The organism is Chloroflexota bacterium (assembly GCA_026708035.1).
In the GTDB taxonomy this organism is placed as follows: domain Bacteria; phylum Chloroflexota; class UBA11872; order UBA11872; family UBA11872; genus JAJECS01.
In genome coordinates, this window is the sequence record JAPOVQ010000009.1 from 1 (window position 1) to 56,274 (window position 56,274).

At 69.1% G+C, this 56,274-nt stretch carries 55 protein-coding genes (1 of these 55 only partly in view); 23 read left to right on the top strand and 32 right to left on the bottom strand.

Annotation, left to right across the window (positions count from 1 at the left end; translation table 11 throughout):
• Positions 1-383: hypothetical protein (locus OXG33_03270; protein ID MCY4112947.1), on the top strand; the 383-nt coding region annotated here is incomplete at its 5' end.
• Here OXG33_03270 and OXG33_03275 read toward each other — a convergent pair.
• The gene (locus OXG33_03275; GenBank protein ID MCY4112948.1) at positions 316-1,839 is read right to left on the bottom strand and encodes a hypothetical protein; all 1,524 of its coding nucleotides are present in this window, start codon (positions 1,837-1,839) and stop codon (positions 316-318) included. The genes OXG33_03270 and OXG33_03275 overlap by 68 nt on opposite strands.
• A gap of 276 nt (positions 1,840-2,115) precedes the next feature.
• Between OXG33_03275 and OXG33_03280 the strand changes: the two genes are divergently transcribed.
• From OXG33_03280 to OXG33_03290, 3 genes are all read left to right on the top strand, one after another.
• Positions 2,116-2,718 (top strand): TlpA disulfide reductase family protein, encoded by a 603-nt coding sequence (locus OXG33_03280; protein MCY4112949.1) that lies wholly within the window; start codon positions 2,116-2,118, stop codon positions 2,716-2,718.
• Positions 2,719-2,935: 217 nt separating this feature from the next.
• Complete coding sequence (locus OXG33_03285) at positions 2,936-3,343, top strand: hypothetical protein (protein ID MCY4112950.1); 408 nt, start codon at positions 2,936-2,938, stop codon at positions 3,341-3,343.
• Between the two features lie 173 nt (positions 3,344-3,516).
• A complete protein-coding gene (locus OXG33_03290; GenBank protein ID MCY4112951.1) occupies positions 3,517-4,503 on the top strand; it encodes a Gfo/Idh/MocA family oxidoreductase in 987 nt (328 codons plus the stop codon).
• 149 nt (positions 4,504-4,652) lie between these two features.
• On the opposite strand, the gene OXG33_03295 is transcribed toward OXG33_03290, so the two are convergent.
• The 3 genes from OXG33_03295 to OXG33_03305 are packed head-to-tail and all read right to left on the bottom strand — an operon-like array spanning position 4,653 to position 7,912.
• On the bottom strand, positions 4,653-6,332 hold the full coding sequence (locus OXG33_03295) for an exo-alpha-sialidase (GenBank protein ID MCY4112952.1): 1,680 nt from the start codon (positions 6,330-6,332) through the stop codon (positions 4,653-4,655).
• Between the two features lies 1 nt (position 6,333).
• Entirely contained in the window at positions 6,334-7,215 is an 882-nt protein-coding gene (locus OXG33_03300) for an MBL fold metallo-hydrolase (protein ID MCY4112953.1), read from the bottom strand.
• 40 nt (positions 7,216-7,255) lie between these two features.
• A complete protein-coding gene (locus OXG33_03305) occupies positions 7,256-7,912 on the bottom strand; it encodes an RDD family protein (GenBank protein MCY4112954.1) in 657 nt (218 codons plus the stop codon).
• 287 nt (positions 7,913-8,199) lie between these two features.
• On the opposite strand from OXG33_03305, the gene OXG33_03310 reads away from it, so the two are divergent.
• Both OXG33_03310 and OXG33_03315 read left to right on the top strand, forming a co-directional pair.
• Entirely contained in the window at positions 8,200-8,892 is a 693-nt protein-coding gene (locus OXG33_03310) for a TIGR00266 family protein (GenBank protein ID MCY4112955.1), read from the top strand.
• Between the two features lie 23 nt (positions 8,893-8,915).
• Positions 8,916-10,058, top strand: coding sequence for a mandelate racemase/muconate lactonizing enzyme family protein (locus tag OXG33_03315; protein MCY4112956.1), 1,143 nt, complete (start codon positions 8,916-8,918; stop codon positions 10,056-10,058).
• A 486-nt stretch (positions 10,059-10,544) separates the two neighbouring features.
• Here the strand turns inward: OXG33_03315 and OXG33_03320 are convergent, their stop codons facing one another.
• From OXG33_03320 to OXG33_03335, 4 genes are all read right to left on the bottom strand, one after another.
• Positions 10,545-10,985, bottom strand: coding sequence for a DUF5069 domain-containing protein (locus OXG33_03320; GenBank protein ID MCY4112957.1), 441 nt, complete (start codon positions 10,983-10,985; stop codon positions 10,545-10,547).
• Between the two features lie 292 nt (positions 10,986-11,277).
• Complete coding sequence (locus OXG33_03325) at positions 11,278-11,511, bottom strand: AbrB/MazE/SpoVT family DNA-binding domain-containing protein (protein MCY4112958.1); 234 nt, start codon at positions 11,509-11,511, stop codon at positions 11,278-11,280.
• Between the two features lie 13 nt (positions 11,512-11,524).
• Positions 11,525-12,565 carry a type I restriction endonuclease gene (locus OXG33_03330; protein MCY4112959.1) on the bottom strand — a complete coding sequence of 347 codons (1,041 nt, stop codon included), beginning with the start codon at positions 12,563-12,565 and terminating at the stop codon, positions 11,525-11,527.
• Between the two features lie 72 nt (positions 12,566-12,637).
• Positions 12,638-13,390 carry an SDR family NAD(P)-dependent oxidoreductase gene (locus OXG33_03335; GenBank protein ID MCY4112960.1) on the bottom strand — a complete coding sequence of 251 codons (753 nt, stop codon included), beginning with the start codon at positions 13,388-13,390 and terminating at the stop codon, positions 12,638-12,640.
• 363 nt (positions 13,391-13,753) lie between these two features.
• On the opposite strand from OXG33_03335, the gene OXG33_03340 reads away from it, so the two are divergent.
• The gene (locus tag OXG33_03340; protein MCY4112961.1) at positions 13,754-14,788 is read left to right on the top strand and encodes a polyprenyl synthetase family protein; all 1,035 of its coding nucleotides are present in this window, start codon (positions 13,754-13,756) and stop codon (positions 14,786-14,788) included.
• Here the strand turns inward: OXG33_03340 and OXG33_03345 are convergent.
• Together OXG33_03345 and OXG33_03350 are read right to left on the bottom strand one after the other, a co-directional pair.
• Entirely contained in the window at positions 14,785-16,104 is a 1,320-nt protein-coding gene (locus tag OXG33_03345) for a YvcK family protein (protein ID MCY4112962.1), read from the bottom strand. The genes OXG33_03340 and OXG33_03345 overlap by 4 nt on opposite strands.
• 449 nt (positions 16,105-16,553) lie before the next feature.
• Entirely contained in the window at positions 16,554-16,718 is a 165-nt protein-coding gene (locus tag OXG33_03350) for a hypothetical protein (GenBank protein MCY4112963.1), read from the bottom strand.
• Positions 16,719-16,986: 268 nt separating this feature from the next.
• Here OXG33_03350 and OXG33_03355 point away from each other — a divergent pair, with 268 nt between their 5' ends.
• Positions 16,987-17,817, top strand: coding sequence for a Cof-type HAD-IIB family hydrolase (locus OXG33_03355; protein MCY4112964.1), 831 nt, complete (start codon positions 16,987-16,989; stop codon positions 17,815-17,817).
• On the top strand, positions 17,736-18,455 hold the full coding sequence (locus OXG33_03360) for an L-threonylcarbamoyladenylate synthase (GenBank protein MCY4112965.1): 720 nt from the start codon (positions 17,736-17,738) through the stop codon (positions 18,453-18,455). Before OXG33_03355 ends, OXG33_03360 begins: the two co-directional genes overlap by 82 nt.
• A 191-nt stretch (positions 18,456-18,646) precedes the next feature.
• Here the strand turns inward: OXG33_03360 and OXG33_03365 are convergent, their stop codons facing one another.
• A complete protein-coding gene (locus OXG33_03365) occupies positions 18,647-19,102 on the bottom strand; it encodes a GNAT family N-acetyltransferase (protein ID MCY4112966.1) in 456 nt (151 codons plus the stop codon).
• 165 nt (positions 19,103-19,267) lie between these two features.
• Here OXG33_03365 and OXG33_03370 point away from each other — a divergent pair, with 165 nt between their 5' ends.
• Positions 19,268-20,308: a Gfo/Idh/MocA family oxidoreductase gene (locus OXG33_03370; GenBank protein ID MCY4112967.1), complete on the top strand. Its 1,041-nt coding sequence runs from the start codon at positions 19,268-19,270 to the stop codon at positions 20,306-20,308.
• 130 nt (positions 20,309-20,438) lie between these two features.
• Here OXG33_03370 and OXG33_03375 read toward each other — a convergent pair whose 3' ends face one another.
• The 11 genes from OXG33_03375 to OXG33_03425 all read right to left on the bottom strand — a co-directional run bounded on the left by OXG33_03375 (position 20,439) and on the right by OXG33_03425 (position 30,360).
• Entirely contained in the window at positions 20,439-20,567 is a 129-nt protein-coding gene (locus OXG33_03375) for a hypothetical protein (protein ID MCY4112968.1), read from the bottom strand.
• A 245-nt stretch (positions 20,568-20,812) separates the two neighbouring features.
• Positions 20,813-21,991, bottom strand: a complete 1,179-nt coding sequence (locus OXG33_03380; protein ID MCY4112969.1) for a DEAD/DEAH box helicase — start codon at positions 21,989-21,991, stop codon at positions 20,813-20,815.
• Between the two features lie 587 nt (positions 21,992-22,578).
• Entirely contained in the window at positions 22,579-22,839 is a 261-nt protein-coding gene (locus OXG33_03385; protein MCY4112970.1) for a hypothetical protein, read from the bottom strand.
• Positions 22,840-22,948: 109 nt separating this feature from the next.
• On the bottom strand, positions 22,949-23,935 hold the full coding sequence (locus OXG33_03390) for a transglycosylase SLT domain-containing protein (protein MCY4112971.1): 987 nt from the start codon (positions 23,933-23,935) through the stop codon (positions 22,949-22,951).
• Positions 23,936-23,951: 16 nt separating this feature from the next.
• Positions 23,952-24,200 (bottom strand): hypothetical protein, encoded by a 249-nt coding sequence (locus OXG33_03395; protein MCY4112972.1) that lies wholly within the window; start codon positions 24,198-24,200, stop codon positions 23,952-23,954.
• Positions 24,197-25,225, bottom strand: a complete 1,029-nt coding sequence (locus OXG33_03400; protein ID MCY4112973.1) for a hypothetical protein — start codon at positions 25,223-25,225, stop codon at positions 24,197-24,199. Before OXG33_03400 ends, OXG33_03395 begins: the two co-directional genes overlap by 4 nt.
• Positions 25,198-25,878 carry a hypothetical protein gene (locus OXG33_03405; protein MCY4112974.1) on the bottom strand — a complete coding sequence of 227 codons (681 nt, stop codon included), beginning with the start codon at positions 25,876-25,878 and terminating at the stop codon, positions 25,198-25,200. The genes OXG33_03400 and OXG33_03405 overlap by 28 nt, the downstream gene beginning before the upstream one ends.
• 9 nt (positions 25,879-25,887) lie before the next feature.
• Positions 25,888-28,218: a hypothetical protein gene (locus OXG33_03410; protein ID MCY4112975.1), complete on the bottom strand. Its 2,331-nt coding sequence runs from the start codon at positions 28,216-28,218 to the stop codon at positions 25,888-25,890.
• Entirely contained in the window at positions 28,219-29,040 is an 822-nt protein-coding gene (locus tag OXG33_03415) for a hypothetical protein (GenBank protein MCY4112976.1), read from the bottom strand. It abuts the gene before it with no gap.
• A gap of 13 nt (positions 29,041-29,053) precedes the next feature.
• Entirely contained in the window at positions 29,054-29,281 is a 228-nt protein-coding gene (locus OXG33_03420; protein MCY4112977.1) for a hypothetical protein, read from the bottom strand.
• Between the two features lie 224 nt (positions 29,282-29,505).
• Entirely contained in the window at positions 29,506-30,360 is an 855-nt protein-coding gene (locus OXG33_03425; GenBank protein ID MCY4112978.1) for a phage major capsid protein, read from the bottom strand.
• 554 nt (positions 30,361-30,914) lie between these two features.
• Between OXG33_03425 and OXG33_03430 the strand changes: the two genes are divergently transcribed.
• The 4 genes from OXG33_03430 (at position 30,915) to OXG33_03445 (ending at position 34,545) form a co-directional block, all read left to right on the top strand.
• Positions 30,915-31,157, top strand: a complete 243-nt coding sequence (locus OXG33_03430; GenBank protein ID MCY4112979.1) for an Arc family DNA-binding protein — start codon at positions 30,915-30,917, stop codon at positions 31,155-31,157.
• Complete coding sequence (locus OXG33_03435) at positions 31,154-31,552, top strand: type II toxin-antitoxin system VapC family toxin (protein ID MCY4112980.1); 399 nt, start codon at positions 31,154-31,156, stop codon at positions 31,550-31,552. The genes OXG33_03430 and OXG33_03435 overlap by 4 nt, the downstream gene beginning before the upstream one ends.
• Positions 31,553-31,575: 23 nt before the next feature.
• A complete protein-coding gene (locus tag OXG33_03440) occupies positions 31,576-33,030 on the top strand; it encodes a sulfatase-like hydrolase/transferase (protein ID MCY4112981.1) in 1,455 nt (484 codons plus the stop codon).
• Between the two features lie 198 nt (positions 33,031-33,228).
• Positions 33,229-34,545, top strand: coding sequence for a hypothetical protein (locus tag OXG33_03445; GenBank protein MCY4112982.1), 1,317 nt, complete (start codon positions 33,229-33,231; stop codon positions 34,543-34,545).
• A 142-nt stretch (positions 34,546-34,687) separates the two neighbouring features.
• On the opposite strand, the gene OXG33_03450 is transcribed toward OXG33_03445, so the two are convergent.
• Positions 34,688-36,178 carry a hypothetical protein gene (locus OXG33_03450; protein MCY4112983.1) on the bottom strand — a complete coding sequence of 497 codons (1,491 nt, stop codon included), beginning with the start codon at positions 36,176-36,178 and terminating at the stop codon, positions 34,688-34,690.
• Positions 36,179-36,557: 379 nt separating this feature from the next.
• Here OXG33_03450 and OXG33_03455 point away from each other — a divergent pair, with 379 nt between their 5' ends.
• A complete protein-coding gene (locus OXG33_03455; protein MCY4112984.1) occupies positions 36,558-37,718 on the top strand; it encodes a Fic family protein in 1,161 nt (386 codons plus the stop codon).
• 130 nt (positions 37,719-37,848) lie between these two features.
• Here the strand turns inward: OXG33_03455 and OXG33_03460 are convergent, their stop codons facing one another.
• From OXG33_03460 to OXG33_03475, 4 genes are all read right to left on the bottom strand, one after another.
• Positions 37,849-39,147 (bottom strand): hypothetical protein, encoded by a 1,299-nt coding sequence (locus tag OXG33_03460; GenBank protein MCY4112985.1) that lies wholly within the window; start codon positions 39,145-39,147, stop codon positions 37,849-37,851.
• Positions 39,148-39,224: 77 nt separating this feature from the next.
• The gene (locus OXG33_03465) at positions 39,225-39,461 is read right to left on the bottom strand and encodes a hypothetical protein (protein MCY4112986.1); all 237 of its coding nucleotides are present in this window, start codon (positions 39,459-39,461) and stop codon (positions 39,225-39,227) included.
• The gene (locus OXG33_03470) at positions 39,458-41,140 is read right to left on the bottom strand and encodes a hypothetical protein (protein MCY4112987.1); all 1,683 of its coding nucleotides are present in this window, start codon (positions 41,138-41,140) and stop codon (positions 39,458-39,460) included. Before OXG33_03470 ends, OXG33_03465 begins: the two co-directional genes overlap by 4 nt.
• A gap of 164 nt (positions 41,141-41,304) precedes the next feature.
• A complete protein-coding gene (locus tag OXG33_03475; GenBank protein MCY4112988.1) occupies positions 41,305-42,060 on the bottom strand; it encodes a polyprenol monophosphomannose synthase in 756 nt (251 codons plus the stop codon).
• A gap of 189 nt (positions 42,061-42,249) precedes the next feature.
• On the opposite strand from OXG33_03475, the gene OXG33_03480 reads away from it, so the two are divergent.
• Positions 42,250-43,374 (top strand): glycosyltransferase family 2 protein, encoded by a 1,125-nt coding sequence (locus OXG33_03480; protein MCY4112989.1) that lies wholly within the window; start codon positions 42,250-42,252, stop codon positions 43,372-43,374.
• Between the two features lie 85 nt (positions 43,375-43,459).
• Positions 43,460-45,685, top strand: a complete 2,226-nt coding sequence (locus tag OXG33_03485; GenBank protein ID MCY4112990.1) for a hypothetical protein — start codon at positions 43,460-43,462, stop codon at positions 45,683-45,685.
• Here OXG33_03485 and OXG33_03490 read toward each other — a convergent pair.
• Both OXG33_03490 and OXG33_03495 read right to left on the bottom strand, forming a co-directional pair.
• A complete protein-coding gene (locus OXG33_03490) occupies positions 45,682-47,640 on the bottom strand; it encodes a glycoside hydrolase family 127 protein (protein MCY4112991.1) in 1,959 nt (652 codons plus the stop codon). The two genes, OXG33_03485 and OXG33_03490, sit on opposite strands and share 4 nt — an antisense overlap.
• 67 nt (positions 47,641-47,707) lie before the next feature.
• Positions 47,708-48,337 (bottom strand): NYN domain-containing protein, encoded by a 630-nt coding sequence (locus OXG33_03495; GenBank protein ID MCY4112992.1) that lies wholly within the window; start codon positions 48,335-48,337, stop codon positions 47,708-47,710.
• A 316-nt stretch (positions 48,338-48,653) separates the two neighbouring features.
• Here OXG33_03495 and OXG33_03500 point away from each other — a divergent pair, with 316 nt between their 5' ends.
• From OXG33_03500 to OXG33_03515, 4 genes are all read left to right on the top strand, one after another.
• Complete coding sequence (locus tag OXG33_03500) at positions 48,654-49,112, top strand: phosphoribosyl-AMP cyclohydrolase (GenBank protein ID MCY4112993.1); 459 nt, start codon at positions 48,654-48,656, stop codon at positions 49,110-49,112.
• Positions 49,113-49,119: 7 nt separating this feature from the next.
• Entirely contained in the window at positions 49,120-49,995 is an 876-nt protein-coding gene (locus tag OXG33_03505; protein ID MCY4112994.1) for an alpha/beta fold hydrolase, read from the top strand.
• Positions 49,996-50,110: 115 nt separating this feature from the next.
• Positions 50,111-50,980 carry a hypothetical protein gene (locus OXG33_03510; protein MCY4112995.1) on the top strand — a complete coding sequence of 290 codons (870 nt, stop codon included), beginning with the start codon at positions 50,111-50,113 and terminating at the stop codon, positions 50,978-50,980.
• A 104-nt stretch (positions 50,981-51,084) separates the two neighbouring features.
• On the top strand, positions 51,085-51,429 hold the full coding sequence (locus OXG33_03515; GenBank protein ID MCY4112996.1) for a tetratricopeptide repeat protein: 345 nt from the start codon (positions 51,085-51,087) through the stop codon (positions 51,427-51,429).
• 49 nt (positions 51,430-51,478) lie between these two features.
• Here the strand turns inward: OXG33_03515 and OXG33_03520 are convergent, their stop codons facing one another.
• Positions 51,479-52,435: an adenosine deaminase gene (locus OXG33_03520; GenBank protein MCY4112997.1), complete on the bottom strand. Its 957-nt coding sequence runs from the start codon at positions 52,433-52,435 to the stop codon at positions 51,479-51,481.
• Positions 52,436-52,687: 252 nt separating this feature from the next.
• On the opposite strand from OXG33_03520, the gene OXG33_03525 reads away from it, so the two are divergent.
• Positions 52,688-52,984 carry a DUF2442 domain-containing protein gene (locus tag OXG33_03525; protein MCY4112998.1) on the top strand — a complete coding sequence of 99 codons (297 nt, stop codon included), beginning with the start codon at positions 52,688-52,690 and terminating at the stop codon, positions 52,982-52,984.
• Positions 52,977-53,237, top strand: coding sequence for a DUF4160 domain-containing protein (locus OXG33_03530; protein MCY4112999.1), 261 nt, complete (start codon positions 52,977-52,979; stop codon positions 53,235-53,237). The genes OXG33_03525 and OXG33_03530 overlap by 8 nt, the downstream gene beginning before the upstream one ends.
• Positions 53,238-53,362: 125 nt before the next feature.
• Here the strand turns inward: OXG33_03530 and OXG33_03535 are convergent, their stop codons facing one another.
• Both OXG33_03535 and OXG33_03540 read right to left on the bottom strand, forming a co-directional pair.
• The gene (locus OXG33_03535) at positions 53,363-54,268 is read right to left on the bottom strand and encodes an aldo/keto reductase (protein ID MCY4113000.1); all 906 of its coding nucleotides are present in this window, start codon (positions 54,266-54,268) and stop codon (positions 53,363-53,365) included.
• 232 nt (positions 54,269-54,500) lie between these two features.
• Positions 54,501-56,274, bottom strand: partial view of a bifunctional (p)ppGpp synthetase/guanosine-3',5'-bis(diphosphate) 3'-pyrophosphohydrolase gene (locus OXG33_03540; protein ID MCY4113001.1) — the 3' portion only. Its footprint extends 611 nt past the window's final position; only the last 1,774 of its 2,385 coding nucleotides appear in the window; its start codon lies beyond the right edge, outside the window — the gene reads right to left on this strand; the stop codon is at positions 54,501-54,503.

The following is a 56,274-nucleotide window of genomic DNA, read 5'->3' on the forward strand; positions in this document are numbered from 1 at the left end:
AACAGCGCCGGGTCGACCTGCCCACCACCGAGGACATCCGCGGATACGTCGCGGATTTCCGGACATGCCTGCGCGAAGGCACGATCCTGGAGCGCAAGGCCCTCATCCGCAACTTCGTGGCGGGCATCGAGGTGGTGGACGACGAGGCCACGCTCACGTACACCATCCCCATGCCCAACGATGGGGTGACCCAGGATTCGGCCGCGGTTCTCGATTTCGTCCAGTCCGGCCTGCCAGGCCGCATGCGCCTGCGCGGCCGGGTCGCCGCTGCCGCGGGCCGGCAATCCACCGATCAAGCCGTGATGCCGCCTTGGATCAGGCGCGCGGCATGGCCGAATACACCTGCAGCAAGACAACGGCGAGCGCGGCCAGGCCGGCTGTGATGATCACGCTCTGTTGCACTGCCGGCCACACGAAGCCGCGCCAAAATCGTGGTTTGGGCCCCGTCAATCCGCGCCACGTGGCCACCGTGGCGAACACCCACAGAAAAACCGTCGCGACTATGTCTCCGATCAGCGGCAACCGGCGACGGTCACGCGTGAGCAGGTCGGGGACCACGCCTTCGCCACGGGCGACGGCATGGGTGCTCCCGGCGAGATGGCGCTTGTGCGGCACCCCGTTGACCAGGACGAGACCCTGGGGCAGCGCGACGTAGCCCGTGAGGCCGAGGTACACGTCTGGCCGCGTCTCACGCAGCGCACGAATGGTCAGGACATATCGCTGCCCACCGCTGTCGGGAATCGGCGTGAATTCAAGATCGACGGTGCCGGGGCGCGAGTGGTCGTGCCGGACCTCGGCCCGGGCTTCGTAGACCGGGGTGTCCGCTCCCCATGGCGTCAGCCGAGCCAGGATCGGCACCCCTTCCTCATCGGCGCCGCGCTCAATCCCGTCGCCGTAGGCCCACACTTTCACCCGCGTCAGCCGGTCGAGCTGCGCCTGAAACGGCTGCTCGAGTTGTGTGATCGGGCCGGCATAGAAGAGCGGGCGCGCGGTGCCGGCTTCCTCCCACTCGTACTCCGCGAGCAGCGCCGGCACGATTGCGGCGAGCAGGGCGAGCGCCGCCCCGAGCGCCGCCCACCGGCCGCCCCGCAGCCTGTTGTGTTCGCCGGCCTCGGCGGCCGCTCCTCGCCCCGTCGCGAGCCGCTCGACGAGGACCACGGCCAGGATCGCGCCGGCCATGAGCTCGGAGGCGTCCTCGATGAACATTTCCCAGGCGACTTGCGTGCCGTAAAGGTCGCTCAAGCCGTCGCGAACGATCGCGCCCACCCCGAGCGCGAGCGCCAACACCGCGAGCATCGCGAGCGCCGGTTGACGCCGCAGCGAGACATAGGCGACCCACGCCGCTGCCGCCGCCAGGGGAGCGAATGGCGCCGCAAGCAAGGCCACCCAGCGGATCGTGAACGGCAGATCCTCGAGGCCCAGCGCCTCGAGATACGGGTAGAGCGTCCCCCACCGTCCGAACGGGTCCTTGACGTTCGCGAGCTCCTCGACCGCGACGAGGGCGGCAAACAGCGCCGCGCTGAGCCAGCCGAGCACCCAGAGCCAGCGTGGGGTTTTCGAAGTAGCTTCTGGCCGAAATAGCTGCCCGGCGGCCAGCGCGGCGACGGCTCCCCAGAGGATTGCCGAGTAGAGATTCGCCGCCGTCCCCTCGCCGTCCAGGTTGAGATGGCCAAGCCAGCCGAACCAGTCCCAATCGGCCACGAGAACGGCCAGCGGCACGGTGAGCGCCAGATGCACCACCAGAAACGCGGCGAGCAGCCGCGCCCGAGATTCCGGGGGCTGTAGCAAGGACCAGAATTTGGACACGAAGGTTCGCGCCGCCGCTTGCGAGAGGTCCATCAGCGCCGCCGAGCCGACCGGCGCAGCGCATCGTCCGCCCGGTTGGCTGCCATCATCGTGCTCAATTCGGCGATCTCAGACCTTCGGGCACGCCACCATCGGTCGCGGCGCGCCTTAGCCTACCGTCGTGGAACACGATGAAGCGTCCACGGGGCCGCGCATCTTCGAGACGGGGCGTGCGGCCCTCACGGCGAGGGTGTCTGGATTTCACCACGGTCGCCGGCGCCCTTGGCCTACCATGGGGGCTGCTGGGCTTGGCGCTGGGAGGTCGCCCCCATGAGCCGTTGGGTGGCTCGAACCGCAAGTTTGGCCGGCATCGTGCTCGCGGCTGGCCTTCTGGTCCTCACGACCGCCTGCGGGGAAGCCGGCGACGGCGGCGATGCAATGGTCGTGCGGGACCCGGAAATCACGGGCGACCCGTTGCCGGACTTTACGCCCACGGCGCCCGACAGCGCGCTCGGCCTCCCCGCTCCCGAGGTCCGGGGCACGGATTTCGACGGCCGCAGCGTCGCCATTGTCAACGACGGGCGGATGAAGGTGGTCCTGTTCTTGGCGCACTGGTGCTCGCACTGCCAGTCCGAGGTTCCCGAGGTCCAGGCCTGGATCGACGGCGGCGGCAAGCCGGAGAACGTCGACCTCTACGGCATCGCCACCGCGATCGAAGAGGAGGGATCGAACTACCCGCCGGACGCGTGGCTGGAGCGTGAGGGGTGGACGTCGCCGGTGCTGGTGGATACGAACGACACCGTGCTGCGCGCCTTTGGCCTGACCGCGTTTCCGACCTGGGTGTTCATCAACGCCGACGGCGCAGTCGCTCTCCGGATCGGCGGCGCGATCGGAGCGGAGCAACTGACGGCGTTGTTCAGAGGGCTGCGGTAGGTCACGCGATCGGTTCGTTCTCCGGGTCGGTGGGGATAGTTCCCGCTTCCGGGCGAATGACTGACTCCGGAATCGGGGCCCAGGCGGCCCGCTTCCCACGGCGAGACAGGCCCCATGCCATCCACTACATTGGGCCGGGTTGCAGCAGGCTGCGGTATTGGCTCGTATCCGTTGACAGCGGGCGCCGCGGCAGTCGTTCATGGCGGGGAGGATGGCGATGCCTAGGAATATCGCGTTGCGGATCGTGGCGGCCTACCAAATGCTCGTGGCCGTGGCCGTGGGTGTGCATTTCATCATCACGCCGCTGTATCACCCGGGCGGCGACGAGCCGTTCACCGCGTGGCTCGTCATGAACTGGTTCATGGCAGTGAGCGTGGTAATCGTCCTGCTCGGCAGCTTCGCGCGGAAGCGGCGCATGGACGCCGAAGAGGCGGACACGCGAACCTCGCTCGAAGTGAACATCGTCTTCTACGCTGCGCTGGGACTGTTTCTCTGGTTCTTCTGGAACTGGTTTGGCGCGCTTACCGACCAGGGCAACGGCACGCTGTGGGCGTTCATCGACCCGCTGTTCGTGCTGGTGGTTGGACCCGCCGGCCTGCGGATCTGGCGCGCGGCCGGGGGGTAGCCGGGCTGGGCGGAACCGCGCAGCCGAGATCGCACGTCTGAGATTCCTCGCTGCGCTCGGAATGACAGATGTGGGGCGCTCGGATTGTCAGAAGTGGCGGCCCGGCATGACGCACGAGTGGCGCTCGGTGTGACGAGATCGGGAGTGCGACGCAACGTGGGTCGGAGCGTCTGATGCTGCGCTGGGGGATCGTCGGCTTCGGCGACATCGCGGCCAAGGCGGTGGCCCCGGCCATTCGCGCGCACGCCGCCAGCGAGTTGGTGGCGATCTGCCGCCGCGACCCGGTTGCGCTGGAACGGCACCGGCAAGCATTCGACGTTCCGCGGGCATTCACCGACTACGACGAGATGCTGCGGCAGGCCCGGCTGGACGCGGTCTACGTGGCGACGCCGGTGCATCTGCACGCCGCGCAGACGCTGGCGGCGCTGGACCGCGGGCTGCACGTCCTGGTCGAGAAGCCCATGGCCGCCACCGCGGCCGAGGCGGAGGCCATGGTGGAACGCGCCGAGCACCGGGGCGTGCGGCTGGGCGTGGCCTACTACCACCAGTTCATCCCGATCAACGCCTACGTACGCGAGCTGGTGGCTTCGGGCGAACTGGGCGAACTGACGGCGCTGCACGGCAACGCGTCGTCCTCGTACAACCCGCCATTGGACGATCCCAAAGCCTGGCGGCTCATTCGCGCCGCGGGCGGGGGCGGTCCGCTGATGGACCTGGGCAGCCACCGTTTGCAGACGTTCGCCTCGCTGGCAGGGCCCGCGCGGCAGGTGGCCGCGTTCGGCGACCGGCGGCGCGTGGCCGGTGACGTGGAGGACGTGCTATCGCTGATCGTCAACTACGACTCCGGCGTGCAGGCCACGCTGTCGTCGATCTGGGGCATCGATCCGGCGCGTGGGGACTACGAGGTGTGGTGCACCGAGGGCTACGTCAACGTGCCCTATGCGCGCGGCGACGAGTGCTTCGTGACGCAAAACGGGCAACGACGGCAGGAGACGCACCCGGCGCCGGAGTTGCACGACCTGCCGCTGATCGAGGACTTTGCCGCCGCCGTCACGCACCCCGGTGGGCAGGTGCTCACCGGCGAGGTCGGGCTCGAGGTGCAGCGGGTGATCGACGCCGCCTATCGCTCGGCGGCGGACGGCATGGTGGTCAGGCTGTAGGTACGGTTGGAACCATCCCTCGCGGTGCGGCGCCCGCAGCCATCCACAAGGGGTGCGCCTGGCTCCGCCTGCGATGCCCGGATTGACCCCCATCCTTGCCTTCCCCCTTCCAGGGGGAAGGGATCGAAAGGGGCAATATCAGAGGTTGACTAGGCGTCCGCGGGCTCCAGCCCGCCGGGGGTCACGCGCAGACGCTGGGCGCGAACTCGGGCGTCGGAGTACTTGCCGTCGTAGACGTAAAGCACGACGTCCGGCTCAACCTCGACCGTGGCGCCGTTGGCGTAGAACGGCGTGTCGATGCGGGTGGCCTGCCAACTCATGCCGCCGTCCAGACTCAGTTGCGCGCCGATGCCCGGGTGCCGTCCGGCGATGACCATCGCGCCATTCGCGGTGGCGGTCATGGCGTCGGTGCAGGCATACATGGGGAAATGCCCGCGCGTCGCCGGGCTCCAGGAGCGGCCACCGTCGTGCGACCACATCTCCCACATCCAGGGGGAGGACTCCGGGCGAATCAGCGCCACGATGCGGTTGGGCGCCACCTCGCAGGCGGAGGTTTCCGAGGCCGTCTCGCGGGCGTTCATCAGCATGCCGGGGCGCGGGTTGGGGCCGTCCACGCGAATCGGTTGCGACCAGCTACGTCCCCCATCGGTGGATCGCACGCAGTAGCTAAAGGATCCCGGAGCGGGGGCGCCGACGTAGCGCCAGCCGTCGCGGTTTTCCCCGCCGTGCATGCTGGGTCCGACGGCCACGCTGTAGCCGAAGCGCAGCAGAGTGCCGTCGCGCAGCGGCACGACTTTCGATAGGTACGCATGCTCGATGTCGAGATCGTCGTCAAACGTCACGCACCCGATGCCCGTCGGCTCGCTCCAGGTGCGTCCGGCGTCAGCCGACTCCATGATCGACAGGTCAAAGGGCGGGTCGTGCTGCATCAGGAACGCCACGATGTTGTCGCCCTCGACCGGGTGCAGCGCGGCGCTCTGCAGCGTGTCGGGAAGCACCTCGGGTTCCGACCAGGACCGGCCGGCGTCGTGCGAGCGCAGCAGGAGAATGGTGCGCGTGCCGGTGGTGTGCGCGTCCAGGGCCGCCACCTTCAGGAGCACCTCGCCCGAGTCCAAGCGCACCAGGCCGCCCACGTACTGATAGGCGCCATGCGTGGTGTCGGGGAGCGGATGCCGCCATCCCGGACCGGGCGCGACGGACGAGTCCCACGGCGGCGCGGCCACCGCCTCGCCGCGAATGCGGACATTGCGGAAGCTGTTGCCCGAGCCCACCCGCGGGCGAGCGTCGCCAAAGTATTCCTTGACCTCGTCCGGGTCCCGACCGTTGTAAGTCTCGAGTCCGACGTAGCCCGCCCCGTCATAGGTGTCGTCCGTAACGACGGGAAAGGCGCGGCCGTCCACCCAGAGCCGGATCTCCGGGCCTTGCACCCTGAGCCTGGCGGTGTGCCACAGCCCGATCTCGCTGGGGATGCCGGGCACGACCTGGGTGTGCAGCACGCGCGCCCAGCCCGAGGCGTCCACCTTGGATATGGCGGCCCAAAAGTGGGCGCCGCGGAACTGCTGCCCCGTGCAGGGAAAGTGCACCAGGTAGTAGTGCCGCGCGTGGCGCCCGCGGAAGACGAAGCCGCTGTCCGATCCTTGGATTTCCCAGCGGAAGTCGAACTCGGCCTCGAAGTCGCGGTAGGCCGCGGCGGTGGAAACCGCCAGGCTGTCGTCCGCCGGCTGCGGCGGACTGGTCACCACGCCGGGCTCCTCTTCGATCCACGGCCCGGTGGTGAAGGCCCAAGGCTCGCCGGAGACCGGCGACAGCGAATGCCAGGTGTCGTTCATGTCAACCTCCGGGTCCGTCGGGTCCGATCTGGACCTCCAGCAGCTCTTCGCCCCAAAGCACCGGGCCATCGTAGATCTGGCAGATCTCCTTGATCGCCTGGCTGCGGGCCTGCGGCTCGTCCAGCCAGGGCGGCTGGTGGTTCACGAGCAAGCGCTTGACCCCCGCGGCGGCGGCGACCGTGGCGCAGCCGGCGGTGTCGGACTCGGCCAAGAGCGACCCTTCCCACTGCCGTCCCGCCAGGGCCACGGCTTCCATGATCAGCAGGTCCGCGTCTCGGGCCAGCTCGATCACCTCGTCGCAGGGGCGCGTGTCGCCGCTGAACACCATCACCCCGTCGTCCGTCTCGAACCGGAATCCGAGGCAGGTGAGATAGGGCTGCGCGTGCCGCACCTCCGCGGCCGACACAGACCAGCCGTCCCCGCGGGCGACGGGGCCCGGCTCGATGTCGTGGGCCTGCATTTCCGGCGGCGGGCGTTCGCCGGCGCCTCCCCGGCTGTGGAAGGCCCCGATGCTCATGGGGTGATTGGTGCGCGCGACCACATCCAGCCAGAGCACGCCCTCATCCGGACCCATGAGCCTGCGGGTGAACTCCGCCGTCGGCGGCGGGCCGTAGACCTGCAACGGCGCCTCACCCCCGATCGACATGTCGAACCGGGTCATGAGGAAGCAGGGAAAGTCGGCCATGTGGTCCGAGTGCAGGTGGGTGAAGAACACCCGGCTGACATCGGTGGCCCGCAGCCCGGCCTGATACAGCTTGAGCGTGGCCGCGGGGCCGCAATCGACAAGCAGTGTTTCCTGGCCGACCTGCAGGCCGAATGCCGTGCCCCACCGGCCCGGCGTGGGCGTGGGAACACCGCAGCTGAGGACGATCAGTCTCGCCATGCGGGACTCCCGCCGCAGGTCAGGCGCAGCGGCGTGCGGCTCACGAGAAGCGCTGCGGTCCGTCGCGCGAGGCTTCGTAGGCATCGGCCCGCGCGACGCGGATGACCTGGGTCTTCGCCGGCAGATCGTGCAGGGCGCGGGTATCGCGGCGGCGGAACATGGAGTAGACATCGCCCAATGGACCGAGGATGAGCAGGGTGGTCAAGAACGGCACTTGCTCCGTCGCGGACTGGGGCACGACCTGCCAGGCAAACAGGAGCACCAGCTGCACCGCCTCGCGATTGAGCACCGCGATGGGCCCCGGCGGCAGGCCGTCGCGGTCCACCAGACGCAGACCCATGCCCAGCTTGCCCAGCGTGTAGCCAAGCGCGGACTGCATGGCCCAGCGATAGACGAACGGCACGGCCAACAGCCAGACCACCAGACCCGTGACATCGGATTCGATGTCGGCCTCCGGACTTGGCACCACGCCGGCGATGGACGCCACCACATACACCACGAAGTAGGCGATGGTGAAATCGATCAACCAGGCGCCGACGCGGCGCAGGATGAGCCGCATGTCGCCCCCAAACAGCACCGGGCGTGGCGGTGGCTGGCGCGGCGGCTCGTCGTCGGGCGGACCGAGGTCGTGCGCATCCGGCTCCGGGGGCCTGGGGCTCGCCGGATCGCTGGCGTTGCCGTCGCCGGTCCGAGTCATCGCACGTCCGCGGTCAGAGGCGCCCGGCGAACACCGCCCGACGCAGAGCTAGGGCTCATGCGGGGCAGTATCGCACCGCGCCGAACGGTCGCGTGCCGGTGGCTCACGCTGCGGGCAGCGTGGGATCCGCTGGGTGAGGCTCCCGGGCTGCGCGCAGCCCGGGCCACCGGACCAAGCGACCTTCGCACACCCCCGGAATTGGCGACGCCAAATGTGCTTCACGCGACAAAGCGACTGCGCGCGCGCCATACAATGCGACTACGTCCCGTTGGCTCTCGGAGAACGCCATGCAGTATCAGATCAAGGGCACGATCACACCACATCTCGAAGTTCAACTCGGGCCGGGGGAGACCGTCTTCACCGAGTCCGGCGTGATGGCCTGGATGGACGAGAGCATCGAGATGAACACCGGCGGCTCCGGTGGCCTCGGCGGCATGTTTGGCCGCATGATCTCCGGCGAAGGCCTATTCGTGACGAAGTTCAGCAGCCCGTCGGGCGGTGGCATGGTGGCCTTCACGCCGGAAGCGCCGGGGAACATCATCCCGATCGAGTTAGGCGCCGGCGAGTCGATCATCGCGCAGAAAGACGCCTTCATGGTCGCGGAGGAGTCGGTGACCTTCGAGGTCACGTTCAACCGGAAGCTCGGTGCCGGCCTGTTCGGCGGCGAGGGCTTCATCATGCAGAAGTTCACCGGTCCGGGGACGATGTTCGCGGCCATCGGCGGCGAGGTGCAGGAATACGACCTGTCCGCGGGACAGACGCTCAAGGTCGACACCGGCCACCTCGCCATGTTCGAGCCCAGCGTCGCCTACGACATCCAGCGGGTGAAGGGTGTGAGCAACATGCTCTTCGGCGGCGAGGGGCTGTTTCTCGCCACGGTCACCGGACCCGGCAAGGTCTGGCTGCAGCGCATGCCGCTCTCCAACCTCGCGGGCGCCATCATGCGCTTCCTGCCCAAGCCGCGCGCCGGCGGGGACTAGGCCGCAAGGGGGCCGTCTCGGCGATGCGCATCCGCCGCGTCGAATCCATCCGGCTCGACCAGTATTTGCTGGTCGAGATCGAGACCGACAGCGGGCTCACAGGTCTGGGCGAGGCCGGCGCCTGGGGCTTTCTGGAAGCCTCCGAGGCCGCCATCGAGAAGTTCGCCCGCTACCTGGTCGGCCAGGACCCGCTGCGAATCGAGCACCACTGGCAATACCTCTATCGCTGGAGCGCCTTTCGCGGCTCGGCGGTGATGGCGGCCATCAGCGCCATCGACATCGCCCTCTGGGACATCGCGGGCAAACACTTCGACGCGCCGGTCTATCAGTTGCTCGGTGGCAAGGTCCGCGACCGCGCGCGGGTTTATGCGCACGTCTTCGGCGACACGCGCGAGAAGCTGCTGGGCGGCATCGCCGAGGCCCGCGACGCGGGCTTCACCGCCGTGGGGCACCTCACGCCCTTCCTCGACGAGCCGTACGAGCGGTCCTTTTTCCAAACCCACGCGCGCAAGATCGGCGACGCCATCGACGCCGTGCGGCAGTACCGCGAGCTGGTCGGCGACGAGGTGGACCTTTGCATCGAAATCCACCGCCGCATGACACCGGCGGAGGCCGTGCAGTTGGGACGCGGCATCGAGCCGTTCCACCCGTACTTCTTCGAAGACCCGGTGATGCCCGACAACCTCGACGAGATGGCCTACGTGGCGGCCAATACCTCGGTGCCCATCGCCACCGGCGAGCGGCTCACGTCGCTGTGGGAGTTCGACATGCTGCTGCGCCGCAACGCGGCCCGCTATGTGCGGCCGGACGTGTGCGTGGTGGGCGGGATCACGGCCATGAAGAAGATCGCCGCGCTGGCGGAGGCGCAGCACGTGGGCGTGGTGCCGCACAACCCGCTGAGCCCGGTGTGCACGGCGGCGTCATTGCAGGTGGCGGCCTGCATTCCCAACCTGGCCCTGGTGGAATATCCGAGCGGCGAGGACGAGTTCCCCAAGCGGGACATGGTGACCGGCATTGCCGAGCACGACGGCCAGGGCTATCTGCTGATCCCGGACCGCCCGGGCATCGGCGTGGAGCTGAAGCCTGACGCGCGCGCCAACGTGCCCTACGTGCCCCGTGAGGTGAAGACGCGGCTGCACGTGGACGGCTCGGTGGTGGACCAGTAGGTCTGTGCACGGCCTCATGCAGGTGCGCCCGTCCCATCCAGTCAACCTGTAGGGGCGTCCCTGGTGGGCGCCCTCGCTGCCCGGCGACTGTAGGGGCGGGTTTGAAACCCGCCCGACGCTAGGCATCCGGCGCGCTTCCAGGTTAGACCGGACTGGATTCCGGCCTCCGCCGGAATCACGGAGGAGGCGCATCATGCGCGGCTGTTAGTTCCGCGCCCCCAGCCGAAGCCCCTCAGGCCGGGTCCGGCCCCCTCTCCCCGCGGGAGAGGGTTGGGGTGAGGGGCAGGAGCACCGTCTAGCGGCGGCAGCCCCAGTTAGCGCGGTCCCCCCTCATCCTGTCCTTCTCCCACTAGGGGAGAAGGGACTCGTCATCCACGCTTTCTAGTCCCGTGCAAGCCGCGTGACGTTGAACGATGCCTCTAAGGCCGGGTCCGGCCCCCTCTCCCTCGACCGGAGAGGGCTGGGGTGAGGGTGCGGAGAACCCGCCTAGCGGCGTCCTCCGAGCGGCACGTCGCGGCCCTCGTCCAAGTCCAGCCGGTCGAACTGCCGGCTGAGGTCGGTGCGGTGCCCCTGGCCGATGTCCTCCAGGAATGCGCGGTACCACGCCTCCCGCTCCGGGGTCGCCGGCGTCTGCGTCATCATCATGGCGTTCCAGGCGGCGATCTCGTCGGGCGACCGCTCGGTCATGTTGGCCTGGACCCAGGCGAGAACGTCGGCGTCGGTGGCGTTGGCGGCCACCGCGGCGTGAAAGGCGTCGACGTCGAGGCCGAGGAATTCGAGCATCTCCGTCGAAAACCCGCGCCGCGAGACATATTCGCCCAGGGCACCGGTCGCTTCGGCGCGCGCCTTGTCGATGGCGCGCGGCAAGAACACGATGCCGCCAAGCGAGGCATAAGGGCTGCGCGGCACGTCACGCGTGAGGTCCATGGGGGTGGTCTCCCGGTCAGGTAGTGGCCGGGAGTGTAGGCGGCGGGCACCTGCCATCTCCGGGCATTTGCACGCATCGAGACTTCGCTTTGCCCCAGCAGCGTCACCCTCGCCCTCTCCCATCAACGGAGAGGGGATCGAAGGGCTTTCCCGCCTGCCCACGACTGTCGCCAGCGGAGTCAGGCCCCCTCTCCCCTCGCGGGAGAGGGTTGGGGTGAGGGGTTCCATAAGCCCTTGTCCGTCATGCCGGCGGAAGCCGGAATCCAGGATCCCTCGTCAACCGACGCTGGGCCTACCGATCCGTCGCACCGTCGACGATGGCCCGCTGCATGTCGTCCAGGGTCACCGGCGGACCATCGTGGCTGAGCGCGCCGTACAGATGTTGGATTGGACGCACGGCGCGGATACGCACCTCGCCGTCCACGACGAAATAGCGCACGCGGCCACCGGGCCGCACGCCGAAGGCCTCACGCACCGCTTTGGGCAGGGTGGTCCGCCCATTGGCCGTGACTTGTGATTCAAGCATTGGGCAGTCCGCTTCAGGATCCTTCCGACTCACCCCTGGCCGGAAGTCTCTTTCGCAACACGTCGATCTTCTTTACCTGACCATCCGCGTCGATGAACCTCCAGAAATCCCAGCCGTTGGTGTTTGAATTCTCTCCACTAAACCCGGCCGCGATCCGCGCCGCCTTGCCAGCCATTGACACTGACCGGAATCTCTTCTCCTGGAAAACTATGGAGCCATCGGATTCGATTCGAGCCGAGAGGGTCTGACCCAAATATGTCTTATGCAAACCGAATGGCGTCCGAATGATCTTGGTCGCAATGAGGCGTTGCAGCGCATTTCCCATAGTCTTGGGCTTCGGCGGAGGAGGCGGCTTCACAGGCGGCGGAGAGACATCTGGAGAGCTGCCGTATACCGGGGGAAACTCGAACCGCGCCCGGACTCGGCGCAAGCTTGAAGCGACATCCCGGCGGGTGAGGTTGTTCGTCCGCCGCTGCAGCACGTTGACTAACGACGTATCCGGTTCCGGGACGAACAGGGCCTTCAAGGCCTCTTGCACCTGGCGGTCCACAAACTTCACCCGCCAGTGGCCTTCTAGTCGTTTCTCGCGTAATCCGTCCCGCGCCAGCAGTTCAAGTCCTTCGATCACGCTGCTGTCATCCACGTCGGTCAGCCGAAATGTTCGAAAGAGCTTTTGGTCAATGTCGGCACTCGCGTGCGTGCTGTAAATGCGGTACTCGTTGCCGTCGGTTAGCACAACCCACTCCACGCCCGCCACGCCGGCGTAGCCCATGACTTGGCCAGCCCATTTGTGGTCGCTGAGGTTCGTACCGAGCGCCTTGGCCTCGACGAATAGATACGGCTTGCCTTGATCCAGGAGCGCATAGTCCACAGGGTTGCCGCCGCGATAGCGATATTCAAAGTCGACTTGATTGAGGTCCCCAAGATCCCAACCCAGGGCCGTGAGGATGGGGTTTATCAGGTTTGTCCTGGTATGCGTTTCGGTAATACCCCGGCCCTGGTAGCGCTCGATGAGCTCGCGAATGTCGGGGAGGACGTCTCGCACGGCGCTCATGACGAGCAAAGCTCCATACATGAAGGAATCACGTGTAGTGCCATATCGTACTCGCCGACCGAATCCCTTTCCCTACCCAAACCGCCTCGCCAGCGCCCGGAAGAGCCCCGGCCAGGCGCCGTGCAGCCAGATGGGGAGCTGCAGCCAGCCGGGCACCACGACTTCGTCGCGATCGCGTTCGATGGCGCGCACGATGGCCCGCGCCACGCGCTCCGGGGGGATGGGCTGGGGCCGCTTGCGGCGGAACGGGCTACCGCGTCGCTCGAAGAATTCCGTGTCCACCACGCCGGGGGAAACCCTGGTCACCCGCACGCCGGATGGCTGGACCTCGTAGCGCAGGCCCTCGCTGAACGAGAGCAGGGCGGCCTTGGTGGCGGCGTAGAGCGCCTCGTCGCGGACGCCCACGTGACCCGCGATCGAGGCCACCATCACGATGTGGCCGCGCCGGCGCTCCAGCATGGACGGCAGCACGGCCCGCGTGAGCCGCGCCGCGCCCACCAGGTTCACCGCCACCAGGTCGTCGATCTTCTCGGGCGGCATGGCGGCGAACGGCCCTCCCCAGCCGATGCCGGCGTTGTTGACCAGGATGTCCACTGGCTCGGGTCCGTGGAGCGCCGCCTCGGCCAGCCGCCCGATGTCGGCTGGGCTCCCAAGGTCTGCGGAGACGGCGGTCCCGCCGGTGGCGTCGCGGATCGCGGTCAGCGCCTGGGGATCGCGGCCGGTGGCGATCACGCGGGCGCCGGCCCGCGCCAGGGCAATGGCCGTGGCGCGGCCGATGCCTGCCGTGGCTCCCGTCACCAAGGCCGTCGATCCGAGAATATTCATAGGAGCCGAATCGGAGTCCGCCTGTAGTCGCCGCCGGTCGGAGGGTATCGCGAACCCGCCCATCCGTTCGCGGTGAGGCCGCCTGCCCGTTCGTGGTGAGCCAGTCGAACCGCGCCCTTCGACAGGCTCAGGGCGAACGGGCGGGAATGCAATCGTGCCGAGCCCTTCGGCAGGCTCAGGACAGGCTCTGTCGAACCACGACGCAAAGACGAAACCTGGATTCCGGCTTTCGCCGGAATGACGGAGGGGCAACGTCCGAGCTGGACCAGCGCAAATTGGCCAACGACGGCTCCGCGGGCGTTTGCCTCTCCCAGCCGCGCGCGGCACGATCGAGCACCCGCCTCCCCTGCACGTGGGCCTTCCATGACCACCAGCGCCGCGGCGCCGGCCGAGCTCTTCGAGCGCTACCGCGACGACGTCGACGCCGCCCTGCGCGCGGTATTCGACGGCTTGGACACGCCGTTGGCCACCATGGCCCGCTATCAGCTTGGCTGGGTCGATGCCGACGGCAACCCGGTGCAGGCCAATCGCGGCAAGGCGCTGCGGCCGACCCTGTGCCTGCTGACCTGCGAGGCCCTGGGCGGGGATGTTGAGGCGGCGCTGCCGGCGGCGGCGGGCGTGGAGCTGCTGCACAACTTTTCGCTGGTCCACGACGACGTGATGGACAACGACCGTCTGCGGCGCCACCGACCCACCGTGTGGGCGGTGTGGGGGCAGGCCAAGGCCATCGACGCGGGCGACTTCATGCATGTGCTCGCCACGCTCAGCGTGCTGCGGGCGGGCACGCCGCACGACGCTCGCGCCGCGCGCGACGCCGTGGAAGTGCTGACCCTGGGCTGCCGGCGCATGACCGAAGGGCAATACCTGGACATGGCCTACGAGGACGAGGACTCGGTGTCGGTGGACGACTATCTCCGCATGATCGACCTCAAGACCGCGGCGCTGATCGGCACGGCCATGGAACTGGGCGCGGTGTTTGCCGGCAACGATCCGGCGGTGCGCGCGGCGGTGCGCGACGCCGGCACGGCGCTGGGGGCCGCCTTTCAGATTCGCGACGACTTCCTGGGCATTTGGGGCGACCCCGACGCGACCGGCAAGTCCGTCGAGAGCGACATTCAGAAGCGCAAGAAGACCCTGCCCATCGTCCACGCGATGACGGAGGGCGCCCCGGCGGATCGCGACCGCCTGCGAACCTCGCTCGCCGACCTGGAGGTCCCGCCGGACACCGCGGAGATCGTGGCGCTGCTCGAGCGGTCCGGCTCACGCGCCTACGCGGAGTCGCTGGCCGAGGAGTATCACGCCGTAACCCGCGATCTTCTCTCCGACGTGCCGCTCAACGCCTGGGGCGGCGAAGCCCTGGGCGCCCTCGCGGCGTTCACCGCGCGGCGAACGGTCTAGCGCGTCTCCGCCAGCGCGACCAGCGTGGCCTTGTTCTGCGAGGCCTGCTCGTAGAGGTCCATCAGCGCCGCCGCCAGCGCGTGCGGCTCGTGGTGATGCGGCGCCGCCGGGTCCACCACGTCGGCCAGCACCGCCTGCACGCCCGCGTCCAGCAGCTCGACCTGCGTGGCCGGATCGCAGGTGACCAGCCGGGTGCCGCTGCCTTCGGGCAGCTCAACCTGCGTGTTGCTGTTGCCCAGCATGTATTGGAAGAGATCGGGCCCGACGTGCCGCGTGCAGCAGTGGACGTGCTCCGCGGGACCAAAGTCGTCGGTTTCCCCAAGCTCGGTGGCGACGTTGCACACATAGACCTTGACGGCGCGCGAGGCGCGGATCGCGGTGGTCAGCCGACCCACCAGCAGGTTGGGAATCACGCTGGTGAAGACGCTTCCCGGACCCAGCACCACCATGTCCGCCGCCAGGATTTCCTGAATGGCCGCCGAATTGGCCGCCACGTGTCGCGGCTCGATGAAGACGCGGGAAATAGGTTGGCCGGATGACCGCAGCTTCGACTCGCCGCGCACGATTCGCCCGTCGGCCAGCTCCCCCACCAGCCGGATGTCGGAGTGCGTGGATGGCAGGATGCGCCCGCGCACGCGCAGCACGTCGCTGAGCGCGCGCACGCCGTCCTCGAAGTTCCCATCCTTGAGTTCGGTGGTCGCGGCGATGAGCAGGTTGCCCAGGCTGTGCCCCTGAAGTCCGCCGCCGCGGCTGAAGCGATAGTTCATCACCTCGTTCATCAGCGACTCGGAATCGGCCAGCGCGGCCAGGCACTGGCGCACGTCGCCCGGCGGCGCCAGGCCAAACTCCTCCCGCAGCCGTCCCGAACTCCCGCCGTCGTCGGCCACGGTCACCACGGCGGTGATGTTGTTGGTGTGCTCCTTGAGCCCCCGCAGCAGGATGCCCAGCCCCGTGCCGCCGCCGATGGCCACGATTCGCGGACCGCGTTGCAGCCGGCGGCTTTGGTAGAGCGTTTCGGCAATGTTGTCGTCGGGGCTCACGACCACCGACAGCACCGTGCGCCCCAGCAGGAACCCGCCGGCGACGACCCCCGCCAGCCCCAACCCGCCAACCACCAGCGAGCGGAAGGGATGCTCGATGAACTGCAGGGTCATGTAGTAGACCACTGAGCCGGCCGGCCCCGGCACGTCGATGGTGCGGTAGACGTAGGCCAGGAACATGGCCAGCGCCAGCGCCAGGATGACCGTGCCCGCGAAGATGAGGAGGATGTAGCGCTTGACGCCGATGCCGAGGGTTAACCACCGTCGTGAGCGCATGCGCGGTCGAGCCTCCTGCCAACGAACGAGCCCGCCGTCGTCGCGACGCTGGGACTCGGCGGCGCGGAGTACCCGGGTGGCCCGGGAGCCAATTATACGCCTCACGCGATGCTCACGGCCGTCTGGAGGACGTGATTTCGCGGCGAATCTCGTACGCCGGCGGCCCCTACCTAGTGCGACTCACCGCCCGACGCCCAGCCCTATGGAGTCTGGCGTCTGGCCCAAGGAGAACACGAGAGCGTCAGCCGTCCGCGCAGAACGGCAGATCGAGCCTGTGAAGGTCGTGGTCTTTGACATCTCGCAACGCCTGCGGGATGCACCCCGTGAATGGGACCGCCTCCAGCCGTAGCAATTCGAGGTTGTTCAGGAGACCCAACTCCGGTGGGATTTCGCCGCTCAACGGGTTGTCTCGAAGGAGCAATGCCTCAAGGGCGGCGAGGCGACCGAAGTCAGCCGGGAGATGGGAAGAGGCAGCCGTCGTCGACGGCAACGCCCGCGCACTCCAGCGCCGCCGCCGATGGCCATACGGTCAGCGCGGCCACGGCGACGATGGCCAACACCGCGAGCGCCGTGCGCAGCCGTCGCCGCCGAAGACTCAGGCACGGATCAGGCATGAGGCCTTGCCCTACGTGGCGGCGGCCCGGCGCTCCCGCAAACCGCCCGACAGCCAGGCAGCGCAAATCTAGCGCACGGACGGATGCCGGTGGTTGCAGCCTATTCTCGCGCACGGCTCGATGTGTAAGCCATGTCCCCGAACCCGCGTAAACCATGTCTCCGGTCTTCGCAACGCGAGAGGGATGGGTTGGGGGTGATCCCGGCGCGGCGGCTGCCTCCATGGGAAGCGTACTATCCCCTGAAATCAACCCTGTGGCATCGCCCCTCGTGAGCCAATCCGCGTCCCCCGCGATCCGGCTGCTGGCCCTGGACCTTGACGGCACCATCGTCAGCGGCGAGCAGGGCGTCACGCCGCGGGTGCGAACGGCCATTCGCCGCGCCCAGGCTCAGGGCGTGGCCGTGACCATCGCGACCGGACGCATGTTTCGCTCGGCGCGGCGATTCGCCCGCGACTTGCACGTCACCGCGCCGATCATCTGCTACCAGGGCGCGCTGGTGCGCAATCCGATTGGTGGCGAGACCCTGCACTCGAGCGTGCTGCCGGTCGCACCCGGGCTCGACGTCGTGGCGTACGCCAAGACGCGCTGCTGGCACATCAACGCCTACGTCGATGACGAGCTCTACATGGAGGCGGCCACGCCCGAGGGGCGCTTCTACGCCGAGACTTCCGACGTGCCGATTCAGCTAATTCCTGATCTCGCGTCTGCCGTGCATCGCGGCACCACCAAGCTCGTCGTCGTGGCCGACGAGGCCGACGTGCCGGCGATCGTGAGCGACCTCGATGCGCGGTTCCGATCCGTGCTGGACATTACCCGCTCCCATCCGCGTTTCGCGGAAGCGATCGGACAGGACGTGAGCAAAGGCCAGGCGCTGCACTTGCTGGCGCGGTCGCTGGACATTGCGCCCGAGGCGACCATGGCGATTGGCGACAACCTCAACGACCTCGATCTCGTCACGGCGGCCGGCGTCGGCGTGGCCATGGGCGACGGCGACCCGCGCGTACGCGCCGCCGCCGATTGGGTCACCGGGACCTACGAGGACGACGGCGCGGCGCTGGCCATCGAACGGTTCGTGCTGGGCGAAGAGGCCGACCACTGAGTCGCTCCACGCCTCCCACCGAGGCGGCCATTGACCGCTGTGCCCAAGTCATCGCCGGCGGCGGGGTGGCGGTGGTTCCCACCGACACGCTCTACGGCCTGGCGGCCGGCATCATCAATCCTGAAGCCGTGGCGCGCGTGGCCGCCATCAAGGGTCGCGCGATGGGAACCGGCATGCCGGTGCTGCTGGCCTCGTCGGAGCAGGTCGCGAGCGTCGGCGCCTCCGCGCCCTATCTCGAAGAGCTTGGCGCGGCATTCTGGCCGGGCGGTCTGACCCTCGTGATCCCGGCCCGACCCGAAATCGACCCCCGCATCACCGACGCGCGCCGCACGGTGGCCGTGCGTGTGCCGGGCATGGAAACCACGCGCGAGGTGTGCCGCCGCGCGGGCGCTCCGATCACCGGCACCAGCGCCAACCGCCACGGGGATCCACCGCCCACGACCGCCGCCGAGGCCCGCGCCGCGCTTGGCGAGTCCGTCGACGCCCTGCTGGACGGCGGACCGGTCGGCGGCGCCGCCTCCACCATCGTCGACCTCACCGGCGACCGCCCGCGCATCCTCCGCGACGGCGCGGTTTCGTGGGACGATCTGCGCCGCATCGCGCCCACGATCATCGACGTCGAATCCCCTCTCCCATGAAAGGACCCCTGCGTCATCCCTCGTCATTCCTGCGGAACCGGTCCCCGCGCAAGCGAGGGCGGGAACCCTTCCTCACACGTCTCCCGACGATTCGAGAACGCCCGCGGTCCCGCCGGCGCGTCGCCCCAAGCATCGATCCGGGTGCACGGGAGCGCCCTGGCGCTCAGGTGCGCCAGTCGTTCAGCGCTTCCTTAGAGCTGCTTCACGAAGAGCGGGGCGGGATTCTCCTCGTTCCACAGGGTCGAGAACTCCTCGATCGGCACAAATCCCATAGCCTCGTAGAACGCGCGTGTCTGACGGTACGCCGCGCTCGGGCGCGAAGGGCCAAGCGTCTTGACGTGAAGCATAGTGACGCCCTCGTCGCGCAACCACGCTTCAGCGGATTCAAGTAGACGCCGCCCGATCCCTTGACGACGACGCTCGGGCGCCACGCCCATCACGTAGATCTCCGCTGAGCGCGCGAAGTGCCGCGTGACGGACAGAAAACCCCCAACACCGTCGCTACCGTGCGCGACGAACGTCGGCAGGTCATCAATCGTGCACTCGTAGTTGAGCAGCGCCTTCTCGATGCCGAACCAGTCTGGGAGCGCACGGAGTACAGGCATGACCCTACAGGCCTGATTCGCCAGCGGGCCGTCAATCCGCATACATCGGCTGCCGTGAACGAGATCGCCCGCAATCCTGCCACCGTTCGCGGAACTTCAGCGCCAGGTCCGAATTGCTTTCACGAGTCATAGGACGAGCGCACCTCTCGCCGGCGAGCCGGGTCTTGCCATGCCGTCGACTCCCTGCGTACCGTCCACCCAATCAACCTGCGCGCCTCGCCTGGTCGCCTCGTTTGGAACGGACTCGCTGATATGCGCGTGGGCGTAACCGGGGTCGGCCGCATTGGTCGACCGCACGCCGAACGGCTGGCAGCCAACCCCGACGTTTCTGCCGTTGTGCTGCACGACATCAATGCGACGCTCGCTTCCGCAGTGGCCGCCGATCTGGATATGCAGGCTGTCGCGGATCTTGACGCGCTCCTGTCGTCCGTCGATGCGCTGGTGATCGCCGCCATCACCACCGCCCATGCGGACTTGCTCAGCGCGGCCGTCGAGGCCCGTGTGCCGGTCATGTGCGAAAAGCCGATCTCGCACGACCTCGAGCGAGCCCGCAAAATTGTGTGCCGTGTGCATGCCCTCAACGTTCCCGTCCTCATGGGCTTCCAGCGCCGCTTCGACGCCGGCTACCAGGCCGCGCGCGATCTGGTCGCATCCGGTGGACTTGGAACGCTTTACACCTTCCGCACCGTTGGCCACGATCCCGAACCCGCCAGCGAGTCCTACATCGCTGGCTCCGGCGGCCTGTTTCGCGACTTTGGCGTCCATGATTTTGACGCCCTTCGCTTTGTCACCAACCAGGAAATCGCGCGCGTCTACGCCGACGCCACCGTGCGCGCCTTCGCGGTTTACGAGCGCTACGACGACGCTGACACGGCCGTAGCCACGCTCACCCTCGCGGACGGTGCGCTCGGGTTGGCCAGCTACACCCGGCACGACCCCTTGGGCTATGACGTCCGCATGGAACTGTTTGGCTCGCGCGACAGCGTGGTGGTGGGCTGGGACGACCAAGCGCCCCTACGCACCCTCGAACCCAACGGCCCGCCGCTTCACCCCACGCCCCATGCAACGTTCCACGACCGCTTTGCTGACGCGTACGCCGCCGAAATTTCGACATTTCTCGACGTCGCCCGCGGCCGCCTGTCATCTCCCAGCACTGTTGACGACGCACTCGAGGCTCTGCGCGTCGCCGTCGCCTGCAACCTGTCCCTGCGCGAACGCCGCCCCGTCGACCTCTCCGAAATCCCCTAGCACCAGCCGCTGAGGCCTGGCGGGCCAGTCCCGGGTCCGCGTGGTCCAGCGCTTGTGCACGTTCGTCACTCTCCCCCCGCTCCGGCCCCACGTTCCGCCGGGCCCAGAGGCCCACCGCGCCGAGGACGCCTCACCAGGGCTCCGGCGTGGGGAGCTGGGCCGCCATCATCCCCACCGTGCCGCCCACGAATAGTTGAAACCCTGCTGCCGCCGCGCTCGGCTTCATCACCTCGCGCACGGCTTGCATCACCTGATTCATCCGTGCTCTGCTTCCTTACCCCGCCTCGGGGTTGGGATAGCACCGCTTGGCGGTCATAACCAGCCGCCAGTCCTGCGGGCGGAACGCGGCTTCACCGGCCCGACGCGCCGCAGAGTTCAGCGCCGCCAAGGAGTCAATGGTGCGCCCGCACATCCTCCACGCCGGCGCCATCCCGCCAGCCGGATCCCCCGCCGTGGTTCGAGTCGCCGGCCACTAATGTGGCCCAGGTTGTTTGGGTCCGGCGCCTAGCTGGAAACGGCTGAAGCGCTGGGGGAGGAAAAGGCCGGACGGCGCCGTGGCACTCCCCGGCGGCGGGACGTCCGCTGTGGGTGCCGCGGCGGCTGATCCGGGCCTTGCGTGCTTGCTTGGCCCCCCTTCCACGGCTTACGGATAAAGCGGCGGCCGAGTCCGCGCACAATCTCCCGCCACTTCTTTTCCTCATCTGGCGTGACGAACGTCACGGCCTCGCCGGAGCGGCCCATCCGACCGGTTCGTCCGACCCTGTGGGTGAAGAGTTTCTCGGAGTCCGGCAGGTCATAGTTGATGACCTGCTCGATACCTTGGATGTCCAACCCTCGGGCAGCGACGTTTGTAGCCACAAGCACCGGCGTGGTCCCAGACCGGAAGTCCGCCATCATGCGCTCGCGTGCGCGCTGGCTGAGATTGCCTTGCAGCGCACCGACCGGATAGCCCAACGCCGCGAGCTGTTTGGCCAGCTTCTTCACACCGTGCTTGGTCCGTCCAAAGATGATGACCGGCGCATCCTTTCGATCATCGAGCAGGGCCCGGAGCGCGCCGAGCTTGTCGTGTCGTTTTATGGAGTAGATCAGGTGCTCGACGGTGGGCGGCGCGTGCACGTTCGCGTCCACCTGCACCGTCACCGGGTGGCGCAGGTGCTTGGCGGCCGTCTTCGCCACCCACCCTGGCATCGTCGCCGAAAAGAGCACGGTCTGGCGGCTGGCAGGCGTCCGGCTGAGGATGGCCTCGACGTCACGAGCGAACCCCATATCCAACATTTCGTCCGCCTCGTCCAAGACCATGACGCGCACGCCGCGCAGATCGAGCGTGCCCTGCCGGAGGTGGTCGAGCGTGCGGCCCGGCGTGCCAATGATGATCTGGGCGCCGCGTTTCAATGCCGTGGATTCCGGCCGGAACGACCGGCCGCCGTAGAGCAACGTGACGCGCAGCCCCTGGGGCGCGGCCAACGATTCAACGACGCCGGCCACCTGGATGGCCAGCTCGCGCGTGGGCACGAGCACGAGGGCCTGTACCCGGCGGACCGATGGGTCGCAGCGTTCGGCAAGGGGCACCGCGAAGGCCAGGGTCTTCCCGGATCCGGTGCGCGCCTGTCCAATCAAGTCATGCCCCGCCAGGAACTGGGGGATCGTTTCGTCCTGAATGGGCGTGGGCGCCGAGATGCCCATGCGCGAGAGCGCGGATCGGCTGGCCGCACTCAGGGCAATTCCGGGAAACGCCGATGAGACATCGGGAGCGTCGGCAGCCGAAGGAGTGCGCGGTGAGCGCGGCTCCGACTCACGCGCCCTTGGCGCGGCGGAAGAGCCGTTGCGCCGAGCACTGAAGCACGGTGGACAGTACACGGGCCGGTCCGGCCGTGGTCGGAATGGGACGGTGGTCGATGTGTCGCAGTCAGCGCAGACGGCCGGATGGCCGCCGGAACGGCGGGGACGACGTGACCGGGTCGGTCGAGGTTCAAAAGACATACAGACATGAACTCCATGGGCGATGCAGGGTGAACACGGCGATTCAGCGCGGGGCGAGGAGACAAACGGACAGGAGTTGTACGAGGGGTAATCCGCCGCCGGGTGAATCCCAGGTGCGCCGATTGTGGCGCCTGTATTCACCCTAACAGACCGCCGAGGTGTCATGGGGAGGGTCCCGATTCACGAAACATCGGGCGATGCCGAGCGCGCCCGGCGGTGAACAGACGCGGTGCAGCACCACGTTGACCGCCGGCTCGCACCCGGCATCGTCGATTGCGCCGGCCGCTGCGCTAGCCGATCCGGAGAACCCCCAACCACGACCCGTGTCGGCTGCGCACGGCCTTGTCGAGCGCGGCCAGCGCGCCGGCGGCCGCGGCCACACCCGCCGCACCGAAGAGCTGCGACCCGAGCTCGTAGATCTCCGGGCTTTGCACGGCGGCCACCGCGCCGGGAACGCCGCCCGCAACGAACGCGGCGCTCGCAATGCGCACGAAGCGCCGCAGCACGCTCAACTTCAGGCTGTAGGTCGTCGTCATCGGCTGTCCCTTCATCCAACTGCCTCCTTCACTTGCCCCGCGTTCGACGCGGGGTCCTGTCGAACCTCTGAACCGTCTAGGTCCGTCATTCCGGTCAAGCGTCTGCCGAGGCGCACCCCCTCCGTCACTCAGGCGCCATCGGGTCGTGGTAGAACCGTTCGGCGGCCATGACCCGCCGCCAGTCCTCCGGGCGAAACGCGGCTTCGCCGGCCCTTCGCACTGCCTGGATCACCTCGCCGAGGTGTCCCAGCGCCGCCAGCTTGCGGCTGTGGTTGGCGTCGCGGTCCCGCCGCAGCGCCTCGATCTCCGTCGTACGTGCCATGTCCAAGCCCTTCAGAATCGCGTCGGCGTATCGGTAGCCCTGCGCACGGAAGGCGCCGTCCGAGTTGCGGCCGGTGTTGTAGTCCGCCAGCGCCTCGCGGTAGTCGCCGCCCCGGTGGTCGAGGTGCGCCGCCATCAGCCGCGCCGCATAGTCCAGCGCCGCGAACGGGTCGAAGGTGCGCCCGCGCATCGCCGGGTGCCAGCGCGGGATAATCTGCGCCAGGCCCTCGGCCCCCGCCCGGCTCACCGCCAGCGGGTTCCAGTTGCTTTCTACCGTGATCTGCCGGCGAAATACCTCGGGGGCGTACCCAACGTCACGCGCGTACTCCACCGCGTAGAGGCGCAACGGGTCGACCCGCGCCCCGTGCACGCGAAACGTCGCCGGATCGATCACGCCCGCCAGTGAGGCATCCAGGTGCACGTGGTTCCCTGTGCTGTTTCCGCTGGAGTCGCACAGCCCGAGCGATTGGCCGGCCGCCACGCGCTCGCCCACGCGAACCGTCGGCGGCTCGTCGAAATGCAGCAAGCGCCACAGCACGCCCGCGTCGTCGCGCAGCGCCACGGCGTTGCCATAGGGAAACCCGTCCCGCACCAACGGCGCCCGCGTGCTCGGCCGGTCTGTTGTCCAAACCGCCGCAATCGTTCCCGCCGCCGGCGCTTTCACCGGGCGGCGGTACACCGACTCCCGATGCAACGCCACATCGAGTCCGCCGTGGCGATAGCTTCCACGGTCCAGACCGAACACCGAGGTCACGCGAATGACGCCGTCGAGCGGCGGCAGATAGGCCATCAGCTCGCCTCGCCGGTCATCGCAGCACCAAGGCCAGCACGCCGCCGCCCACACTCGTCAGGGTCAGCCCGACCAGCCCGTAGATCACGCTGCGAATGGGTCGAAACTCCGCCCGCGTCACATAGGTCCCGCGCGCCTCGGCCTTGTGCGCCGCCAGATCCGCCCGCAGTTGCGCCACCTCGCGCAGGATCGACGCCGTGCGCTCATCGATGCGGGCCAGGAGACGGCCGTTGCCGTCGGACGTCGGGCGTGCGCCGCTCGTCACGCCCAGATCCGTCGAAAGTCGGTGTCGGCCTCCGCCATCCGCCCCACGCCGTCGGTCAAGGCCTCATCGCGCCAATGGCCGTCGCCGTTGGCATCCACGAACCAGGCCAGGCCCTCGAGGCGTCGCCCGAACACGGCGCAGGTGTAGGCAAAGGCGTTCGGCAGCAGGCCCGCCGGATACGCGGCCGAGGAGGGCCCATCCGTGCGCGCGTTGTACTCCGCGACGATCACCGGCTTACGCGCCAGCCCGACGGCGCGCAGGGTTTCGTCCCACGTCTGCAAGACGTTAGAGCCCCATCGCCGCCCCAGGCGGTCGCGCGGGTCGCGCCACGGCTCGTGACGTCCGCCGTGCGCGCGGCCATCCGGGCCGGTGCGCGCGTAGGCGTGCAGCGCCACGCCCTGGAAGCGCCGCGACCAGACGGTTCGCGCGGCGTCCCGGCATCGCTCCCAAAACTCCGCCGTGTAGCGCGCCCAGGGCGACTGCTCGACCTCGGCGATCGGCCGTCCGCCGCGCGGTGCGAACGGCCCCGTCGGCGTGACGAAGAAGCGGCAGGGCGATCCGGCGTGCGTCCGCCACACCTGCAGGGCGTTCCAGGGGTTGCTCGACGTGGTGCCGGCGCCGTTGAACACCCGCGCCATCCAGGCAGGGCTCACGCTGGGATCCTCGGTCTCGGAGCGCCTCCAGTTGGGCTCGTTGCCGAACGTGACGTCGATGCCGCCGAAACGTGGCGCCAGCGCCTCCAACCCGTGGAGATACGCGTCCAGCTCCGCCTCGGTCCTTGGCTGATCGACGCCGGCTCGGTACTTGACCTTGAGCAGGATCCGGTGCCCGGCGTCGCGCAGCACGCCGCAGCGACCCGCCATGTCCAGCCAGTGGCGCCGCCGGTCACCCCCGGGATGGGTATACACGTGCTCGACAAAGAGGGTCGGCACGGGATAGCCCGGCGTCCGCGCCGGATTCCAGAAGTGCACACCGAGGAGCGGCGCGGCCTCGGCCATCAGGCCCGCGGCCCAATGGCGAGCCACGCGAAGCCGTTCCACAAGTTGTTCGCGGCGTGGGTGACGGAGGCTTCAGCCGTGAACCCGGTGGCGCTGATATCAATCGCGAACCAGCGGGTTATCAGGATTTGGTCGCCGAAGACAGTGATGGCGTCGCCGTTTGGCTCGGCGCCGCTGCCGGTGACCGTCCCAAGCGCCGTCACGAACACGATGGGCGCTGCCGAGAACGCCTGCGCGAAGGTCACGGTCTCGGTCCGGCGATTGCCGCCGCCACGGGCGGAGACATAGCCCCAGCCCACCTCGGCGCGAAGGCTCGAGACGTTGGCGTCGTTTCGCCCCGCGCCGTTCTGGATGTTGGTCAGCGCGATGCCGCCGACGTTGGGCGCCAGCTTCGCCGCTGTCACGGCGGCGTCGGACAGCTTGTCGGCGGAAACCGCCGCGTCCGCCAGTGCGTCCGTGACCACCGCGCCGGGCGCGAGCTTCGGGCTCGTGACCGACCCATCAGCGAGCGCGTCGCTGGCCAGGGACGGTCCTTGCCCCGCCGTGCCGTCGTGCCGATGCCCGGCGGCGGCATCGAAGGCCGCGTCAACCACGTCCGCATTGGCGTTGACGCCACCCACGTCATACCGCTCCGCGGGCAAGGGCTTGGTGAGATTGAGGTTCAGCGTCGTCGTTGGCATCGGTCCTCCTTAGAGCTGGCTGATCTGGCGGTGGGAATAGGCCGCCAGGTGGTCATGGCGATACGTCGCGAGGCGCCGATGCCGGCCATGGGCGGCTGTCGGCCGGTACTCCGTGGCGGAGATGTGCATGGCCCACGCAAGTGGCCGGCCCGTTGCGCGGACCTCGGCTTCGCGCACCAGCACCTCCAGCGCCTCGCCGTCGGGGGTGGTGAGCACCACGGGCAACTCCGACGCCGCCGCGGCCATGAGCGCCTGCTTGAGGTCACGCGCCGACCGACGGTCCCGGCCTCCGTCGCGCAGCGAGAGCCGGTCCGCCAGCCGCGCGCGGAAGTCAAAGACACGCCGAAATCCGGTGCGCGCCGCGAAGGCCAACGTGACCGCCCGAATCACCGGCGTGGCGCGGTCGCTTTGTGACGTGAGCCGCAGGCGCAGGTCGATCGAGGTTCCGGCCACCGCCGAGCCAAAGTCCACCCGCTGGCCCGAGACGGTGGCGAATCGACCGAGTGGCGCATAGGCTCCTTGCCCGTCCAGCCGGTAGGCGGCGTCGACATAGGCCTGCGGACCCAGGCGCGCGCCGTCAATGACCAGACCGAGGAACGCGGTGCGCCGGGCGGCGGGGCTGCCGTGAAAGCGCGACAGCCGCAACTCGCCCGACGCCGCGAAGCGACACTGCGGGTCGTGCAAGGGATTGGCGGTGTGCCGCGGCAGGATGATCGCGCCGATGTCGCCGTCCAGCCCGAGGTACAGCCGCGGGTTAGGCCCCGGAACATCCGAAACCCACATGTGGCGGCATTCGCGTTTGCCAAGGTCGGCCAGCGGATGCCAGGCGCCGCGCTCGGCGTCGTGGCACATCAGATAGGTGACGCCCTGGTCGCTGCGAAGGGCGGCGTACAAGAAAAAGGCGTCGCCCGCGCAGGCGGTAATGCGACCGCGCACCGGCGAGTCGTTGTCCGGCAGCGTCTCGGGACCGACCAGCTCGAACACGCCCGGCGTGAAGCGATGGAGCCCCACCTTCGACGGCAGCCACAACGCCCCGCGCCACACGGCGGCGCCGCGGTCGGTCCTTTTGTCGGACGATCCGACCGGGTGCGGCCACGCCCGCTCCAGCTCCGCGCCGCCGGATCGCGGCGCGCGGAACAGCCCGTCGGTCTTGACCACGTACGCCGTGTCGCCCAGCGACACAAGCTCTGTCAGGGCGTGACCCGGGTCCCCAACCGGCACGCCTGCGGTCCACGTCGCGGCGTTGCCGCCGTCCACCGAGCGCGAAATCTGCGGTGCGCCGGCTTCCGACGACGAGCGCAACAGCTCATGTCCGACCACGAGGAACCCGTCGGCCTTGCGGGGCTGATGCACGGCAATGGCGTGCAGCCGCGCCCCGCTGTCCAGCGGCACGGTCGCCGACAGGCGCAGCCAAAACGCTTGGATGCCGTCCACGCGCGAGGGACGCCACGTGACGGGCTCCGTGAACTCCGCCGCGCCGGCGCGCCGCAGCGTGGCGGACTCGGCGATCGTCCGGTCGACCCAGTCACTGACGGGCGCCCACCCAGCGCCCGTCCAGAACTCGGCCGTGAGCGTTGCGGCCCGCCGGTTGACCCGTTGGCGCGGGTCCAGCCGCACGCTGTCGAACGGTGCGTCCGCTCCCACGAGCAGCCACGCGCCGGTTGCGGCCGTGCCGCTCAGGCGAACCTCGTTCGACTCCGTCTGGTCGGCGTAGGTCACGCCGCCGTCGGTGGTCGCGAGCACGGCGGACGGCCTGGCCAGCACTCCCGGATGGGGCGTCCAGGCGTTGCCGTCGAATGTCCAGAATGGCCCGTCGCCGGGACCACCGCCGACGGCGACGAACGCGTGCGGGGCCGCCGCCGCACCCTGGAATACAGCCGCCGAAACCGGCGTGACGCCGTCGGCAAACCGGTGCGCCACCGTCCAGCGGGCGCCGTCGGTCGATTGGTAGACCACCGAGCCGATCAGCGCGTACTGCACGCCGCCCAGCTCGAAGTTTCCGCGCACTACGCCGTCCGCGCTGGTAGGGCTCACGGTCAGAGCGGGCGGCAGCATGACCTGGTTGGGAAAGCGCGCGTCCACGAAGCCGTGGGCGTACTGCCGCCCGCCGTCAGCGGGCGCCGTGCTCGCGCCGTAGCCGCCCGTCAGGTCGCCGGTGGTCCAGGCGGCCTCATGCTCGGGAGGAAACGGCGCGTAGGCGCGGGCCGGCGCCGCGATCGGCGGCGGCAGGGCTTCCAAGCGGCGCTCACGCCAGGCCAGGCCGCCGTCGTCGTCCAGCATCAGGCCCGTCCCATGCAGCACGCAGTCATAGGGGAAGGGTGATCGCCGCGATCCGGGCATCTACAGCCGCTCCCCGAGTTGCACTCGCCGCACGGCCCGGGGCTGGTAGAGCCGCGAGAGCCGCTGAAACTCGTGCGCGGCCTCTCGCTGCAGCGCGGCGTACCGGTCCACGTCCGCCGCCGGCGCGTCGCGCCGCAGGCGTCGATAGGCGTGAGCCAGCGCCCCGGCCACCACCCAGTCGGCCGGGGCGTCGGTGTTGCTCTGGTCGGTGGGCAGAGCTTCGTAGGGACGCAGCGCCTCGACCACCAACCGGCCGCCCGGCGCGTGCCCAACCTCCAACCAGAACGGCGAAGGACTTGCGACCGGACGCCGCGTGAGCCGCCACCAGTCCACCGCGCGCAGGTGCTCGCCGCGCGGCGACGCGCCACGGCGCTCCCAGACCTCAACGACCTGCTGGCGTCGGTTCACCCACTCCGGCAGCGGGAACTGCCGCTGGTCGTCGGCAGCCGACGTCAGATCGGCCAGCGTTCGGTGCCAGCAGCGGGCCAGCGTGTCGTCGATGGCCTGATGCAACTCCGCCGGCGAGAGCAGGCGCAGAAGCTCGTACTCCGCCGTCCCGTCGACGGGCTGCGCGAAGGGCCGATTGACCGTGACCGACCCCGACGCCGGGTCGTAGACCGTCACGCGCCGGACCTCGCCCGCATTGGCGCCCGCGGTGATGTGCAGCCAGGCGCCGGTCCACAAGTCGTCGGACGCGCCGGCGTCTTGAAGCTGGTCGGGGTCGGCCAGCGCCACGGTGGACCCGCCGCCGGCCACGCCGACCACCGTGCGCATCATCCGCGCGGCAACCGCCTGCCGCAGCGCCGCTCGCGAGACGCTCACGACCACCCGCCCATCAGGCGTCGCGCCATTGCGGCCGCTGCGCGTCGAGCCGCTCGCTGAAGGCGCTGCCACGGTCGGCCAAGCGCCGGCGCTGGCGTTCGAGCGCCGCCTCGGCCGCGTCGGCGGCCTCGCTCGCGTCGGGGGTCACCACCACCACCGGCGAATGCGGCGTCGCGCCCCGGAAGCGGTGCACTAGCCGCGCCCGCCGCTCCCGCGGAATCCAGATGATCGGACCAGACATTCACACGTCCCTTCTTCACCGGCGCCGTTCGCCGCCGGCCGTTGTTCCCGTAGGGGCGGCCCTGGTGGCCGCCCGCGATGTGCCGCGCGCTCCAGTCACGGGCGCCCACGAGGCGCGCCCCTACCCGGAGCCCCGCATGTCGAGAGGTTTCGGGGGGCGGCCGCAGGGGCCGCCCCCACCGCGCCGAATCCGTTGCACGCGATTTCGGCAGCGGCGCCCGTCGCCTAGCTGCTAGGCGCCGCGGCGTCGAAGTACATCTCCACGCCCCAGGCGTCCTGGTACTCGGCATAGCCGTAGTCGGCCACGACGTTGAGTTCCCAGGCGCGCAGCGAGGCGTCGCGCTCGCGCTCCACGGCCCAGTCCTTGAAGATCACCAGGACCAGCGCCTCGCGGGAGAACACCCCGCCCTTCGCGTCGTCCTCGGCATCCACGGACAAGTTGCCGGCCTGGAACAGATCGACGCCGAAGGCCCGCCCGACCCAGTGGTTTTCGAGCACCGACTGCGAAATGCCGCTGGGCACCGGATAGGTGCCAACGGGCGCAAGGTCCGCCGCCAGGTCATGCGCCTGGTAGGGATGCAGCACCGCGTAATACGGCATGGGCGCCGGCTCGGCGGCCGCGTGCAGCCGCGACACCGCCGCGCGCAAGTGCCCCATGGTGATGGACTCGCCGGCGGCGCCCAGCGAGGCGCCGAAGCCGTCCAGCAGCCCCAGCAGGTCCGCGTCCAGCTTCTTCGCCACCGCGTCGCCGAGCACGCGGCCGGCGGCGCGCGCCATGTCCTCGCGCGCCGTGCGCAGCGCCCGGTCCGTGATCACGATCTGCGCGCCGACCTCGGCCGGCGTGATCGTGACCTTGGTGGTCGCCAGCGTCTGCGGGTTGGTCATGTCCACGCCCTCGGTGAGGGCGCCGGCCGTGACCGTGCCGAACTTGGGAATCTCCAGCGTGTCGCCGGAACCGCGGCTCACGCGGTAGGTGCGCACCAGCGGCTCCATAACCGTGCGATGCATCTGAGTCCGGCGCGCTTCGGCGATCACCGTGTCGACGACGTCCCCAATCGAGGCGCCCGTCGTAATCGCCATGGACTCTCCTTTCACGCCCCAAACGGGCGTCGGGGGAGCGATGAAAGCTCGCCGCGCGGCTGCGGGAGACAGCCCCGAAAGCGGGGGGCGTCCCGAAGGCGGCGACCGGGGCACCGGGCCGAACTCCTGCCGGTGATGCCGCCGGACCGCCGCCTTCCAGCCGCGCGGAAGCGTGCGGCGCCTGTTGATCGGAACGCCGGAGCGCCGGCGCCGGTCCGCACGGGCGTCCATCCGCCTTGCAAGGCGCGTCCGCCGCCTGCGGGCCGGCCCGGCGGCGCCGGGCGCCGACCGAGGCGCACACCCACGGGACCCACTCGGGCGGCTCCGGGTCCGGAGCGCCGGGCGCATCCGCGTGCGTGCTTACATAGAGCACTCTACGTTACTTTAGTAACGTATGCAAATAGAGTACAGAGCGACAAGGCTTTGCGCGGCGGCATCAGACGGAGTTCGGTGGCCCGGTCTGCGTGCAGCGTGGGGATTCTCATGGGAATCTTGGCAAGGACCTCGTGGATATTGGTGTGCTATCGTCTTGATATCACTATTGGAGAGACACCATGCGGCAGATTGCGCTGCGAGGAATTCCTGACGACCTGCACCGCGAACTGAAGGCGGCGGCAGCGCGCAACCATCGCAGCCTCAACGGCGAGATCCTGGCTCGCCTCACGGCTTCCGTACGCCCCGGCACCGCGGACGTCACGGCACTGCTGGCGCGGATTCGACAGCGGCGCGAGACTCTGGGCCCGATCGACCTCAGCGAGGCGACACTGCGGGAGTTGCGAAACGCCGGTCGCCTGTGATCGTGGTCGACACGAACATCATGGTCTACCTGCTCATCGGCGGCCCGAGCGGGCCTGACGCAACGCAGCTCCTGGAGCGGGATCCCCTGTGGGCGGCACCCGGAATCCTGCTCAGCGAGCTGCGCAACGCGCTGGCGAGCTTCGTACGACGGGACGCGCTGTCGCCGGAGCATGCTGAGGTAATGTGCGCGGACGCGGTGGAGGTGCTGGGGGATCGTGTGTTCACGGTTCCGAGCACTGACGTCTTGGACACCGCGCTGGCCTGTGGACTGAGCGCCTATGACGCCGAGTTCGTGGTCTTGGCACGCCAACTAGATGTGCCTCTGGTGACCGCTGACCGAGAGATCCTGCGTTCCGCGACGGACGTTGCGGTCTCGCTGGTCGACCTGTCGTAGCAATGCCGCGCCGGAGATCACCAATGCAGCCCCAGAACCTCCTCGTCATCATGTCCGACGAGCACAACGCCCGCATGCTCGGCTGCGCCGGGCATCCGCAGGTCCAGACGCCGCATCTCGACGCGCTGGCGGCCCGCGGCACGCGCTTCACCAACGCCTCGTGCAACATCCCCATCTGCGTGCCGTCGCGGGCGAGCTTTCTCACCGGGCGCTACGGCCACGAGATCGGCGCCTGGGACAACGCCATGCCCTACACCGGCGACGCGGCACCAAGCTGGGGCCACCGCCTCGCAGCCCATGGCCGTCAGGTCACCACGATCGGCAAGCTGCACTACCGCAACACGCGCGACGACATCGGACTGCCGGACCAGCGCCTGCCCATGCACGTGATGCACGAGCGCGGCGACGCGTTCGGCTCGATCCGCTGGGACATGCCACGCGCGCGACGCCAGCTCGAGAACGTTCACGCCGCCGGCCCGGGCGATTCGGAATACCTGCGTTACGACGCGGCCATCGCCGACGAGGCCTGCGCCTGGCTGCGCGAGGAGTCCGGACGGCACACGGATCCCTGGTGTCTCTTCGTCTCCTTCACGTTGCCGCACTTTCCCCTAGTCGCGCCGCCGTCCGACTTCGCGCGCTACCCATTGGACGACGTGCCGCTGCCGATCCAATGGCAGCCCGACGAGTGGCCGGATCATCCGCACGTATCGGCATTCCGCGAGGCGCGGATATTCACGCCCGACGACTTCCCGGGCGAGGAGCCCACGCGCCGCGCCATCGCCGCCTACCTGGGCATGTGCACCTACCTCGACCGGCAGATCGGGCGGGTGCTGGGCGCGCTGGAGGCCTCCGGCCTGGCCGACCGCACGCGCGTGATCTACACCAGCGACCACGGCGAGACCCTGGGCGACTATGGACTCTGGGGCAAGAGCGTGATGTACGACAGCGCCGTGGCCGCGCCGCTAATCCTGGCCGGACCCGATGTGCCGGCAGGCGCGGTGCGCGACGTGAGCGTCTCGCTGGTGGACGCCTTTCCGACCATTTGCGAGGGGGTGGGCGTGCCGCTCGAAGCCGCCGACGCAGACCTGCCCGGCACGTCGCTGTGGCCGCTCGCGCGGGGCGAAGGGCCGGCGTCGCGCACGACCTTCGCCGAATACCACGCCAGCGGCTCGGTGTCGGGCGCCTTCATGCTCCGCGACGAACGCTGGAAATTCGTGCACTACCACGGCTTTCCGCCGCAGCTCTTCGACCTGTCACAAGACCCGGAGGAGCGTCAGGACCTGGCAGGCGATCCGTCATACGCCGCCGAGTTGCAGCGCTTCGAGGCGCAGTTGCGGACGATCGTCGATCCCGAGGCCATTGAGGCCGAGGCAAAGGCGGCCCAGCGCCGGCTGGTGGAGCGCCGCGGCGGCGAGGCCGCCGTCCGCGGCGCCGGCCCGCAGATCAACTTCACCCGCGCGCCGGGGCACTTCCGGTAGGCGGGAAACGTGCCGGACCGCGCGCCACGCTGGACCTTCGCCGGCGGCAAATCCGAGTTCAAGTGACGGAAAACGCTGGATTCGGCGGATTCGAGACTTCGTAAGGCCGGCCGCTGTAGCCTCAATGGTCCGCCGCGTTTGCTCGAGCATTCAGCCCTCGCCAATGCACCCTGACACGCTCCGCCCCATCACCTGACGATGGGAATCGCCGTCTGGCAGATCGCAGGTTGGACGTCACGGCTGCTCCTGCTGGGCGCCGTGATCTTTTGGTGGGGCGGATATGCCGCCACGCACCTCTTCAGCCTGGCGTTCCCGGAGCTGCTTCCGCCCTGGGACCCCATCCTGGGCCAGCTGGATGCCGACAACGAAGGCACGATTGCAAACTCCGTGTCGGCCGCCGGCTTGGCGTGCGTCACGGCGCTGGCGCTCGCCGCGGCCGCTGTTAGCTTACGCCGGTCGGCCGGCTGGATCGCGGTCGCCGGATGGGCCGCGCTGACCCTGACGGCCGCGGCTTTGACTTTCGAGGAGCTTGCCGAGTTCAAGGACCGTGGACCAATCTCCCTGTTCGACCAGGCCGGACGCACAGGTCTGCCGTGGCCCGTCTTGGTGAGTCCGCTGGTCGCCGTTTTCGTGCTGGCGATGTGGCTCTTTGTCCGCAAGGGTCTGCGCGCGCGGGCGGCCCGCGATCCGCTGACGCTTGGAGTTGCCTGCTGGGTGTTTGCGCTCGTGCAGGAGGCGATCGGGCGTTGGATGCCTACTGGCGGAGCGGTGTCGCTGGGGTACGTGCTCGAAGAAACCGCGGAGTTCAGCGGGACCCTGCTGATCGGGCTCAGTGCGCTCGCCGTGCTGCGCGACGGCCGCCCGCCGCCGTATCCCCTCTTCGGCGGCCGCTGGCGTCGGTCGCTCGTTGGGTCGATCGCGGCGCTGGCCATTCTTGGAGGCCTTGCGCTCGCGTTCCTCTTTCGTGCGCCACTGATCGAGGCCCTGGCCCCCTACACGCGTGCCGGCGCCTTCGAGGTGACCCTCAGCCGCCAGGAAGCCCTGGTCCAGGAGTTCCGCATGCCCGCCACGCCCGTGCAGAGCCTCGGGCTCCTGCTCTTCAACTGTGAGTGGGACGGTCACGGGGGAGCGGTGACGGTGCGCGTCACACCCCTCGACGCGCCCGACCGCACCCTTGCCGAAGGCTCGATCGAGGTCCCGGTGGGCGACTGCCCGCGCTGGAAGACGATTGAGCTCCACCCGCCGCTCACCGCCGCCGAGGGCCAGCCGCTGGCCGCGCAAGTTGCGGCCGATGTCGGGCCTGGCGCGGAGCTTGGCGTTGGCCTGACAAATGGCAACCGCTACGAGGACGGCCGACTCTGGATCAACGGCGAGTTGGTCTGGCCGGATCAGAACCTGGAGTTCGTCGCCTACAGCGCGCCCGAGGCCACGCTCGGCAAGCTGGCCGCGATTTGGCGGCTCCTCACACCGACGCACGCTGGTGGCTGCTGCTGGCGGACGCGGTCGTCGCGCTGACGGCGATCACGCTGATCCCACTCGTCCTCGTGGAGAGCGTCCGACCAGGGCCGCCTGGTCTCGGGCTGTTCCCAGCACGCCGACAAGGGCGCCAGCCGCGGGAGTAGTCAACCCTGTGGCGCGGCCCGACTCTCCGCGTCCTTCAGTCGCTGCGACGGCGCCACCCACCGCCGGCGCCGCGGGTCTCAATCGCCCAGGCGAGGCCCAGAACCACCAGCAATCCCGCCGCCAGCACCGCGATCGTCCATGGGCCCAGGCGGTGCACCACAAAGAGGTCCGGCCCTATCAGACCATCGACCCACTGGCGAGCCAGCCGCAGGTGGGCGCCGATGAGCGAGAAGTGGGGATTCCACTCGATCTGCTCCGGACGAGCCCCGTGGTCCCAGAGATTGCGCCAGCCCGACTGGTAGTCGAACAGCACGCCCAGTACCGAAAGGCCGGTCGACCACGCCGCGAGCCCCAGCGTCGCCAGGCGCATGCCCAGCGTCGCCGACACCGACTGAAGCGCCAGTCCCACGCCGAGCGCCAGGAACGGCGTGACGGTGGTGAGATATCGAGGCCCCCAGGAGACGCCGCCGTACCAATCGTCGAACGACCCATAGCCAATGACCGCCAGCACGGTCAGCGCCAGCATGGCCAGCCAAACTGGCCGCCGCGACGTCGCGCCGAGGATCCCCCACAGCCCCACCGCGGCGACGGGCATGAAGACCAGCAGCCCAAAGCTGGGACTGGCCAGCACACCGAAGATGCCGATATACGCGCGGTCCGTCTGCCAGAGGATCGATGCCGTCCGATAGCCGACGTCAAAGAAGTCGCCGGTTCGGTAGAGGTTCCAGAGCCCGATGCCCGGAATGGCCACGACGGCCCACGCAGCGGCAAACGCCAGCCCGCGGGTCAGGCCGACCCGCGACAGCCGCCCTTCGCTCAACAGGCTCAAGACACCGACCGCCAGCGCGAGGACCACGAACTCCGGCCGCGTCAATGCGGCAAGTCCGGTGAGGACGCCGGCAACGGTCCAGGCGCCTACGCCCGAGCGCGAGCCGGTGACCGCGACAAACGCCAGCACGCTGAACAACCCGGCAAGCGGGATATTGGCGAGCCCCTGGGCATAGACCCAGAGGGGGCTGGCAAGTGCCAGCACCAGCGCCGCGGCCGCGGCGTTGGGGGGACGCAGGCCAAGATTGCGCCCCAACAGAAACGTTGCGCCCACCAGCAAGGCGGCGATCGCCGGCCCGTAGAGCAGCGCGGCCACCGGCCGCACCGCGCTCGGTTGGGGAAACGTCGACGACGGGGACGGTGGCATCGAGTTGGTCCAACTCGCAAGGAGATAGGCCGGCGACATCGCCGCCCACGAAAGCAGGCCATACCGGCCGGTGGTCCGGTCCATCGACGGGTGTTGCAGCGTCAGCAGCTGCTCGCGGGGGAACGGCTGCTCGCCCGCCAAGTCTGGGCTGCCCGTTTCAACCAGCGCCCGGGCCGAGGCGTAGTTGGTGATCTCGTCGACGCTGTAGGCATGTGCGCCCGAGGAAAGCGCATAGATCAGGCCCGCCAGCAGCGCCAGCACCGCCGCGCGAGCCACGTCGAGTCTCGACGAGCCGAGGTCCAAGGCGCCGCCGTCGGGGCTCGCGTCCACGGTCGACCGATTCAGGCTCCGCCATCGCGCCGCCAACGTGACGCTGCGCCTGGAGACCTGCGTGCCGCGCGGAATCGCTCGCGCAAACGGGAGTCGAATCGAAGTGTCGCCGCAACCGACGGTGCGACCGAGTATGGCCGCGCCCGGTCCGGGCTCGCCAGCGCCACGCGGAGACGTCCACCAATCCCGTGCACACTGGCTCGCGGACCGCCTTCACTCGTGCGCCCAAGCGGTCTCAGTTGACGCCGCGCGTCCGACGGCCCGAGATCAGGCAGCTTGGTCTAGTGGAATATCGCGTTGGACCAAGAGATTATTCCCTTGACAGACCGCGGCTATCGAATCATCCTCTACCGGAAGGGTGTGGTGGATTGGTGCATGCATGAAACTTTCACTAGCCGCGGATGTCCGCGATATCGACACGGAATCTCTGTTCCGGCGTCTCTACGAGGTCCGCACGCTGATCCCGGTCGGCTACGAGCCCTATTTCCGCGACCGCGCGCGCTATCTGAGCACGATTGCCTCGGCGAAGGTGGAGGGCAACCCCCTCGGCTACGAAGAGGCCCGGGTCGTGTGGTCGGGCGAGGCCGATCCGGTCCGCCCCGAGGAGCGCGAGCTGACGAACCTGTGGGGCGCGTATGAGCTGATGGAGCAACTGGCGGCGGACGCGACGGTGCGGATCGACCAGGGGCTCCTGCGCGCCATGAACTCGCTGATCCTCGAGGGCTTGCCGGAGGCGATGTCAGGGCGCCGTGGGCAGTACCGCACGGGACACAGCCTGATCGAGGACGCGGAGACGCGCGAGATCCGCTACCGTCCGCCCCCGCCGACTTGGGTCCCGGACCTGATGGACCAGCTCCTAGCCCACATCCAGCGATGGGTGGCCGAGGAAAGCTATCCCCCGCCGATCATCGCGGCGCTGGCGCACGCCGGCCTGGTCTCGATCCACCCGTTCGAGGAGGGGAACGGTCGGACGGCCCGTCTCCTGGCCGACATGATCCTGCACCAGGCGGGATGGTCGGCGGAGGGCATGCTGGTGCTCAATGTGGTGATCTGGCGCGACCGCGACAGCTACTACCAGGCACTCCGCGACACGCACGGTCTGGACTTCCAGACGGAGGTCGATGGGACGCCGTTCGCCGCGTTCCACACCGACGCCCTGAGCACGGCCGCCACCAAGCTTGAAGAGTTCGTCGTGGCTTTCAAGGGGCGTCAGGACGCCTGGCGGGACGAGTTCGGCACACGTCTGAACGAACGGCAGACGCTGGGCCTGACGTACATCATCGACACGGGCTCCGTGTCCAGCTCCATGTATGCGCGCCTGATCGGCGCATCCCCATCCACCGCCTATGCGGACCTGACGCACATGGTGTCCTGCGGCGCCGCCGTGCGATCGGGCAAGGGACGAAATACGCGCTATGCGGTGAATCCGGACCTGTTGGCCCAACTGGTCGCCGCAGCCGAGCGGTCGGGTTGGGCGGAGCGATATACGAGAAAAGGCCGCCGGCGCGACTCGGACGGCGGCAACGGCTCTGGTCCGTAGCCCGACGCTGCTCACTCGGTAGCGTCCGCGTCGGCCTGGCGCCACGCCTTGCGCTCGCTGCGGCGCGTATTAGTCATATCGTTAGTCAACCTTGACTGCCAGGGAGCCGGGCATCGCGCCGGGTAAGTCCCTACCCCACCAGCGCGAAGGGCCGATACTCGCGCGGGGGACGCGCCACGGGGCCGAAGCGGTCGTAGAGCCAGTAGGCCAGCGCCTTGATGGCGTGGTTGTCGCGGTCGATGGGCAGCTCCGAAATCGGGCGGTCGTCGCGCGCCTCGTGGTAGCGGTAGCTGCCGAATTCCTGCATCAGCGCACGGCAGGCCGGCGCCACCGTGAGCCGCGGCTCGCCGCTGGCCGGGTCGCGCAGAAACGTCCGCAGCCGGTCGATGCCGTCCTGGATCCGCACCGGCCGTGACCGCAGCCGCAGCCCGGCCAGGGCCTGCCAGATCTCCACCTGGCTGGCGCTGGCGTGGTGCTGACGTCCGGCGACGTCGATCACGCCGCCGCTCACGCGCGGCCACCACCAGCGCCGCCGGCACTCGGCGATGACTTCGGCGGCGACCATGCGCCGGTGGTAGACCTCGTCGATCACCCACGCCACGCCCGCCGCCTCGGTTACCGCGAGCACGGCATAGGCGCCCGCGTAGCCCGGGTCGATGGCCAGCTCAACGGTTTCAACGGTGGCCGGGTCGAGCGATGCCACGTGCCGTGCCGGCTCGAACTCGGGGAATACGAGGGTCGCGGGCGGGCAGGGCACTCCGCCGAAGCGTTCCCGGAACACCGCCGCCGGATAGGTGGCTTCGAGCGCCTCGATCTCGGCGTCGGCGCGTCCGCCCGGATACAGCGTCCGGTTGGACCAGGTGGGGATGGAGAACGACGCCGCGCCGTCGGCATTCACCACCTGCCAGGCGCTGAAGTGGTCGGCGTACCAGCCGCGCGAGCCCTCGAAGGTGCCGCTCAGCCAAAGCCAGCCTCGGCGCTCCGCCACGCGGCCCCGCAGCCGCAGGTAGACCTCATAGGGCAGCTGGGCGGACTCGCAGCCCAGAATCCCGTCGGGCGCCTCGCCGGCCAGCCGGGCCGGATCGCGGGCTGACTTGGTCACGATCCGCGCTCCGGTACGCAGCGTCAGCCGGCACTGCTCCGAGCTGGGGAAGCTCAGGCTGTCGACGGCGCCAATGGCGGCAAACGTCTCGGCCAGGTAGCGAAACTCGGGCCGGCAGAGCTCATAGTCCGGGCCCACCAGCCAGTAGAGCCGGCCTTCCAGGCAGCGGCCGAACAGCTCCATGGCGGCGCTGCGGCTCTTGCCGGCGCGCTCACCGCCCGCGATCAGGCGAATGCGCGCGGATGAGTCGTGCGCCTGCCGCTGCTCGGGACTCGGCTCGTAGCCGACGCGCCGCCACAGCGCCTCACGCGCTGTCCACATCTTCACTCAGGCCGCTGCAGCATCCACGGCGCAACGCTCGAGGGCGGTTCGCGAACCGCCTCTAGCAGACTCCGGCACGGGCCTCACGCGCTGTGCGCCAGGCGGGCGCGAATCTCCTCCAGCAGGTTCACGAGCGCGTCCTCGGACGCCTCGGCCGAGCGGTCGAAGGCGTACTGCATCACCAGCTCGGCAGCCCAGCGTTCGCCCTTGCACGCGCGCCGGATCACCTCCGCGCAGATCTCGTCCGTGTGCTCCTCGGCCAGCGTGCGAAACCGGGCCGGAAAGTCGTGCGGCGAGGTCCGTCGTCTCGCCGCCGTCACGATGCCGCCCTTTCTGACGCAGGGTTTATTTCCGCCGCCGCGCCGCCATCGCGGCGCCACAGCTCGCGCCGGACCTCGGGGTCGTCCAGCATTTCCTCGCGCAGGATCTCCGCCTGCATCTCCGCCGCGTTGGCGATGCCCAGCTTCTCCTGCATGGCCCAGCGCCGGGACGCCAGCTTGGCCGCGACCAGGTTGGCCGCGTAGGTGCCCTGGGCAATCTCGTCCGCCGGGGCCAGGGCCTCCAGCTTGGCGCGCACGGCGTAGTAGCCGTTGACGTCGCGCGGCGAAAGGCCCAGCCACGCGGCGTCGTCATCGCCGTAGACGTAGACCGTCTCGCGCACCCGGTGCTCGACCAGGCGCCAGGCCAGCTGCACGATGCGCTCCAGCGCCTGCTCGGCGTGCCGCGTGATCTGGTTGAACGACAGTCGCGCGGCGTTGATCAGCTGGTTCAGGTAGTACCCGCTGGTGTTGCCGTCCGGGGCGATGCCAAAGAGCACCGTGGGCACCCCCGCCTGGTCGATCATCGAGCGCGTGAGGGCGATCAGCTCGTCGAGATCGGGCGGCGTGCCCGACCATTGCAGCAGGCTCAGGTCTTCACCCGGGAACAGCGGCAGAATCTCGCCCGGACGGAACTCGATCGGCGGCGGGCGGCCGTCCTCGCCCAGCGCGGCGTCGCTGCCGGCGAAGCCAGTGAGCTTGGGCGTCGGGTACGCGTAGAGGTGCACCGCGTTCTGTTTCATGGTCAGCAGCCGGTCGAGCAGCGGCACCAGGTATTCCACCGACGCGAGCATCGACTCGCCGGCCTTGGCCGGGTCGCGGCTGGGCGACTGGTTGCCGTGCGCCATCACGTAGGGCACCGCGCCATAGGCGTGGCGGCCGCGCCGCACGAGGTGGCCGTCAACCAGGTAGGCGAAGTGCTCGCGATCCCAGTATTCGATCACGCGCACGCAGCCGCCGGCGGCTGCGGGACCGTCGCTCGCCGACGCGCTCCCCGCCGGCGCGAGGCGGCCCGTCCGGCGGTCTTCCACCAGGCCGTAGCGCCGCATCATGAGCCACTTGGGGCGCTCGGAAATCTCCAGGCAGGCCTCGATGCCGTCGTCGCCGATCAGGGGATAGAAGGTCAGCACGTCCACGTCGCGCCAGGCCAGCGGAAAGGGCGCGGATCGTTTGAACCGGGTCGAGCGCTCGTTGAAGCCGGTGTCGGTCTCGGGACCGGCGTCGCCGCGGCGCGGATAGCCCGTCCAGCGCTCGGGCACGTAGACCAGCTTCATCACGCCGGTGCCGTCGGCCACCAGCGCGTCCACGAACATGCCGAAGATGTCGCGCCCGGCGTCGTTCTTCATGCGCCGTAGCGCGGCGGCCGTCCAGCGCTCGCGCCGCGAGGCGTTCGCCCGGCTCTCCGGCGTCTGGTCTGGCGGCGGCACGCTGACCGTCGGGTGGTTGGCCGTCAGGCTGCCCACGACTCGCTTGAGCTGCTCCCGCGCCAGCGGCGTCCGCACCTCGCGGGTCGTGGCCCGGTAGGCCGCCGGAATATCCACCGGCTCTTCCATGAACCGCAGCCGCCGCAAGCGCTCGATGCGAGCGTTGCGCCCGCCGAACTCGCTCAGCAGGTGCTGCTCCAACTCTTGCACATAGGACTCGGACGGTGGCGGCAACGCGTCGGGGCGTGGCTGGGACAAGAAGGCCTCCCGGTGTCAACGGCGCGGCGACCGCGGCACGCGCCAACAGCTACAGGCCTAATCCTAGATCGTTACAATAGTAACTTCCAAGACTATTTGGTAATCCAGCGGCGTTCCGGCAATGCGCGGTCGTGACGCGGGGTGCTAGCTGCCAGGCGCGTCGCTCACGTCTGTCGTGGGCGGAAGACGTCTGCCAGCCGCAGCCGCCAGATGACAAGCAGGTATTCCGCGATGTCCCGCAGGCCCAGCTTGGTCTGTCCGCGGTCGCGCTCGCGAAAGAAGACCGGCTCCTCGACGACGCGTGCGCCGCCCCGGCTCAGGCGGTGCAGCAGCACGACGTTGAAGGCGTAGCCACGCGCGCTGAGGCCGCCGACATCCGCCGCGCGCAGCGCCGCGGCGCGGATGGCCCGATAGCCCGCCGTGCAGTCGTGCACGTGCCGCAAGCCGGCAATCCAGCGCGTCAGCTGGTTGCCCCATGCCGACAGCAGCCGCCGGCGCAGGCCCCAGCGTTCGTCTATGCCTCCTCCGGTCACGTAGCGACTGCCGATCACCACGTCGACGCCGGCCGACAGACGATCGAGCAGGCGGTGTGCGTCGGCGGGATCGTGCGAGAGATCGGCATCCATGACCACGATCGCTTGTGCCCCAAATTCATCCAGCGCGTGGCGCATCCCCCGCACGTAGGCGTGGCCCAAGCCGCACCGCGGGCCTTCCAGGAGATGGACCCGGGGATCACCCGCGGCGAACGCCCGCACCAAGTCGCCGGTGCCGTCGGGGCTGCGGTCGTCCACGATCAGCACCGCGGTGTCGGCGTCGGGGTGCAGCGCGGTCAGCCGCTCGAGCAGCGGCGTGATATTGCCTGCCTCGTTAAAGGTGGGAATGACGAAGCAGACGCGCAGGGCGGCCGGAGAATTTGGCATCGCCGCAGCATGCCACCGCCGACTGCGAGCTGCCATAAGCCTGGCTTGCCGCGCGCCGCGGGCGTCTCGCGGCAGCGGCGGTGAGCCTTTACCATCCGGCTGTCCGAAAATGCGCGGGCGCGCACCCGCGGCCTCGGCGAGGGTCAGGCCCCGGCCGGGAGACCGGCAGCGCCGCGACGGCAGGAGAGCATGGACGACGCCAGCAGCCCGGTGATCTCGGTCGTGCTGCCCTGCCTCAATGAGGCGGACACGGTGACGGCCGCCGTGCAGGCCGCCCGACTGGGCGTGTCCCGCACCGGGCAACCCGGGGAAGTGGTCGTGGTTGACAACGGCTCCACCGACGCCTCCCCGGACTTGGCGGCAGCCGCCGGCGCGCGGGTCGTGCACGAGCCGCACCGCGGCTACGGCGCGGCGCTGCGGCGTGGCTTCGCCGCGGCCCGCGGCCAATTCATCGTCATGGCCGACGCCGACGATACGTACGACCTGGCCGGCCTCGCGGCCCTGGTCGATCTCCTCCGAGATGGCGGCGACCTCGCCATTGGCAATCGCCTCGCGGACGTGCAGCCCGGGGCCATGCCCTGGCTGCACCGGCGCGTCGGCACCCCGGTCATCAGCTGGCTGCTGCGCCGCACCTACGGCGTCCGGGTCCGCGACAGCCAAAGCGGATTCAGGGCGTTCACCCGCGACGCCTTGGACCGGCTGCAGTTGCAGTCCAGCGGCATGGAGTTGGCCTCCGAGATGATCGCCAAGGCCTCGATCCAGGGCCTCCGCATCGTGGAGGCGCCCTCGACCTACGGTCCGCGCGCCGGTGAGAGCAAGCTGCGCACCCTCCGCGATGGCTGGCGGCACCTGCGCCTGATCTTGATTCTGGCCCCGGCGCTGCTCTACGTGCTCCCAGGCGCCGCGCTGCTCATCCTGGGCCTGCTGACGTTCGGGATCGGCTTCGCCGCCTCCAACATGGCGGTCGGCGGGCTCCAATGGCAGCCAGTGTTCGCGGGGCCGATCTTCTGGGTCTTGGGCGTCAGCGGCCTCGCCTTTGGCCTGGTGGCACACCGGCGCCTGGTGCGCACCGGATTGGCGCGTCCATCGCGGCTGCTGGCGCGCGGCTATCCCCTCGTGAAGCTTGAGACCGCCCTGGCGCTGGCGGCCCTCGCGGTCCTCGGCGGCGTCGGCATCGACGCCTTCATCTTTGTCCAGTGGGTCGGCGGCAGCGCCCACACGGCCGGCACCCAACTCGCCGCGCTGGCTCAAGCCCTCATCATCAGCGGCGTGAACCTGGCGTTCATCGCCTTCCTGGGGGCCGCTCCCGACTGACCTCCGCATGCGGTCGGTCGCCCACCGGCCCGCTGCCGCCGGTACCCTATCCTCCCGAGATGACCCCGCACAGGAAGCCGCGTCGATGACTGGCCCGGCGGCGCGGACGGCGGGCGCGGCGGCGCTCGGCGCCGTGGTCAGCGGGGTCACCGGCGCGCTGCTCCTCCACGGCGCGCTGCAAGGCGGCCGGGGCCTCGCGCCGGAAGTCGTCCTCACCGGTGTGACGCTGGCGGCCATGGTCGCGCTGGCCGCGTGGCGCGTGCCGCCGCCGCGCCGTCGGCGGTTCGCGGCGGTGCACTTGGCCGCGCTGGCGCCGCTTGCCGCAGTGGCCGCGGCGCAGCAGCTGAGTTGGGAGCTCAATCATTCGCTGACCCAGGTGAGTGAGCTCAGCTGGGTGCTTGCTTCCGCCCTGCCGCTGGCCACCGCGGCGGCCGCCTGCCGCGCCGGTGGGCCCGCCGCCTTTGTAGACGCCGCCTTCGGTGGCGCCGCGGGCGTCGGCGCGGCCGCGTTGTTCCAAGTGGCTGTGGTGGATGCCGATGCCCTCGATCCCCTGACGCCCTGGCGCATCGATCCCTGGTGGGTGCTGGTCGGCTGGGCGCTGGGCGCGGCGGTCGCGAGCGGCGCGGCGCGGCTGCCGCCCCAACCGGCGGCACGCCTGTCGCTGGGACCGGCCTGGCGCACTCTGCCCTTGGTCGCCGCCTGGATCATGGCGGTCGTCGCGGCCCTGCCGGCGGCTCCGCGGCATGAACTGGCCACTTCCGCCGGCGCCCAGGCCCTGGCGGTCACGCTCGCGGCCGCGCTGGCGCTGGCGCCGGTGGTCGTCTGGTGGGGCGAGCGCGCCGCGCCCAACCGGCCCCGCGATGGACTACGCCCGATCCTGCGCCGCGTGGCGCCGCCCGTCACCACGCTGACGCTGCTGCTGATCGGCGGCTTGCAGGCCGCGTCCTACATCGCGGTGACCATGGACGACCTTGGCCCCTTCTGGTCCACGGCCGACGCCCTGGCGCGCGGGCACTACCCGGTGTGGGAGGACTGGCTCAGCCTGCCCGGCCTCCCGGTGCTGCTGCTGGCGTCCTTCGGCCTTCTGGGCTTCACCTATCCGGCGGCGCTGGCGCCGATGTTCCTGGCCAATGTGCTGCTGCCGTGGCTGATCTATCGCGCCGCGCTGGCCGTCGGCGCCGGGCGTGCCGCGGCGTTTGCCGCCGCCGTCGGGTTGGTGCTGCTGCCACCGGTCCAAATCGCCAGTCTGGGCTCCGCCGAGCCCGATCCCGTGTTCATCGCCTGGCTGGCGGGCGCGACGTGGGTTTTCGCGCACGTGCTGCGGACGCCCCGCCCGCGGGCATCCCTGCTGGTCCTCGGAGTGCTCGCGGCCGTGCTCGCCGGCACCCGGCCCGAGGGCCTGCTCTATGGCGGACTGCTGGTGCTCGGCGCGCTCGTCGGCGTGCGCTCGCGCTGGGCCGCTGGCGGCGCGCTGACGGCCGCCGCGCTGGTGGCCCCGCTGGCGCTGTTCAGCCTGGTGCAGATCGGCCGCGCCTGGCCCACCCACGAACGCGAGCCCGCCCTGTCCAACATCGTCGAGCACGCCGGCATCGTGGGCGGGATTACCTGGCCCGAGATTTCCCGCGACGTCCTCCTCGACGATGTCCGCTTCCCGCTGCTCATCGCCATCCTGCTCGCCCTCGCTGCCGTCGGGGCCGTGGCGGCTGCCCGCCGCCACTGGGCCTTCGCCGTGTTGCCGCTGGCGGTGGGCGTCAACGTCCTGGTGACCCTTGGCATCGACGCCTACGCCGTCCGCCCCCACGACCCCCAGGAGTTCGTGCGCCACATCGCCTATCCCGCCCCGATCGTGGCGGTGCTGACCGCGGCGGGCGCGACGGCGCTGGGCGCGCTGGCGATGCAACGGGGTGCGCGAGTGCACGCCGCCGCCAGGGCGGCCGGGCTGGCCCTGGCCGTCTATGTGGCCGCCGGCAGCCTCTATGTGCTCGGCACGCCGGAGTCGTACCACCACGGCCGGGGCGGAAGCCTCCTGCCCGCCGACATCTACGTCACCGCGACCGACCTGTGGACGCACCCTCTCGATCTACCCCCCAGCGGAGGCTGGGACTTTCTGGGCTTCCGCCGCGAGCTGTTTGACTGGTACCGCCCCTTTGACCTCCACAGCGACTCTGCCGGGGCGGCCTACCAAACCCTCACCGGCGCCGTGGCGGCCATGGGCATGGTGCTGCTGCTGGCCGCAGGCGCTCAGCCAACGGTGGCACGTGATAGATCTGACCCAGCAAGTCGTTCGCGAGACGCCGCGGCCGACCCCTAGTCGACGAGCGTCTCCTGCCGGCGCAGCCACACATCCATTGTGCTCGGCCCCCGATTGGCCCAGGCAAAGTAAGGAATTGCGCGGATGGGCACCCGATCCTTGGGCGCGCCGTCCGCCTGCCTATCGCCCGACACTGACTGGTAGAGCGCACCGCGCCCGGGCGTCCCCGGCAGCGGCACGGCCGCCGTGTCCAGCAGCGTCATTCCCGGCAGTCGCTCGTTGGCGGGTCCTGGGGTGACGGAGGCGTCATCGGGCAGCGCGAAGGCGTCCTGCTCCAGTCCGGGGCGGTCGTGGGATTCGACGCAATAGATCAGGGGGCCGCGGGCCAGAGCCACTCGACCGATGTTGGCCGTCACGCGCGGGTCGCTCACCAGACGACGCGGCGGCATGGGCAGCCGCAGCATGACCCGATCGCCCGGTGACCAGACGCGGCGCAGCGCGGCGTAGTCTCCGGCGGGGCGGTCGGGGTCGTGCCGGGGAGCCCCCTCACCCCAGCCCTCTCCCTCGAGGGGAGAGGGAGCCGGACCCGAGTCGGCGAGGACTGTCTCGACGCTCGCGTCGTCACACCACCCGGGCACGCGCAGCCGCAGCTCCACCGGACCGTCCGGCGCCTGGCGCACGGTGAGCTGAATCTCGCCCGACCATGGATAGTCCGTGTCCACCTCCAGCGACAGACGGCCCGCGCCCGGCACGTCGGCGTCCACCCGGCCCGCCACGAACTGGTGCACCCACAGCGCGCGCTCGGACGCGCCGTAGAGAAAGCCCGGCAGGCTCGCGAGCAGGCGCGCCAGGTTCGGCGGGCAGCAGGCGCAGTCGAACCACGCCACTCGGGCGTGCCCCGCCGACGCGCTGAGCGGGTTGGGATAGAAATAGTGCTCCCCGTCCAGCGACAGCCCGGCCAACATGCCGTTGTAAAGCGTGGTCTCCATCCAGTCGGCGTAGCGCGCCTCGCCCGAGCCGGCGAGCAGACGCCAGTTCCACATCACGCCCGCCACCGCCGCGCACGACTCCGCATAGGAGTTGCGGTTGGGCAGGTCAAAGGCGTCGCCGAATGACTCGCCGGCCCAATGCGCCCCCAGCCCGCCGGTGACGTAGACCTTGGTTTCGTAGGCGCTGCGCCAGAGACGCTCCGCCGCCTCCCACAGCGCGGGGTCATCGAGCTCCAGGCCGGCGTCGGCCAAGCCGCACGCCAGGTAGACCGCCCGCACTGCGTGCCCCGCGATCTCCTGCTGCTCGGCCGCCGGCTCGTGGTCCTGCAAATAGCGGTAGCCGCCGAGCCGCGGCGGCTTACGACCCCGCTGCTCCAGAAAGAACCTTGCCTGCTCGGCGTAGACGCGCCGGCCGGTCTCTCGCGCCAGCTCGACCAGCGCCAGCTCGATCTCGGGATGCCCGTCCGCCGTTTCACGGGCGTCAGGACCAAACTCGGCGCAAATGTGATCGGCCAGCCTCACCGCCACGTCCAGCAGCGTCGTTGCGCCGGTCGCGCGGTGGTGGGCAATTCCCGCCTGGATCAGGTGCCCGGCGCAGTACAGCTCATGCTTGTTGATGAGATCGGTGTAGCGCTGGTCGGCCCGCTCCAGCGCAAAGTACGTATGGAGGTAGCCGTCCGGCTGCTGGGCGGCGGCGACGTCGTCCACCAGAGCGTCCACCAGCGCCCGCAGCCGCCGATCCTCGCGCCCCGCCAGCGCCCAGCTGGCGGCTTCGAGCCACTTGTAGACATCGGACTCGTCGTAGTAGCGCCCGCGAAACGGCGCATCCACGCGGCCCGCGACGCGCCGGATATTGTCGAGGCGGCCGGTGGCCTCGCACTGCGCATGTTGCGAGGGCAGCGTGACGTCATACAGCCGGTCGAGCCAACCGCGCCAGAATCCGCCCCCAATCCGCACCGCCTCGATCGGCACCGGCTGGACCGTGACTCCGGGCGTGCGGCGGGTGTCGGTGACGACGGCGCTCATGGTGCGTCCTTGGAATCGGTTTGGTTTCTCACTACAAGCATGTATTCCTGCGTGCGAACGCCGAATGTCACCACCCCGCCGGCTTGGTGATGATTCCTACCTCATCCTGCAGCATGTCGGGAAGCTGGCTCCGTCGCAGGTGGCTCTTCCAGATGCGCTTGACGTAGGTGGCGGCGTCGGCCAGTTCCCGCGGACTTGCGTTCTTGGAGTCGGGATTGACGAGCGTGACTCGAAGGCCCAGGTCGTCACGCACGTACCGCATGGCCCCGGAGAAGTCCGCGTCGTTCGACATGACCACCGCCTGCTCGTACTCCCGGTTGAACCCGTCGACCAGGAGACGGGTGGCGAGGTTCACGTCTGATCCCTTCTCTTCCGAGTCCCTGACCAGGACGTGAGACGGCAGCCCCACCACCGGCTCCGCCAGTGGGCGCCGTTTGACGCCGGACCGGAATACGCCGTAGTAGGCGTCGAAGCCCGGCAGCGTCGCCAGGGCTCTCAGGTAGATGAGCTGGCGACGAGGCTGATTTGGATTGCCGGGACGGACATCAAGTCGGGCCGTGAAATAGCAGACGCGGTTGATCGAATCCCCTGGGAAGAGCGTCTCGGCCAGCCTCCGCAGGTCCAGCCACCTGAAGGGCGTGTCCTTCAGGGCGCGGTAGTAGAGATTGAAGCCGTCGATGTAGACGTTGGTGATCAATCTCTACTCCCATACAAAGACAGAGACCGCCCTTCCGGGCGGTCTCGACCCTACCGGCGAAGCGATAGGGGTGGTGACAAAGCATACTATGGGCGGAGGCTGGGCTTCACATCACCGAACCCCTGGGCGGCGTTGCACGGACGCCGGCCGCCCCGCGCCCGAAGTCTTGTGGTCAAGTGGGCCGCGCTGCGCCAGGAAGAATTGCGGGAAGCCTGGGAGCGCGCCCGGCGTCTTGAGGCGCCGGGGATCATCGACCCGCTGGAGTAAGCCCTGCGCGCGGCAGAGTTAGCGAAATCCAAATCACCGGAGGAGCCTGATGGCCTGGAAACACCCCAGCGAGCTACCCACCACCGCCGAGCTTGAGGAAGGCACCGACATTGCCCTCGACTTCGAGCGGTTCTTCTCCACCAGCGGCCAGGGGGTGCTGCCGGTCGTGGCGCAGGATGTCGACTCCCACGACGTGCTGGTGCTGGCGCACGTGAACAAGGCCGCCCTCGACTACACCTTGCGCGAGGGCGTGGCGGCGTTCTGGAGCCTTTCGCGAGACCGCCTGTGGATCAAGGGCGAAACGTCCGGCAACCAGCTGGACGTGGTCGACGTGCGCGTGAACTGCGAGCAGAATTCGCTGCTGTATCTCGTCCGCCTGCGCAAGGGCGGCGTGTGTCACACCATGGAGGACGGGGCAGCGCGCCACAGCTGCTACTACCGCCGGATCGAGGGTGATCGGTTGGAGCCCGTGGCGCGTGAGGAAGACCCGCCCAGCGTTTGCAGGTAAACGCCGCGTGAGGCGGGAGACGCGACCGCGCGCTTCCGAAGAGCACGTCGCGGCCAATGGCGTTTCCCTCTGGACCGCAACCCAGGGGCTCGGACCGCCAGTTGTGCTCTGTCACGGCGGTCCTGGCATCTACGACTACCTCGAGCCCATCGCCGCCATGATCGACGATCTCGCCACCGTCCATCGCTACGACCAGCGCGGGTGCGGGAGGTCGGAGGACACACCGCCCTACGAAATTGCCAGCTTCGTGGCCGACCTCGACGCCCTCCGCGCGCACTGGGGCTACGACTCGTGGACGGTCATGGGCCACTCGTGGGGCGCAGACCTTGCGCTCATGTACGCCCTCGGTCACCCGGAACGCGTCAGCCGTCTCGTGTATCTCTCGGGAACCGGCATCAATCCCGCCTGGCATGCCGCATACCGGAGGAACCGCGAAGCCAAGCTGTCAGCCAACGACCGCGAGCGTCTCAAGCGCCTCAATGCGCGACGCAAAATCGCTGCAGCAACCGAACTCGTGCGCATCAACGCCGAGCGCTCCGCCTTGCTGGCGCGGACCGAGTACTTCGACGCGATGCACATCAGGGATTTGCCCCGGCATGACCGTTTCCCGATCAACTTCGCCCTCAACGCAGCCCTCGGCGCCGAGGCGAACCGCCTCGAAGAATCCGGGGAGCTGCGGGCGCAGGTCCGACGTCTTGCAGTCCCCACGCTGGTCCTGGATGGCGAAGGCGACCCACGCCCTCAATGGGCGCGGGCCCAGCTTGCCGCGCTGTTGCCGGCGGCTTGTCACGTCACCATTGCCCGCGCCGGACACGAGCCGTGGATCGAGCGGCCGGGGGACACTCGCCAGGCGCTCCGGGAGTTCCTGGCTGCGAGCGGCTAGCTCGTTCGCTGGCCCCACTGCGCGCAGCGTGGGGCTTCGCCGGCTTGGAGCCCCTAACGCCGATTGATGGCGCAATAGAATTGCTCGCCAAGCCGCGGTCACGACATCTGGACTGATGCCCACGTCCGACATGCCACCAGGAATCGCCGAATACGTCGGCGAAGACCAGTTCGGTCCGGCTTACCGGGTCATGCTGGCCGGCGACGCCCATGCCCCGGGATCGGTCGACCGTGTGCTCTCGGAACGCATGATCCGGCTTCACGCGGCGACCGCCGACTACCTCTATGGGTCCTACACGCCCACGACGCTGTGCTATCGCCCCGGATCACGGCCTGAACTGGAGCGGTTCCTGCGCGCGGCGACCGCCGGCGCCACGGACCCCGAGGAGATTGTCGACGGCATCGCCCGCTGGTGCGCCGACATCGCGCAGGCCGCCGACGATCTGAGTCTCGACGATCTCCGGCTGGGCGGCGCCGAGGAGACCATCGTCAACCGCGGCACCGACTGGTGCACCGATCTGTCCCGCGTTGGCTGCGTCCTATGCCAGGTCGCCGGATTGCCAGCCAGGTTGGTGTGCCTGTTCAACACCACGCAGGCCTACAGCGGTCATGTGATTGTCGAAGTGCTACGCCAAGGGAACTGGGGCTGCGTCGATGTGGTGAACGGAGTCGTCTACCGCCACCAGGACGGCGCTCCGGCGTCGACGTGGGAGCTCCAGCGCGCTCCGGACCTCATCGGCACCCACCGGCGGCTTCACGGCGGATACGGCTCGTCGGCGCAGTTCCTGGGCGCCGCCATCGTCAACTACTTCGCGTGGGAGGCCGACCGCTACGATTTCACGGTCAGCGCGCTCAACCCCTACACCCGCTCGATCCTGGAGCAGTCCGAACGCGGTTGGCCGGGCGGCCTGCGGTGGCTACACGGCGAGGATGAGTTGCCGCCGACGAAGCCGACGCCGTCATCGCACGTTTCGGGATCCCGCTGAGCCGGCGGGCCTTGACTCCCCAGCCGCATTCATAGATAGGCCGCCGGGAGGCTGCTTCACGAGTAATGTGACAAGGGGTGGAGTCTCCGACTTTGGAGAAGCAGTTGCGAAAACGCCGGAGCTTGGCATCGCTCGCCGCCGTGCTGGACCTGGCCACGACAACAGAGGAGAAGGCTCAAGCTCACTACGACCTTGCTCTCTTCCACGACAACAACGGGCGGGAAGCGCAGGCGATCCCCCACTACCGGAAAGCGCTGGCGCTGGGCATTGATCCGAGCTTGGAGGCGGAGGCGTTCGCCTGGCTGGCTAGCAGCCTGTTCAAGACCGGCTCGCACACGGAGGCCGCTTGCAGCGCGCGTCACGCCCTTTGCCTCACGCGGGACCCGGAGCTCAAAGGGTTCCTGGTCCGCCTCCAGCGACGTATCGACCGAGCTGCGAGCAAGCCGTAATTCGGCGAGGCACACGCCTGCCGTTGCACTTGGCCGCAGTTCGGTGCGACTAGCTCGCGCGGCTCTCAAGCGCCGCGACGCGAATGTCGTCCAGCTCCTCGGCTGAAAACACGCCAGCCCGGAACAGGTTCAGGTATTCGTCCGAGACGCTTTGCCTGAACACCGTCAGATCGTCCGAGTTCACCGTCACCGCGACGCCGTGGTCGTGGAGCCGGCGGATCGGATGGTCCTTGATGTCGTCCACCACGCCCAGCATCACGTTGCTGGTCGGACAGATATTGAGCCGTACGCCCTTGTCGGCGAGCCACCGCATGACGTCGGTGCTGTCGGCGGCGGCAATGCCGTGCTGCACCTCGTCGAGGTCCAACACCTCGACGGTGCGGCGGACGTCTTCGGCGCTGCCGAACTCACCCACGTGCGCCTTGAGCAGCATTCCCTGGGCGCGCGCCTGCGCGTACAGCGGCTGCACATCCTCGGGGGCGCAGGCGTCCTCGGTGCTGTAGAGATCAATTGAGGTGAAGGCCCCAGACGCGACGGCCTCGGCTATTTGGTCCATGAGTGCTGGATTGGAGGCGTAGCGTCGCGAGATTCCAAGTTCCGGCCGCAGCCGAATGCGGTCCTTGCATTGCTCGACCAGTGATTGAAGGAAGCGGAGATACCCGTCGAGGCCGTCGGGGTAGTGGGGCACGGGCCAGATATCGAAGCTCATCTCGAACACCGACACGCCGTCGTCGATGGCGTCGTCGACGGCCACCGCCGCCGCAAGCTCCGCGCCTTCGATGTTGCCGACATGGGGATCGACGGCCAACCGCAGGTATTCCTGAAATTCCCCCAGGCCGTTCATGCGGCGCGGGGGTCTCAGCAGCGCGTGGCCAAGCCGTCGCTCGAGGCTCTCGATGCGGGCGCTGATGTACGCGTGCGCGTGGAGGTCGGTCTTCGGGAAACTCCTCACAGCCGCGGCATCGCCGGCGCGCAGCGCTGCAGCGAAGCTGCCCCCGGTTCCCATTCGCTCACCGCTCCATCAATTGGCTGGTATGGACCACCATAGACCTCAGGATCCTCCTGGGGCGGGGCCTCCAGGAGCACCTCGCTGCCGGTCCGGCGCCCGAAGGCGAGCATCTGAGATTCCTCGTTGCACTCAGAATGGCGCGTGAGGCTGTCCTCATGCCCGAATGGTTACCATCGGACCGACCAGAGCCGCGGCGCTGGCGGCGGTCATACATGCGATCCAGAAGCGAATGCGCCTCGAAGGACACCAATGCCGAACACGCTGAACCGGCCAACTGCCGTCGAAGCCCGAGCGGGGCATCGCCTATGGCTGCGGTACAGCGACGGCACCGACGGGGAGGTTGACCTGTCGCACCTGGCGGGGCGGGGCGTCTTCAAGTTGTGGGACTCCCCGGGATGCTTCGCATCGGTGCGCATCGCACCAACCGGAGGCATCGCCTGGGGAGACGACGTCGAGCTCTGCCCGGATGCGCTCTTTCTTCGGCTCACCGGCAAATCCCTCGCCGACGTGCTGCCGGCCGCCCAGCACTCAGCCGAGATTGCCTGAGCTCTGCCGGTTTTACGGGATCGTCATCCGAATGTACTTCGACGATCATGGACCGCCTCACTTTCACGCCCTGTACGGCGGAGATGAGGCGCTTGTGGGGATCGAGGCCCTGGCGGTATTGCACGGACGTTTGCCTCCCCGCGCTCACGGGCTTGTCGTCGAGTGGGCTGCGCTTCGCCAGGAGGAGTTGCGGGAAGCCTGGAAGCGCGCCAAGCGTCTCGAGACGCCGGGCTCGATCGCCCCGCTGGACTGAGCCCGACTCGCGACAACGATCATCGTCCGGATGTGCCCGGCTGAGCGCTCCAACCGGCGACGCACGCCTGCTGCCGGGCAAGAATGCGGCTTCGCTACCAGATACTCCCGTCACCGCGCCTGACGTTAGCCAATCCGCGTTTCCGGCGTCTCCCCGATGGCGTCCAGTCGGCGCTTGGCCTCGGCGTAGACATCCGGGGCCAACGGGCCGCGCCGCTCCGTCTCCAGGTTCTCCCGCAAGTGAGCCGGGTTCTTCGTGCCCACGATGATCGTGTGCACGTCCGGATGGCTCAGCGTGTAGCGCAGCATGAAGGCCGTGCGGCTCTCGCCCTCGGCGCGCAGCTCATCCAGATTGGCCTGCTCGAACTTGTTCCAGGCGTCGGCCCGGCCGCCGCCTTCGCCGGGCTCGCCCTTCTGCACGCCCCCGCGAATCACGGTTCCGATCCCGGCCTGAGCCGACTTGCTGATCCACGCCTCGTGCTCGCGGTTGAGCGCCGAATAGGGGATCTGAAAGAGATCGAACGACCCCCACTCGATGAACGTCGGCAGATTCGGCACCGAGGTCGAGGTCGCGATGTGCCGCACCTTGCCCTGCTCGCGCATTGAGTTCAGCGTGTCTACCACGCCCTCGCGCTCGGATTCCTCGACCGATGCGCCGTGCAGCTGGATCACGTCGACGTAGTCGGTGCGCAGCAGCTCCAGGCTCTGCTCCAGCCCGCGCATCAGGTTCTTGCGCGTCCAGACGTGCTGACCGCCGGCGGGTCCCACGCAGCCGCACTTCGTGGCCAGGAAATACTCGTCCCGCCGGTCGGAGATGTACCGCCCGATCAACTCTTCGCTCCGCCCGTAGTCGTTGGACGTGTCGATATAGGTGATCCCGGCGTCGAGCACCGCCGTGAGAATGGCCTCCGCCTCGGCATCGGTGGTGGCGCGCCCGCGAGGCCCGCCGCGAATCTCCATGGCGCCGTAGCCCAGACGCGTCACGTCCAGACCCGTTCGCCCCAACGTCGCGGTCGACAATTGCTCGGCCATGACTTCTCCAGTGCGTGGTGCGTCGCTCGCCGGACTTGCCTCACGGTACCCCGCGCAGATTCACGCCCGCCGCACCGCTCGCGGCCATACCTCGTCACCCCGGCGAAAGCCGGGGTCCAGGGTCGTGGCAACGAGCATGGCGCGGTACGGCCGTGCTCGGGGGCACTGGATTCCGGCCCCGTATCGAGTACGGGGCAGGCTCTCCGCCGGAACGACGGACGGGGCGTGGCGACTACCGCGCCCGCGCGCCTTCGCGCGAGACCGCGATCACGCCGCGGACGGTCTCGATGCGCCGCAGCAGACGGGCCAGCTGCGCCACGCTGCGCAGCGCCACGGTGAGCCGGAACGTGGCCTCGTGCCGCCGGTTGGTCCGCACCGACATGGTGGCGATGTTGAGCCCTTCTTCGCGGATGATGCCGGTGATGTCGTGCGTCAGCCCTTCGCGGTCGTGCGCCACCACGCGGATGCTGACCGGCAAGCCTTGCGTGTCGTCCTCGATCCAGCGCACTGGTACGCGTTCGCCAACTAGCTCGCGGCAGCTGCGCCGGTGCACCTCCACCACGCCGTTCGTGGCCACGCCCTCGATGCGTCGGCCAAGCCTTGGCGTGCAGCAGCTCGCCAGCCGGACCGGCAGGTCGGAATCGGTCTCGACCAGCCGGTCGGCCCAGGAAACGGGGACGAGCCGCTCGGGCTCCGACACGTTGCGCACGTTGGCGCAATTGCGGCGGTGAATGCTGACCCCGTGGCCGCGGGTGATGAAGCCCACGATGTCGTCCCCCGGCAGCGGATGGCAGCAGGCGGCGACGCGTGTGAGCAGGTTGCCGGCGCCCAGCACGTTGACCAGCGGCTGCACCTCGCGCCGCTCCTCCGGCTCCAGCGTTTCCGGCAGCTCCGGCTCCGCCACCTCCGGGGTGAGCCGCAGCCGCGTCACGACCTGGTGCACCGTGGTGGCGCCGTAGCCCACGCCGGCCAGCAAGCTCTCGACGTCCAAGTAGCCCAGCGCGGTGGCAATCGCTTTCAGGTCGGCGTCCGGTACATTCGCGACCCCGCCCTGACCCACGCGCCGCAACTCCCGGTCGAGTAGCGCGCGGCCCGAGGCGACGTTTTCGGCCTTCTCGTGCTGCTTGAACCAGCGGCGAATCTTGTCCCGGGCATGCGCCGTGCGCACCTGCGACAGCCACGCTCGGCTCGGCCCCTTGCTGCTGGTGCTCGTCAGGATCTCCACCACGTCGCCGTTCTCCAGCTCGTGGTCCAGCGGCACCAGGCGGCGGTTGACTTTGGCCCCGATGCAGGAGTGGCCCACGTCGCTGTGGATGCGGTACGCAAAGTCCAGCGGCGTGCTGCCGATGGGAAAGTCCTTCACCTCCCCCTTGGGCGTGAAGACGAACACGGTGTCGCTGAAGAAGTCCGTCTTGACGGCATCCACAAAGGACCCCGCCGAGTCTCCGTCCTCCTGCCAGCTGAGGATTTGCCGAATCCACGCCAGCTTGTCCAAGAAGGCCTCGGGGCCCAGCGGTCCGCCCTCCTTATAGCGCCAGTGCGCCGCCACGCCGTACTCCGCGTTTTGGTGCATCTCGCTGGTGCGGATCTGCACTTCGACTGGCTTGCCGTCGGGCCCCAGCACGGCGGTATGCAGGGACTGGTAGCCGTTTTCCTTGGGCGCCGAGATGTAGTCGTCGAACTCGACCGGGATATGGCGCCAGGCGCCGTGCACCACGCCCAGCGCGCCGTAGCAGTCCTGCTGGGAATTCACGATCACGCGGATCGCCAGAATGTCGTAGATCGACTCGCGGTCGGCGTCCTTGCGCCGGATCTTCCGCTCGATGCTGTAGATGTGCTTGACCCGGCTCTGGATGTGCGCGTCGATGCCGGCTTCGTCCAGGCCGTGGCGCAACTGCTCCTGCACTTCGGCGATGGCGGCTTCGCGCGCGCGCCGCTCGGCCAGCAGCCAGCGGGCCAGGTCGCGATAGCGATCGGGGTCCAGCAGCTTGAGCGCGTAGTCCTCG

What these genes read in the sequence shown, in the direction of transcription:
- OXG33_03275 (MCY4112948.1), bottom strand. Translation starts at nt 1,839, where the DNA reads ATGGACCTCTCGCAAGCGGCGGCGCGAACCTTCGTGTCCAAATTCTGG.
- OXG33_03280 (MCY4112949.1), top strand. Translation starts at nt 2,116, where the DNA reads ATGAGCCGTTGGGTGGCTCGAACCGCAAGTTTGGCCGGCATCGTGCTC.
- OXG33_03285 (MCY4112950.1), top strand. Translation starts at nt 2,936, where the DNA reads ATGCCTAGGAATATCGCGTTGCGGATCGTGGCGGCCTACCAAATGCTC.
- OXG33_03290 (MCY4112951.1), top strand. Translation starts at nt 3,517, where the DNA reads ATGCTGCGCTGGGGGATCGTCGGCTTCGGCGACATCGCGGCCAAGGCG.
- OXG33_03295 (MCY4112952.1), bottom strand. Translation starts at nt 6,332, where the DNA reads ATGAACGACACCTGGCATTCGCTGTCGCCGGTCTCCGGCGAGCCTTGG.
- OXG33_03300 (MCY4112953.1), bottom strand. Translation starts at nt 7,215, where the DNA reads ATGGCGAGACTGATCGTCCTCAGCTGCGGTGTTCCCACGCCCACGCCG.
- OXG33_03305 (MCY4112954.1), bottom strand. Translation starts at nt 7,912, where the DNA reads ATGACTCGGACCGGCGACGGCAACGCCAGCGATCCGGCGAGCCCCAGG.
- OXG33_03310 (MCY4112955.1), top strand. Translation starts at nt 8,200, where the DNA reads ATGCAGTATCAGATCAAGGGCACGATCACACCACATCTCGAAGTTCAA.
- OXG33_03315 (MCY4112956.1), top strand. Translation starts at nt 8,916, where the DNA reads ATGCGCATCCGCCGCGTCGAATCCATCCGGCTCGACCAGTATTTGCTG.
- OXG33_03320 (MCY4112957.1), bottom strand. Translation starts at nt 10,985, where the DNA reads ATGGACCTCACGCGTGACGTGCCGCGCAGCCCTTATGCCTCGCTTGGC.
- OXG33_03325 (MCY4112958.1), bottom strand. Translation starts at nt 11,511, where the DNA reads ATGCTTGAATCACAAGTCACGGCCAATGGGCGGACCACCCTGCCCAAA.
- OXG33_03330 (MCY4112959.1), bottom strand. Translation starts at nt 12,565, where the DNA reads ATGAGCGCCGTGCGAGACGTCCTCCCCGACATTCGCGAGCTCATCGAG.
- OXG33_03335 (MCY4112960.1), bottom strand. Translation starts at nt 13,390, where the DNA reads ATGAATATTCTCGGATCGACGGCCTTGGTGACGGGAGCCACGGCAGGC.
- OXG33_03340 (MCY4112961.1), top strand. Translation starts at nt 13,754, where the DNA reads ATGACCACCAGCGCCGCGGCGCCGGCCGAGCTCTTCGAGCGCTACCGC.
- OXG33_03345 (MCY4112962.1), bottom strand. Translation starts at nt 16,104, where the DNA reads ATGCGCTCACGACGGTGGTTAACCCTCGGCATCGGCGTCAAGCGCTAC.
- OXG33_03350 (MCY4112963.1), bottom strand. Translation starts at nt 16,718, where the DNA reads ATGCCTGATCCGTGCCTGAGTCTTCGGCGGCGACGGCTGCGCACGGCG.
- OXG33_03365 (MCY4112966.1), bottom strand. Translation starts at nt 19,102, where the DNA reads ATGCGGATTGACGGCCCGCTGGCGAATCAGGCCTGTAGGGTCATGCCT.
- OXG33_03375 (MCY4112968.1), bottom strand. Translation starts at nt 20,567, where the DNA reads ATGAATCAGGTGATGCAAGCCGTGCGCGAGGTGATGAAGCCGAGCGCG.
- OXG33_03380 (MCY4112969.1), bottom strand. Translation starts at nt 21,991, where the DNA reads ATGGGCATCTCGGCGCCCACGCCCATTCAGGACGAAACGATCCCCCAG.
- OXG33_03385 (MCY4112970.1), bottom strand. Translation starts at nt 22,839, where the DNA reads ATGAAGGGACAGCCGATGACGACGACCTACAGCCTGAAGTTGAGCGTG.
- OXG33_03390 (MCY4112971.1), bottom strand. Translation starts at nt 23,935, where the DNA reads ATGGCCTATCTGCCGCCGCTCGACGGCGTCATTCGCGTGACCTCGGTG.
- OXG33_03405 (MCY4112974.1), bottom strand. Translation starts at nt 25,878, where the DNA reads ATGCCAACGACGACGCTGAACCTCAATCTCACCAAGCCCTTGCCCGCG.
- OXG33_03410 (MCY4112975.1), bottom strand. Translation starts at nt 28,218, where the DNA reads ATGCCCGGATCGCGGCGATCACCCTTCCCCTATGACTGCGTGCTGCAT.
- OXG33_03420 (MCY4112977.1), bottom strand. Translation starts at nt 29,281, where the DNA reads ATGTCTGGTCCGATCATCTGGATTCCGCGGGAGCGGCGGGCGCGGCTA.
- OXG33_03425 (MCY4112978.1), bottom strand. Translation starts at nt 30,360, where the DNA reads ATGGCGATTACGACGGGCGCCTCGATTGGGGACGTCGTCGACACGGTG.
- OXG33_03430 (MCY4112979.1), top strand. Translation starts at nt 30,915, where the DNA reads ATGCGGCAGATTGCGCTGCGAGGAATTCCTGACGACCTGCACCGCGAA.
- OXG33_03440 (MCY4112981.1), top strand. Translation starts at nt 31,576, where the DNA reads ATGCAGCCCCAGAACCTCCTCGTCATCATGTCCGACGAGCACAACGCC.
- OXG33_03445 (MCY4112982.1), top strand. Translation starts at nt 33,229, where the DNA reads ATGGGAATCGCCGTCTGGCAGATCGCAGGTTGGACGTCACGGCTGCTC.
- OXG33_03455 (MCY4112984.1), top strand. Translation starts at nt 36,558, where the DNA reads ATGAAACTTTCACTAGCCGCGGATGTCCGCGATATCGACACGGAATCT.
- OXG33_03475 (MCY4112988.1), bottom strand. Translation starts at nt 42,060, where the DNA reads ATGCCAAATTCTCCGGCCGCCCTGCGCGTCTGCTTCGTCATTCCCACC.
- OXG33_03480 (MCY4112989.1), top strand. Translation starts at nt 42,250, where the DNA reads ATGGACGACGCCAGCAGCCCGGTGATCTCGGTCGTGCTGCCCTGCCTC.
- OXG33_03485 (MCY4112990.1), top strand. Translation starts at nt 43,460, where the DNA reads ATGACTGGCCCGGCGGCGCGGACGGCGGGCGCGGCGGCGCTCGGCGCC.
- OXG33_03490 (MCY4112991.1), bottom strand. Translation starts at nt 47,640, where the DNA reads ATGAGCGCCGTCGTCACCGACACCCGCCGCACGCCCGGAGTCACGGTC.
- OXG33_03500 (MCY4112993.1), top strand. Translation starts at nt 48,654, where the DNA reads ATGGCCTGGAAACACCCCAGCGAGCTACCCACCACCGCCGAGCTTGAG.
- OXG33_03510 (MCY4112995.1), top strand. Translation starts at nt 50,111, where the DNA reads ATGCCCACGTCCGACATGCCACCAGGAATCGCCGAATACGTCGGCGAA.
- OXG33_03520 (MCY4112997.1), bottom strand. Translation starts at nt 52,435, where the DNA reads ATGGGAACCGGGGGCAGCTTCGCTGCAGCGCTGCGCGCCGGCGATGCC.
- OXG33_03525 (MCY4112998.1), top strand. Translation starts at nt 52,688, where the DNA reads ATGCCGAACACGCTGAACCGGCCAACTGCCGTCGAAGCCCGAGCGGGG.
- OXG33_03535 (MCY4113000.1), bottom strand. Translation starts at nt 54,268, where the DNA reads ATGGCCGAGCAATTGTCGACCGCGACGTTGGGGCGAACGGGTCTGGAC.